Annotated in this window: 52 protein-coding genes and 6 pseudogenes (1 of these 58 running past the window's edge); 25 read left to right on the top strand and 33 right to left on the bottom strand. The window is 61.8% G+C overall.

All coding sequences use genetic code 11. The features are described from left to right. Nucleotides 1-532 precede the first annotated feature (532 nt). A complete protein-coding gene (locus tag M3A49_RS35160) occupies nt 533-1660 on the bottom strand; it encodes an integrase domain-containing protein (RefSeq protein WP_266233042.1) in 1128 nt (375 codons plus the stop codon). Nucleotides 1661-2780: 1120 nt separating this feature from the next. Between M3A49_RS35160 and M3A49_RS35165 the strand changes: the two genes are divergently transcribed. The 4 genes from M3A49_RS35165 to M3A49_RS35180 all read left to right on the top strand — a co-directional run bounded on the left by M3A49_RS35165 (nt 2781) and on the right by M3A49_RS35180 (nt 4807). Further along, complete coding sequence (locus tag M3A49_RS35165) at nt 2781-3791, top strand: PRTRC system protein D (RefSeq protein WP_266232990.1); 1011 nt, start codon at nt 2781-2783, stop codon at nt 3789-3791. Then, the gene (locus M3A49_RS35170) at nt 3788-4222 is read left to right on the top strand and encodes a hypothetical protein (protein WP_266232991.1); all 435 of its coding nucleotides are present in this window, start codon (nt 3788-3790) and stop codon (nt 4220-4222) included. The genes M3A49_RS35165 and M3A49_RS35170 overlap by 4 nt, the downstream gene beginning before the upstream one ends. Nucleotides 4223-4397: 175 nt before the next feature. Then, a complete protein-coding gene (locus M3A49_RS35175) occupies nt 4398-4559 on the top strand; it encodes a hypothetical protein (RefSeq protein ID WP_266232992.1) in 162 nt (53 codons plus the stop codon). Continuing rightward, the gene (locus M3A49_RS35180; RefSeq protein ID WP_266232993.1) at nt 4559-4807 is read left to right on the top strand and encodes a hypothetical protein; all 249 of its coding nucleotides are present in this window, start codon (nt 4559-4561) and stop codon (nt 4805-4807) included. Before M3A49_RS35175 ends, M3A49_RS35180 begins: the two co-directional genes overlap by 1 nt. 77 nt (nt 4808-4884) lie before the next feature. On the opposite strand, the gene M3A49_RS35185 is transcribed toward M3A49_RS35180, so the two are convergent. The 6 genes from M3A49_RS35185 to M3A49_RS35210 all read right to left on the bottom strand — a co-directional run bounded on the left by M3A49_RS35185 (nt 4885) and on the right by M3A49_RS35210 (nt 8937). Then, complete coding sequence (locus M3A49_RS35185; protein ID WP_266232994.1) at nt 4885-5103, bottom strand: hypothetical protein; 219 nt, start codon at nt 5101-5103, stop codon at nt 4885-4887. Nucleotides 5104-5199: 96 nt separating this feature from the next. Then, nucleotides 5200-6336 (bottom strand): primase-helicase zinc-binding domain-containing protein, encoded by a 1137-nt coding sequence (locus M3A49_RS35190; protein ID WP_416339079.1) that lies wholly within the window; start codon nt 6334-6336, stop codon nt 5200-5202. A 249-nt stretch (nt 6337-6585) separates the two neighbouring features. Then, a complete protein-coding gene (locus M3A49_RS35195) occupies nt 6586-7179 on the bottom strand; it encodes a single-stranded DNA-binding protein (protein WP_266232996.1) in 594 nt (197 codons plus the stop codon). 12 nt (nt 7180-7191) lie between these two features. Beyond that, the gene (locus M3A49_RS35200; RefSeq protein WP_266232997.1) at nt 7192-8013 is read right to left on the bottom strand and encodes a hypothetical protein; all 822 of its coding nucleotides are present in this window, start codon (nt 8011-8013) and stop codon (nt 7192-7194) included. A gap of 8 nt (nt 8014-8021) precedes the next feature. Beyond that, nucleotides 8022-8453: a hypothetical protein gene (locus tag M3A49_RS35205; RefSeq protein ID WP_266232998.1), complete on the bottom strand. Its 432-nt coding sequence runs from the start codon at nt 8451-8453 to the stop codon at nt 8022-8024. Nucleotides 8454-8565: 112 nt separating this feature from the next. Next, a complete protein-coding gene (locus M3A49_RS35210; protein WP_266232999.1) occupies nt 8566-8937 on the bottom strand; it encodes a hypothetical protein in 372 nt (123 codons plus the stop codon). Nucleotides 8938-9272: 335 nt separating this feature from the next. Between M3A49_RS35210 and M3A49_RS35215 the strand changes: the two genes are divergently transcribed. From M3A49_RS35215 to M3A49_RS35245, 7 genes are all read left to right on the top strand, one after another. Next, complete coding sequence (locus tag M3A49_RS35215; protein WP_266233000.1) at nt 9273-10103, top strand: nuclease-related domain-containing protein; 831 nt, start codon at nt 9273-9275, stop codon at nt 10101-10103. A 222-nt stretch (nt 10104-10325) separates the two neighbouring features. Continuing rightward, on the top strand, nt 10326-10706 hold the full coding sequence (locus tag M3A49_RS35220) for a hypothetical protein (protein ID WP_266233001.1): 381 nt from the start codon (nt 10326-10328) through the stop codon (nt 10704-10706). A 106-nt stretch (nt 10707-10812) separates the two neighbouring features. Then, the gene (locus tag M3A49_RS35225) at nt 10813-12057 is read left to right on the top strand and encodes a hypothetical protein (protein ID WP_266233002.1); all 1245 of its coding nucleotides are present in this window, start codon (nt 10813-10815) and stop codon (nt 12055-12057) included. Nucleotides 12058-12128: 71 nt separating this feature from the next. Further along, on the top strand, nt 12129-13361 hold the full coding sequence (locus tag M3A49_RS35230; protein ID WP_266233003.1) for a FlhC family transcriptional regulator: 1233 nt from the start codon (nt 12129-12131) through the stop codon (nt 13359-13361). Further along, on the top strand, nt 13345-13524 hold the full coding sequence (locus M3A49_RS35235) for a hypothetical protein (protein WP_266233004.1): 180 nt from the start codon (nt 13345-13347) through the stop codon (nt 13522-13524). The genes M3A49_RS35230 and M3A49_RS35235 overlap by 17 nt, the downstream gene beginning before the upstream one ends. Nucleotides 13525-13538: 14 nt before the next feature. Beyond that, entirely contained in the window at nt 13539-13904 is a 366-nt protein-coding gene (locus M3A49_RS35240) for a hypothetical protein (protein ID WP_266233005.1), read from the top strand. A 195-nt stretch (nt 13905-14099) separates the two neighbouring features. After that, nucleotides 14100-15116, top strand: a complete 1017-nt coding sequence (locus tag M3A49_RS35245) for a CAP domain-containing protein (RefSeq protein WP_266233006.1) — start codon at nt 14100-14102, stop codon at nt 15114-15116. An 866-nt stretch (nt 15117-15982) separates the two neighbouring features. Here the strand turns inward: M3A49_RS35245 and M3A49_RS35250 are convergent. The 14 genes from M3A49_RS35250 to M3A49_RS35315 all read right to left on the bottom strand — a co-directional run bounded on the left by M3A49_RS35250 (nt 15983) and on the right by M3A49_RS35315 (nt 30832). Then, nucleotides 15983-17203, bottom strand: coding sequence for a hypothetical protein (locus M3A49_RS35250; protein WP_266233007.1), 1221 nt, complete (start codon nt 17201-17203; stop codon nt 15983-15985). Between the two features lie 9 nt (nt 17204-17212). Beyond that, nucleotides 17213-17812, bottom strand: a complete 600-nt coding sequence (locus M3A49_RS35255) for a type 4 pilus major pilin (RefSeq protein ID WP_254344955.1) — start codon at nt 17810-17812, stop codon at nt 17213-17215. An 8-nt stretch (nt 17813-17820) separates the two neighbouring features. After that, nucleotides 17821-18963, bottom strand: coding sequence for a type II secretion system F family protein (locus M3A49_RS35260; RefSeq protein WP_266233008.1), 1143 nt, complete (start codon nt 18961-18963; stop codon nt 17821-17823). Continuing rightward, on the bottom strand, nt 18960-20993 hold the full coding sequence (locus M3A49_RS35265) for an ATPase, T2SS/T4P/T4SS family (RefSeq protein ID WP_323183459.1): 2034 nt from the start codon (nt 20991-20993) through the stop codon (nt 18960-18962). The genes M3A49_RS35260 and M3A49_RS35265 overlap by 4 nt, the downstream gene beginning before the upstream one ends. Before the next feature lie 200 nt (nt 20994-21193). Next, nucleotides 21194-21697 carry a hypothetical protein gene (locus tag M3A49_RS35270; protein ID WP_266233010.1) on the bottom strand — a complete coding sequence of 168 codons (504 nt, stop codon included), beginning with the start codon at nt 21695-21697 and terminating at the stop codon, nt 21194-21196. A 238-nt stretch (nt 21698-21935) separates the two neighbouring features. Continuing rightward, nucleotides 21936-23234: a hypothetical protein gene (locus tag M3A49_RS35275; protein ID WP_266233011.1), complete on the bottom strand. Its 1299-nt coding sequence runs from the start codon at nt 23232-23234 to the stop codon at nt 21936-21938. 9 nt (nt 23235-23243) lie between these two features. Next, the gene (locus tag M3A49_RS35280) at nt 23244-24860 is read right to left on the bottom strand and encodes a type II secretory pathway protein (protein WP_266233012.1); all 1617 of its coding nucleotides are present in this window, start codon (nt 24858-24860) and stop codon (nt 23244-23246) included. A gap of 2 nt (nt 24861-24862) precedes the next feature. Next, on the bottom strand, nt 24863-25513 hold the full coding sequence (locus M3A49_RS35285; RefSeq protein ID WP_266233013.1) for a toxin co-regulated pilus biosynthesis Q family protein: 651 nt from the start codon (nt 25511-25513) through the stop codon (nt 24863-24865). Nucleotides 25514-25519: 6 nt separating this feature from the next. Beyond that, a complete protein-coding gene (locus M3A49_RS35290; RefSeq protein WP_266233014.1) occupies nt 25520-25936 on the bottom strand; it encodes a lytic transglycosylase domain-containing protein in 417 nt (138 codons plus the stop codon). Next, nucleotides 25936-27171 (bottom strand): TrbG/VirB9 family P-type conjugative transfer protein, encoded by a 1236-nt coding sequence (locus M3A49_RS35295; protein WP_266233015.1) that lies wholly within the window; start codon nt 27169-27171, stop codon nt 25936-25938. Before M3A49_RS35295 ends, M3A49_RS35290 begins: the two co-directional genes overlap by 1 nt. Continuing rightward, nucleotides 27168-27980 carry a transglycosylase SLT domain-containing protein gene (locus tag M3A49_RS35300; protein WP_266233043.1) on the bottom strand — a complete coding sequence of 271 codons (813 nt, stop codon included), beginning with the start codon at nt 27978-27980 and terminating at the stop codon, nt 27168-27170. The genes M3A49_RS35295 and M3A49_RS35300 overlap by 4 nt, the downstream gene beginning before the upstream one ends. Further along, nucleotides 27970-29247 (bottom strand): TrbI/VirB10 family protein, encoded by a 1278-nt coding sequence (locus M3A49_RS35305; protein ID WP_266233016.1) that lies wholly within the window; start codon nt 29245-29247, stop codon nt 27970-27972. Before M3A49_RS35305 ends, M3A49_RS35300 begins: the two co-directional genes overlap by 11 nt. A 2-nt stretch (nt 29248-29249) precedes the next feature. Beyond that, nucleotides 29250-30131, bottom strand: a complete 882-nt coding sequence (locus M3A49_RS35310) for a TrbG/VirB9 family P-type conjugative transfer protein (protein WP_266233017.1) — start codon at nt 30129-30131, stop codon at nt 29250-29252. Next, a complete protein-coding gene (locus M3A49_RS35315) occupies nt 30128-30832 on the bottom strand; it encodes a type IV secretion system protein (RefSeq protein WP_266233018.1) in 705 nt (234 codons plus the stop codon). Before M3A49_RS35315 ends, M3A49_RS35310 begins: the two co-directional genes overlap by 4 nt. A 588-nt stretch (nt 30833-31420) precedes the next feature. On the opposite strand from M3A49_RS35315, the gene M3A49_RS35320 reads away from it, so the two are divergent. From M3A49_RS35320 to M3A49_RS35340, 5 genes are all read left to right on the top strand, one after another. Then, on the top strand, nt 31421-32116 hold the full coding sequence (locus M3A49_RS35320) for a hypothetical protein (RefSeq protein WP_266233019.1): 696 nt from the start codon (nt 31421-31423) through the stop codon (nt 32114-32116). 890 nt (nt 32117-33006) lie between these two features. Continuing rightward, nucleotides 33007-34317 carry a replication initiation protein gene (locus M3A49_RS35325; protein ID WP_266233020.1) on the top strand — a complete coding sequence of 437 codons (1311 nt, stop codon included), beginning with the start codon at nt 33007-33009 and terminating at the stop codon, nt 34315-34317. A gap of 821 nt (nt 34318-35138) precedes the next feature. After that, entirely contained in the window at nt 35139-35816 is a 678-nt protein-coding gene (locus M3A49_RS35330) for a ParA family protein (protein ID WP_323183460.1), read from the top strand. A gap of 10 nt (nt 35817-35826) precedes the next feature. Continuing rightward, nucleotides 35827-36966: a ParB/RepB/Spo0J family partition protein gene (locus M3A49_RS35335; RefSeq protein ID WP_266233021.1), complete on the top strand. Its 1140-nt coding sequence runs from the start codon at nt 35827-35829 to the stop codon at nt 36964-36966. 47 nt (nt 36967-37013) lie between these two features. Next, complete coding sequence (locus M3A49_RS35340) at nt 37014-37646, top strand: hypothetical protein (RefSeq protein WP_266233022.1); 633 nt, start codon at nt 37014-37016, stop codon at nt 37644-37646. A gap of 379 nt (nt 37647-38025) precedes the next feature. Here the strand turns inward: M3A49_RS35340 and M3A49_RS35345 are convergent, their stop codons facing one another. The 5 genes and pseudogenes from M3A49_RS35345 to M3A49_RS35365 form a co-directional block, all read right to left on the bottom strand. Next, nucleotides 38026-38643 (bottom strand): DNA ligase, encoded by a 618-nt coding sequence (locus tag M3A49_RS35345; RefSeq protein WP_266233023.1) that lies wholly within the window; start codon nt 38641-38643, stop codon nt 38026-38028. Nucleotides 38644-39174: 531 nt separating this feature from the next. Next, nucleotides 39175-40103, bottom strand: a pseudogene (locus M3A49_RS42805) (hypothetical protein); the annotation flags it as partial. 33 nt (nt 40104-40136) lie between these two features. Beyond that, nucleotides 40137-40835, bottom strand: a complete 699-nt coding sequence (locus tag M3A49_RS35355; RefSeq protein WP_266233025.1) for a hypothetical protein — start codon at nt 40833-40835, stop codon at nt 40137-40139. Between the two features lie 111 nt (nt 40836-40946). Then, a complete protein-coding gene (locus M3A49_RS35360; protein WP_266233026.1) occupies nt 40947-42749 on the bottom strand; it encodes a site-specific integrase in 1803 nt (600 codons plus the stop codon). 165 nt (nt 42750-42914) lie between these two features. Beyond that, nucleotides 42915-43739 carry a hypothetical protein gene (locus M3A49_RS35365; RefSeq protein WP_266233027.1) on the bottom strand — a complete coding sequence of 275 codons (825 nt, stop codon included), beginning with the start codon at nt 43737-43739 and terminating at the stop codon, nt 42915-42917. A 601-nt stretch (nt 43740-44340) separates the two neighbouring features. On the opposite strand from M3A49_RS35365, the gene M3A49_RS35370 reads away from it, so the two are divergent. The 3 genes from M3A49_RS35370 to M3A49_RS35380 all read left to right on the top strand — a co-directional run bounded on the left by M3A49_RS35370 (nt 44341) and on the right by M3A49_RS35380 (nt 46842). After that, a complete protein-coding gene (locus M3A49_RS35370) occupies nt 44341-44757 on the top strand; it encodes a hypothetical protein (RefSeq protein WP_266233028.1) in 417 nt (138 codons plus the stop codon). A gap of 407 nt (nt 44758-45164) precedes the next feature. Continuing rightward, nucleotides 45165-45734 (top strand): hypothetical protein, encoded by a 570-nt coding sequence (locus M3A49_RS35375; protein WP_266233029.1) that lies wholly within the window; start codon nt 45165-45167, stop codon nt 45732-45734. Nucleotides 45735-46287: 553 nt separating this feature from the next. Then, on the top strand, nt 46288-46842 hold the full coding sequence (locus tag M3A49_RS35380) for a hypothetical protein (protein WP_266233030.1): 555 nt from the start codon (nt 46288-46290) through the stop codon (nt 46840-46842). 320 nt (nt 46843-47162) lie between these two features. Here M3A49_RS35380 and M3A49_RS35385 read toward each other — a convergent pair whose 3' ends face one another. Beyond that, complete coding sequence (locus M3A49_RS35385) at nt 47163-47411, bottom strand: hypothetical protein (RefSeq protein ID WP_266233031.1); 249 nt, start codon at nt 47409-47411, stop codon at nt 47163-47165. Nucleotides 47412-47442: 31 nt separating this feature from the next. Here M3A49_RS35385 and M3A49_RS35390 point away from each other — a divergent pair, with 31 nt between their 5' ends. The 3 genes from M3A49_RS35390 to M3A49_RS35400 all read left to right on the top strand — a co-directional run bounded on the left by M3A49_RS35390 (nt 47443) and on the right by M3A49_RS35400 (nt 49723). Beyond that, a complete protein-coding gene (locus tag M3A49_RS35390) occupies nt 47443-48780 on the top strand; it encodes an N-acetyltransferase (RefSeq protein WP_266233032.1) in 1338 nt (445 codons plus the stop codon). Nucleotides 48781-48880: 100 nt separating this feature from the next. Beyond that, a complete protein-coding gene (locus tag M3A49_RS35395) occupies nt 48881-49195 on the top strand; it encodes a hypothetical protein (RefSeq protein ID WP_266233033.1) in 315 nt (104 codons plus the stop codon). Nucleotides 49196-49201: 6 nt separating this feature from the next. Beyond that, the gene (locus tag M3A49_RS35400) at nt 49202-49723 is read left to right on the top strand and encodes an ATP-binding protein (protein ID WP_266233034.1); all 522 of its coding nucleotides are present in this window, start codon (nt 49202-49204) and stop codon (nt 49721-49723) included. Between the two features lie 113 nt (nt 49724-49836). On the opposite strand, the gene istB is transcribed toward M3A49_RS35400, so the two are convergent. The 3 genes and pseudogenes from istB to M3A49_RS35415 all read right to left on the bottom strand — a co-directional run. Then, the gene (istB, locus tag M3A49_RS35405; RefSeq protein ID WP_266233035.1) at nt 49837-50625 is read right to left on the bottom strand and encodes an IS21-like element helper ATPase IstB; all 789 of its coding nucleotides are present in this window, start codon (nt 50623-50625) and stop codon (nt 49837-49839) included. A gap of 6 nt (nt 50626-50631) precedes the next feature. Next, nucleotides 50632-50823 (bottom strand): annotated as a pseudogene (locus M3A49_RS35410) (IS21 family transposase); the annotation flags it as partial. 91 nt (nt 50824-50914) lie between these two features. Further along, a pseudogene (locus M3A49_RS35415) lies at nt 50915-51349 on the bottom strand (ATP-binding protein); the annotation flags it as partial. Here M3A49_RS35415 and M3A49_RS42810 point away from each other — a divergent pair. The 3 genes and pseudogenes from M3A49_RS42810 to M3A49_RS35425 all read left to right on the top strand — a co-directional run. Next, nucleotides 51322-51507 (top strand): annotated as a pseudogene (locus M3A49_RS42810) (DUF5372 family protein); the annotation flags it as partial. The pseudogenes M3A49_RS35415 and M3A49_RS42810 sit on opposite strands and share 28 nt — an antisense overlap. Nucleotides 51508-51649: 142 nt before the next feature. Beyond that, the gene (locus tag M3A49_RS35420) at nt 51650-51838 is read left to right on the top strand and encodes a hypothetical protein (RefSeq protein ID WP_254357242.1); all 189 of its coding nucleotides are present in this window, start codon (nt 51650-51652) and stop codon (nt 51836-51838) included. After that, the gene (locus tag M3A49_RS35425) at nt 51831-53903 is read left to right on the top strand and encodes a recombinase family protein (protein WP_266233036.1); all 2073 of its coding nucleotides are present in this window, start codon (nt 51831-51833) and stop codon (nt 53901-53903) included. The genes M3A49_RS35420 and M3A49_RS35425 overlap by 8 nt, the downstream gene beginning before the upstream one ends. Before the next feature lie 31 nt (nt 53904-53934). On the opposite strand, the pseudogene M3A49_RS35430 reads toward M3A49_RS35425, so the two are convergent. The 3 genes and pseudogenes from M3A49_RS35430 to istA (M3A49_RS35440) form a co-directional block, all read right to left on the bottom strand. Next, a pseudogene (locus tag M3A49_RS35430) lies at nt 53935-54261 on the bottom strand (ATP-binding protein); the annotation flags it as partial. A gap of 15 nt (nt 54262-54276) precedes the next feature. After that, nucleotides 54277-55830, bottom strand: a complete 1554-nt coding sequence (gene istA, locus M3A49_RS35435) for an IS21 family transposase (protein WP_266233037.1) — start codon at nt 55828-55830, stop codon at nt 54277-54279. A gap of 283 nt (nt 55831-56113) precedes the next feature. Next, nucleotides 56114-57149, bottom strand: a pseudogene (gene istA / locus M3A49_RS35440) (IS21 family transposase) (its annotated part continues 326 nt past the right edge of the window); the annotation flags it as partial.

A 57149-nucleotide genomic window follows, 5' to 3' on the forward strand; every position in this document is an offset into this window, starting at 1 on the left:
TCCTACTGGACACCACGCAGGCCTCCCGAGGTAAGCTCAACCGCCTTCACCGCACACCTGCCAGATCTACCTCCCCGGTCCTTGATGGTTGTGGACTTCGCGATCATTTGCTCGCTCGTCCGACCTGGTGGGCCTCATATCTGGTTTCTGTTCGTCAGGTCGCGGCTTTGCTACACGCTTCCTTCAGACCCCGCCTCGCGACGACGCCCTTGCGTTTCACTAGCCCTTCGCCCCATCTGGCTGGGCAGGGGACTCGCACCCCCAAGCTGTTGCGCATGCTCGGCGCACAAAAAAAGCCGGCCCAGATGGGCCGGTTCGAAGGAACTCTGGCTGGTGCCGGGGACCGCCAGAATCTGAGAGACAACAAGGTCATTGTGCCCCGCGTCCGGTCTCCCGTTTCCCCCGTATCGTTGGTTCTTTACCGTCCATTCGCTTCTTTCCCCTCAGAAGCGGGCGGCGCGTGCATATTGCCGCCTGATCTGCGCGCGCGATGTGCGGCAGCGCACGCTTTTCATCAGATGAATACCCGTCACTAAGCATCCAGCAACCGGTACAGCGCCTGCCGCGAGATGCCCAACGCGGCCGCCGCATGTGTCTTGTTTCCGCTCGCGGTTTCGAGCGCAGCCCTCGCTTCGTCAATTGTCGGATTGGGCCGGGCCAGTCGTTCCTGCCGCGCAAACGTCGAAAGGTACGCGTTGGCCTTGGTCACGCGGCTATGCCCCGCCGCCGCAACAACGCGGCGCATGGCTTCTGCGTGCAACTCGGGATCGGGACGCATGCCCTGCTGTTTGATCGGCGCAGGAACGCCGCTCGTCTTCTCATAGAGTTCCTGCAGGTACTGATGGCGCAGGCCATGGCTTGTAACGCCCAGGCCCGACTTTGTGATGCCGTGACGCTCGAGCACGTAGTAGTACCTGTCTCGCCACTGCTCGAGCGAGCGGTCCTCCGGGATTGTCGAACCGGTCCGCGGATTCGCAAGTCGCGCAGCCTCCTCGAGCACCGCGATCTTTACCTCAATCGGCACCTCGCGCTCTCGCCCACCCTTCGTACCACGCGTGACACCGAGCAACCCGGCATCCTTCACGGCCTCAACGGGCCTGAGCAGGAAACTCTCCTCGACGCGCAATCCGAAAGCCACCTGGAGCTTCAGTTGCACGGCCACGCGCGGGCACGTCGTCGCGATCTCAGCGATCTTTTCGTGCGCGCTCACGCCATTCGCCTCCCACGAGCGATCCACCTCGGCCACGTAAGAGCGCACAAGGCCGTTTTCCTTGCGGTCCACATAGTCCGCGAGCGTGCCCACGAGATTGCTCTTGCCCATCCACTCGCACAGGGCGCGTAGGTAAGTGAGCTTGTTCTCGATGGTGCCGCCGCTTTGTTTCGCGCGCACCCAATGCTGTACCAGCCACTCGATGTGCTTGTGGCACACGTTCCACGGACTCGTTATCGCATATCCGCCTTCGCGCAATTCGACGAGCGCCGCGCAGATCCCCCTCACGCGATACTCCTGTGTCTTGATCGACAGGGATTTTGCGCTGATCCGCGTCCTGCTGTGTACCGTCGCCACGTGAACGTCGAGTAGCGCAATGAGCGCCGCCGCTATCGTGGGCGTCAGCCGGTAGCCACGCACGACCGCGCGCACGTTGAGGATCGCCGCCATAGTTTTCATTCTCCGTTGTGAGGGTCGCCTCGCGACCGATGGCCCCGCCTGCGGCGCAACGCCCCTGCCTGGCGTCACGTCCGCGAGTGCGCGGGCCTGATTCCTGTGCCGCTCACCGTGCGGCTTCGCCGATGCCCCCGGCGCGGGGTTTGCTGCCTTCCTTGCCTTTAGCGATTCCATCCGATCAGCCCGACGCACGGAAGAGATGCGTTCCGACTGTCCACCTTGCTGCGGCACGGGCCCGGATCGCGCTTCGCGCAACCCCGCTCCCGCGATTACTGCCTGTGCTGCCTTTGCCGCCTGCTGTGGCTACCCGACCGGCCCCGGACGCGCTACCGCGTCTGGACGCAGCCGACGACACATTGCCGTCCGCTACGCCCGGGCCAACTGCCGGGCAATTCCTGTTGCGCATTTCTGGTGACGGCTGCGCGGACCGTTCTATCTTCCGTACAGGGAGGCGCGAATCACTGGCGTGGCCAGCGCGCAGGCTCTCCCCCGTTCCGAAGCACGTTCATCTCCGCCGCGGTGTATCGGGCTTCGTGAACGCACCCAGCACTGTGGCTGAAGGAACGTGTGCAGGCGCATGAGGCGGGTCGCGAACTGTCCAACTGTCCGCGTCCACGTTTCCTCATTGCGCCACATTGCGGCGGACACCCGCCAATCGTATGGATATCGCACTGTCCAGTGGTCCTCAAGTTGGACCACTGTGGACTTGATCTGATTGAAAAAAAATCCGCCTCACAGCGGAGCGCGGACAGGTGGAGATTTCTGACCCTTGCGGGCCTGGGATGGTGGCCCGTCGGGCCGAAGAGAAGACGCACGAAGTGCCTTGCACTTCAGGTCGATGCGTCAGGGACGCAGCAGGTATTGCCAAGGATACGCGCAGAACGCACGAATGCTCGTGCAAAAGATCACCACATCCCGCTCGCTTTCGGTGACTCGACTTCGCAATGCCGTCGATAGACTGGACCCAGCAAGGTCTGATTTCAGACTGGGCACGACAGCCTTGTGATGTCCAGGATCAAGTCGGACCTTGTTCTTACGGGACGCGCAAAGTTGGACTTCATGTCCAACCTTGTCGTCCAAACGATCCGCTCTAAAACCGGGAAACAAGCACACCATGAAAACGTCCGTCTTCGCTATCGATGTCGGCTACGGCAACACAAAATACGCACACCGCTCGGCGAGCGGCACTGTCGCAACAGGAATGTTTCCATCTCTCGCACCACTGGCCGCAACGCACGCACTCTCTGGATACGGTGACGGCGTTCTCGCATCGCGCAAGGTGGTCACTATCACGATTGACCGGAATGAATATGAAGTTGGACCCGATGTGTCGCTGAGCGCTGCCTACGGCAAGACCGGCAGCGCTCTCGCCGATGACTATGTGATGAGCGACAACTACGCCGCGCTACTTTTCGGAGCCGTCCATTTTGCTGGTGTCACGCATATCGAGCGCCTGGTGCTCGGCCTGCCCGTGCACAACATGAATAAATATTCGGGCGCGCTCAACGAGCGTTTTGCCGGTGAGCACGATTTCGGCGCCGGTCGCGTGGTTGTCGACAAAGTCGTCGTGATTCCCCAGCCGCTCGGCTCGCTGGTATTCGCATCCAGTACGCGTGGCGACAGCTTCAGTCGCGACGACGCGCATCTGGTCATCGACGTCGGCTATTTCACGACCGACTGGGTGTATGCGAACGGCTTCAAGATGGACGACAAGCGCAGCGGCGGCGTGCCCGGCGGCGCGTCGCAAATCTACCAGTTCATCGCGCGTCTGATCTCCCTGGCCGAAGATGACAACGTGAATGAAATTGAACTTATCGACAAGGCGCTGCGCGAGCGTAGACCTTTCGTCCTCTACGGGAAGGACATCGATCTCTCGCCCTATCTCGAGAGGGCAAATCCAATCGTTGCCGACGTCGTGAAACAAATGCAGAACAGCGTCGGCCATTTGCGGAATGTACGCTCGATCGTCCTCTCTGGCGGCGGCGCGGCGCTGTATGCATCCGGGATCCGGCGAGCGTTCCCTCGAATCGTAATCGAGGTGATCGACTCGCCGTGCATCGCAAACGCGCGAGGTTTCCTGCTTGTCGGCGAAGCCGGCCTTGCACGCGAGCGCCGCGCATCATGACCGACAAGATCGAGATGACCGTGACGGTCAATCCACTTGTTTCGCCAAAGCTCTACCAGCGACTGCGCGCCTGTAGCTCGCCGCGCGAGCGCGCAATCGTGTTCCGCGCGCTCGCTGAAGCCAGGCTATGGGACGAGACCATGGGCAATGCACAGCCTGTCGAGCGTGGCGCCCCGGAGCGTCAGGAAATGCCCACTGCACCGCGGCAAATGATGCAGGAACGCCCGGTTCCGAAGGAAGCCGCGGCATCGAACATTGCCTCAACAAAGTCCACAGCAACTGAGTCGCCCAGCCCGATTGCCCCTTCTGCAACGGGAAGCGAAATGGCGGGATCATCGGACGCGTTCCGGACTGTGGGCTCTCCCGAGTCCGACGACTGCGGCTCGGCGTTCAACGACGCGCTAATGGGTGATTTCGCCGAGTTTCACTGAACAGGTGCCGCCCGTCGGTCCGCCGCCAAACTGCTCACGACGGTTGTGAGGATGGTGGACCAACGGCGGATCCCTGCAAGACTTGACTTCCGCATGCGCGTGTCATCATGAAATCGGATGCAAGTACAACTCCCTGCACCCGTGCATACACAACCATCCCTTCGAGGAACACGACATGGAATATCAACTGCTCGACGCCATCATTCACGGTCAACGTCTGAACGAACCGCTCACGTGGGTATATATCGCTGCAATCATTGCCGTGTCGATTGCAGGCTGGAAGTTCGGCGGCCTGGCATTCGATGCGTATCACAAGACGAACGGCGAGGAACAGTGATGGACAGGCTGATGCACGCATGGACGATCTTCATGACATGGCCGCCGATCGCGCGGCGGGCCGCCATCGCAGTTCTTCTTTACCTCCTGTGGCTATTTTCCGCGTGGATCTACAGCGAGGGGCTGCACGATACCGCGGTGTTTCTTGGCACGCTCTCGAGTGCCGGCTTCTTTTACGCGATCGGCGGCTGGTACGCGGTGTGTGGTGTCTTTTCCCTGCTTTTCCGGTGCCGGCGAATCTTCCGGTAGTCGCGACGGCCCGTATGGACGAAAAAAAAGCGGCGTCTCCCTTTTTGGGGAGACGCCGCTTTGCTTGCGTACTGGAATCATTGCACAGGCTTCGTCGCCATGACGGCGAGTCGCAACGTGCAAAAATCGAAGGCCGACTCGAACGGCTCGTCACGGGCAACCGTCTTGCAGCTCATCCGGTCAAACACATCAAAACCGGTCGCTTCGGACTTGCACACCGGCTGGTGACCATTGGCCGCGCCATTGGTTGCGACGATGGTAAAGCGGTTCCCAACCTTCATTTGAAAAAAGCTCATTTCCCACCTCAAAGAAAAGAGCCCGACGGTCCATCCCCGGCGGGGACGAATCCCCACCGGGCTGGTTCAAGAAAGAGCCGGACGAACCGGCATTGATTACACCGCTGGTGCAACGCTTGATGCGTCACGAGTGCGGTTTGCGGGCGGCACTACTGCATGCGCTGCAACCCAGCGTGACTCCCATTGGTCAGCGAAGTCAGTCCCACGTACCTTCGGTCGGTGCGGTACGACCGTATAGCCTTCGGCCCGCAACCGTTTCGCGAGGACCAGGCCGGCACTCACGCCCGGCGACTGGCGCGTTCTCGGATCGATGTCATCGAAGTCCATGAAGATGTGCACAACCTTGACGCCGAGACCTTCCGGGACAACAAACTGCGACAGATGAATCCGGTTCAGGCAATACCAGACCGGCACACCCGACTCCATGTGCGCGCCATAGACCGTTTCCAGTCCCTCGCCCACACCAATCTCTCCGTCAACCGGAGACATCAGACGCACGGCGCCGCCCGCAAGCGGGTTGAGCGTCATGTCGTTGAGTTTCGCATCGAGGATCTCGCCGTCCCGCGACACAATCGTCGCCTTCGCAGGCTTGACCGGATCGAGGAAGGTGCGATGCAGTGTGCCAAGTCGCCCATCGGGCAGCTCGAATCGCGCCACGATGCCCGGCCACTTGCCGATCACCTTCCTGTCGTGGCGATACTCGAGCAGGCCAAGACGCAGCGCCGGTGACGGTCCGGCCGTGAGGCCGGGCACGCGTTCCTGCAGGTAGCGCATCGACAGATCGCCCACGGCCTGCGGCCGCGCGCTACGCCACATACCTTCCAGCCGCCTCGCAACGAACGCCGGATCAGCCTTGCGCTTCGGCGCGGGCACTGCTGTGTGCTGCGGCGCGCGTGACATCGGCGGTGGGCCGCCATCAAGCTCGCGCATCAGTCGATACAGACCCATGCGGTTAGCGCGGGCGATCAGCTGAAGGCCGTCGCCTGCCATCGGATGGCCGTCATTGCACTTTCGGCAAATCCAGTCGCCGCGGCCGCTCTTGTTGTCATAGGTAAAGCGGTCATCGCCTCCGCACACCGGACAGGAACTTGCGTTACCGGTCAGGCAGTCGGCGGAAATGCCGTAACGCATCAAGGTCGAAATCCACGCTTCCGGGGAGAGCGCGAATTCCTTCAGCTTGCGTTGCAGCCACTCGTACTTCTCGGGTGGCAGCCCGCATCCAGACGTACTCATGTTGTCACTCTCCATTGTCGGAAGTGGGTTGGTCGGTGCCTGAGACAGGCGTAAAAACGCGTGCTCAAAGGAGCGGCCCGCGCGCAGCGGGCGGCTCTTTTGAACAGGTTTCTGCTGATCGAGATAGCGGGCCCGCGACGCGTGGGGGCGGCAGACAGCAGGTGTTGCGCGCGCACCCGAAGGTGCGCCACGAAACGTCAGGTGAGGATCTGCGGGAGTCGCGGATCCGTATGGTGAGCCCTTACGGGATTAGATAGCGGCCCATTCCGATCGTGAATATTGGGGTCGGCACGGAATATCGTCATCGATTTCATCAAACCCACCGCCGGCTGGCGCACGTGTACCTGCACCGCCACCAGCCGAGGACTGCGGAGGCCTTGCCCGGGGCGTGACGCCGGAAGCCGCGCGCGGTGCGCCGGAGCCGGCGTTGCCCGCATTGCGTTGCGGTCGCGCTGCTTCGCGCGATTCGAATTCATCGTCGCCGCCAGGTTCACGACGCTCGCCGCCGCTGCGACCGCCGAGCATCTGCATCTGGTCTGCAACGATCTCGGTCGAGTAGCGATCGGTGCCGTCCTGCGCCTGCCACTTGCGTGTGCGGATGCGCCCTTCGATGTACACCGACGAGCCCTTCTTCAGATACTCGCTGACGATTTCGGCAAGGCGTCCGAAAAACGAGACGCGGTGCCATTCAGTCATTTCCTTGAACTCGCCCGACGCCTTGTCCTTGTAGCGGTCGGTGGTTGCGAGACGGATGTTGGCCACAGCGTCGCCGCTGGGCAGATAACGGACTTCCGGATCCGCGCCGAGATTGCCGACGAGGATGACCTTGTTTACAGATGCCATGGAGTAACGCTCCTATTTACGTGTAATTGACCAGAGCCACTTGTCCCAGAGGACCTGCTCGCCGTCTTTCATGACCGGGCGACCGCTGTCCGTGAACGCGGGCACCTTTACTTTCCTCAGCCGGCGAACGGAAACGACGTCACCGACCTTGCAATGCGACTCGGCGATCGCGTCCTTGAGGCCTTCGCCCTGCAGGACCTGCTCGCCCAGCGCCGTGTGGATGTGCAACGCGAAGGACGTATAAAACGGCTTGCCGGTTCGCTTGCGGTTGGGAAACTTCTCTTCTCCCCAGCTCACCACCTTGCCGTGTGTCGCGGCGAGCATGTCGCCGCGATGGGCCGTGGATTCGTGCGGCGTGCGCGGTGCTTTCGGAACGTCGGGCTCGCCGGGTTCGCGACGCACTGGATGCGAGTGCCCAGTCGAGTGCGGGAAAACCGGTTCGACTGACGCTGTTGCGAGAGCAACGGGCGGCACGCTGCGCGAGCGGATCGCAGTCGCGATCGCATCCTTGAGCGGCGATGCATGCTCGCGCACGACGGACCAGTGAGGCGCGAGTTCGGGAAGGATCTTCGTGCCGAAGGGCGTATCGCGCGCGCCCTCTTCGAACGCCGGGATGAACTGCACGATGCAGTCGCCTTCGTCGACGAAGAGATTCGGCACATCTTCGATGCTGACGAACGTTTCGTTCGGCGCACCCTCGCCGACCCGTCGCGGTTGGGCGGGTGCCGGTTCGGCGTGGACAGTTGACACGGGCGCGGCCTGCGACTTTCGAGGAACAGCTGCAGATCCGGGAAAGAGTTCCGCGAGCGCACGGATAAAGTAGTGAGCGGCCATGTCTTCTCCTACAGCAGCGAGCCGAAGCAGATGCGGCGCAACGCCTCGAGGTCGCGCGCGAGTAGCGGCGTGTCGAGGATTACGGACTGAAGCGTCTCGGGATCGATCCCGTTGACGCTGCACACGTGCGCGTAGGGCAGCGCGCCGTCCCAGTAGCCCATGATCCATCCGAGCGTGGCACGGTAGTCGTCCGCATCGAGCTTCACGTTGCGCAGCCGTTCGCTGAGCATCGTTGCGCAATCCATCAGCGATTCGGGCATGCGGTCGCCGCGGCGGCTGTCGCGTGCAAGCGTGATCAGTGCATCGATCATCCCTTCGCGAACGGACGGGCTCCAGTACTGCGGGTCCGGCAATGGATCGGGTTTGGGAGGCACGACGAGTACCGGAGTGGCCTCGCCGCCAAAGATGTCAAGCTGCCAGGCAGCGACTTCTGGTTTCATGGATTGCTCCGGATTCGACCGGGCAATCGCATCTCCCTTGCCGGGAATGGATTCCCGGCAAGGGTAAGGGCCACCGCGGCAATCGCCGCGGTGGAAGTGGAAATGACGGCCCCTAGTCGTGGGTGCCCGTCTTCTTCATGGGGATAACGACAGCCGACCTGGCGTACTGCCGGGCCGGTGGCGTTTGCGTATCTGGCGCAGGCGATGCCTGCGCAGCAGCGTTCGCCGTGGCCGTATTGAGTGCCTGCTCGCGCGCCTCGTTGGCGCGTTCGCGGGCGGCTTCAACATCGGCCGCTTCCAGCGCCTTCGCCTTCAGCACGAGTTGCTTGCGGAACCAGCGAACAGCAACGAAGCAAAGAAAGATGCCAACGAAAAAAGACGTCGCGGCGAGATACACGATGAAGCACAAGGCGAGCAGCTTGCCCGGGGACTTGAGCATATCTTCAACAAACAGCTTCCGCATTTTTCTCTCCAGAAAAATCAACGCACAAGGGAATGTCCAGGCGATGCCTGGTGGTTTCGATGCTCGTGACGAGCAAGGAAAACCGGTGCGCGAAGCACGTGCGCCGTGGCCCGGTTTCAGGCCACCGCGGACGGACTCGCGAGAACGGTAGGGAAATGGAAGAGGCGGCACGAGAACCGTGCTGCGTTTCGATGCGTGCGGGACGCGATGACATCTAGAGCGTATGACATAGGTTGGCGCGCACGCGCGCCTATGCTCGCGAATTCGCGTGAGCTTTCATTCAGTGGTGTCGTTTTGCAGGCGCCTGCAGGCCAAAACGCGGAAAGCTCCACTTTTCGTGGAGCTTTCCGGTCTTAATGCAGGATGTCGAGCGGCGGCGCGCTGACTTGACTTCGCAAAATGCCTGGCAGACTGGTTTCACTACCCATCGAAAGGAAGTGATCACCATGTACAGCCTCGTCGTAGTTGCCGCCCTCGGTTACGTGGCTTACTGCTTTAGCAAGCGCGCGCCGGGCGTGCGCAAAAGCCTGTGGCACACCCATGCTCGCGAGTTCGGGCAGCCCACGCCCGCTACACGTGCGCAGCTTCGCGGAGAAGCCGGTGAGGCCGCGGTGCGCACCGAACTGCGCCGCGTGCTCGCGAGTCTCTGCGGCGAAAACTTTTACGTGCATGACGGCCCGGTGCTCGTGCGCCATGCGCCCGGCACGCCCTTCCCGACCGCCGAGATCGACCACCTCGCCGTGACACCGTTCGGCATCTTCGTGATCGAAACCAAGAACTGGAGCGGCGCGATCGCTCCGTGCGCGACTCGCGACAAGGTTTCGCGTACAGGCATCGACGGCACGCGCGAAGTCCGGCGCTCGCCGCTCGCACAGAACCGCACCAAGGTGAATTTCCTCAACCAGAAGCTGCCCGCAGTCTGGCCAATTGAGGGCCTCGGGGTCTTCGCCGCTTCCGACTGTGCGCTGCATCCCGACCTTCCGATGTCGTTGATCCACATCGACGATCTCGCGCTCTGGATGCGCCAACGGCGTCACGAATTCAATGCTTCGGGTCGCAAACCGGTGAATGTTCGCGTCGCGTGGCAGGCAATTATGCTGAATGCATCAACTGACGCCATGGAACTAGAGGAACACTACAAGAGAGTAAGGGTTATCCCTCAAGTTGCGACGGGAATTGCCGTATGAGGGCGCAGCAGCCACACACGAACTACGTGAAAGCTGCGTGAATTTCATCATCTTTCGCGGGAATGCCAGACACGTGCGCGCGTACCCTAGGCCAGTGAGTGCCAGAAGGGACCACCCGCATGTCCGGCAGGTTCCTGCGAGTCGCACCAGAGAGAGGCCAACATGAAAATCGAAATAGATCCGCCGTTTGAACCGACCTTCGGCATCGTTCCCGACCACCACATGAGCACCGGCAAGGCGCTGGCCGACATCATGCGCTATATCCACGACGCATACGTTGCCCAACGTGGCGACAGCGAGCAGACGTCGCGGAAGGCGAAACGGGACGCGTTCGAATATATCGAGCGGCAGTACAGGTTTTCGCCCTCGAAGATCCGCCTGTATCTGAATATCCACGCCAGGTTCTACACCGACTTCCTTGCCTACGAACACCTCCGGCTGACGGACATGCAACTGCTTCTCGGCCAGGACATAGGCGACGACATCGTTTCCGCCGTCATCGACATGCGCCAGGCAAACCCGTGTATGTCGACGCGCGAGGTGAAAGACGCGATCGCGAAGCTGCGCCGCGGCGAGCGCCCGGAGAGACATCTGCCGGACTGAACACCCACACGCGCTCACGCGTCCAGACGCCGGCAAGAACGCCTGTCGCCAACCCGTGCCATCGCGCTTGCATGCCGCACCATCCACATTGAGAGACCACCCAACAATGAGCAACAAGAAAAAGCCGCCACTCGACCCTGACTTCGATCCCACCGTCCCGGAGGAAGGCGTCGTCGTTCCTGAATCGAATGAATCGGGAGACATCTTCAGCGACCACCTCCCTTCCGCCGAAGAAATCGCAGCCTCCGCGCGTGAATCGTTCGGCAGCACGCTTCCCGAAGAGCTTCTTCAGGGTCTCATGCGCAGCAGTGCCGAGATCAACGAATCCGTGCGGCAGATCCTGAACGCACACATGGCGCTGGGCTTTCGCTTCGGGGAAATCATGCGCACTGTGCACCGCGCCTACGTCGTGGCCTACGGCGACAGCCCGACGACGTTCCTGCGGGCGAAGAGCGACGCACATGCCTATATCGAAAAGGTGCACCGTTTCTCGCAATCTAAGATCCGCTTGCACCTGGACGCCTACGCGAAATTTCACAACAACGCGGAGGCCGTTGAATTCCTGCGCCAGACGGACATGCAGTTGCTGCTTGGCAAGGATCTTGGCGATGAGATCATCAACGCCGTGATCGAGCAGCGAAAGACCAACCCGGCCCTGTCCACGCGAGAGGTGAAAGATCTGATTGCGGCGTACCGGGCGAAAACCGACGAGCTCACGGCGACCCGTGAGCAGGTCGAAACCGGCAACGAGGAAATCGCGCGGCTGACGTCGCTGTATGACCTGAGCCGTGCCGAAGAAAAGCGCCTGCAGCGCGAGATGGAACAGATGCGCCTGGAACAGTCGAGAACGCAGGAAGCGATGGATCAGCTGCGCAACGACTACGCGTTGGCCGGACAGTCCCGAAGCGCCCTTCATCAGCAGCTGAGCGAGGTCGAGAGGGAGCGCGATGCCGCCCTGCGCGAAGCGACGGAACTGCGCGACCGCCCGCCGCCGGTGAATGACGATCCAGAGGCCCGGGCAGCCCGACGACGGCTCGACGAACAGATCGCCAAAATGCTGAAGGAAGCGAATGACCTCGAGGAGCGCATCGCGGCCCAGAAAGCGGAGGAGGCAGCGATCGCCGCGAGGATGGAGGAGGCAGGGAGCGCTCTCGAAGCGCGTAAGCAAGCCGACGAACGCGTGAATGCGCTGGTCATTGAGTTCGGCGAGTTCGCACAGCGTTATCACAGCGCCCAGTTGTTCTGTACCGCCGAAGGCAACCCGCAACGTTACAAGGCGATCTTCAATGCACTCGCCGACGTCGTCGGCAAGTTCCACAGCGAGATCGTGGCCGCAAGCAAGGCCGCCTGAAAAACCGCGCCCGGGGGCGCGCGGACGTGCCACGCCGTCACGTCCTGAATACACCTAAAAGAAGACGAAAAATGAATACCACGAGCAACAACCACACAAAGAGTGCCGACGACTACAAGGCGCTGGACCAGTTGTACCTGCCTCACTGGCTCGCAGAACGCATCTGCACGGTCAACTACGATCTTGTCGAACACATCCTGCAGCTTCTCCCGTCGAACAATGGCTTCAGCTCGATCTATGGCGTCGACCGTGAATCCATCAATCATCTGCACCACAACGCAAGTTCGTTACGCAGCCTGCTCGGCACGCCAGTCCTCATGCTTTCGCCCACCCTCACATCCGTCGAGGACTGGCGTTGCTTCGTGGACGATACGCCGACCACGCTCGCCGTAGACGTCCTGCGCAACAGCATGCCCCCGACCCGGGACGGTCTGACCAGGCTGACGATCCAGCACCACAACCGGCAGTATCTCGACATCGTTCAGGCCGTCGCGAACATGAGCGTACTGGCTGTGCCGCTGCTCGGTATGCCCCCCGAGCTCGTGCGTTACCTCGGTAACCTTCCCTCCGGGAAGCTGCGCAGGGCGCTTGAGCGCATCCGCGACCTGCCGCTGTTCCAGTGGCGCTTTCGCAGCCAAGCCTTCTGGTTCGAGTTCACGGCACACGACCTCAACGTCGAGCAGGTTGCCCATCACATCATGGCCACAACGCCATTCAGGGCGGGCGACCTGCCTCACAGCGCGACGTGGACGGATCTGCGCCTGGGGCGTGAGACTCACGAAACCTACGCCGCAGCGCTCATGGCGCACGGCGGGCGGGCGAGTACAGCGGCGACCCTGTTTCGCCTGCCCCAGAGCAAGACCCGGCAGATGTACCAGACGATCCACGGCAAGCGCTCTCCGTGCGGCAATCTGCCCAACTCGCTGCAGTGGTTCGTCGACAAGCCAGGCCATCGCCTTCACTCGACGCTCTTCATCTGGCTGTTCAGCGCGGCGCTCGAGATGAACGCGAACACCCCGCAGGCGCTCATCGCTGCGTGCGATCTCTACTCGAATCTCTTCAAGAAGGGTGCGCTGCTCACAGCTGACCGCGCGTGTGGTCTTACGCGATGGATGGGCGCCGGCACGCGCCTCTCGATTGCGCCGTGCCGAGAGTGCCAGACCCATTACATCGTGTCGAACAACGAGTCGAAGATCGAAATGCACCACAGCTTCATCTGCCCGGCGTGCACTGGCAGCCTGGTGCCCCGCGTGCGCGGCGCAGGTCGTAACCGCCGGAGGAACGCAAATGCAGCAGGCAAGTAACCGGTTCGTTCTGCCAGCAGGCCTCGTCATATTCAGTGCCGACGGCAAGGCGCAGTTTGGCTGGCAAAACCCGGAGACCGGCGCGTACTACGCCGAGGACGATGGGCACTGCATCGTCGACGCGATCGGCGGCGTCCCGTGGCACGCCGACACCATGCATTGACTGGAGCTAGCGTAATGGACGACCTTGCCTGGATGGTTCGCGACAGTACGTCGGCGTGGCTTCGTGGCTACGACGACGGCCGCTTTGCCGGCTACGAGTCGTTCTACCGCAACGCACGGCACGCAGCGCCTGAGGGCTTCGACCTCGAAAAGCTCAACGAGGAATATGCCCAATGGGTCACAGAACGCCCAGGCAAGGTGATTGTTCTGCTTAACCGTCCGATCGTTGCACAGGCACTGATCGCGTTCACCGCAGTCTGGATTGCCGCACAGGCTCTGCCCCACCTCGCTGGCGCCGCGCCGAAGTCAACGGCCGGATTGCTGGTCGCCGCATTCATCGGCCTGCGTGTTTTCCACCGGAAGCGCCGCAAGCGCGCCTGATTTGACTCATTGCGCATAGAAGCCCGCTTTCCCGGCGGGCTTCTTCAGTTTTTGCTTAAAGACTTTCCAATTCTTACCGTTACCGATAGGGTGTGCCCCGCTTCCGCCACGGGAACTTGACTTCGCTCCCGGCCTGGCAAACTGGTATCAGGCTCGCGCGAGGGGCGCAGCTAAATCACCAAGGACCTGAAGAAAATGAAACAGAAGAAGATCACCGCGCTCACCGCCATTTCCTTTGCAGCCGCATTGACGCTCGCCGCTTGCGGCGGTGGCGGCGGTGGTGGCGGTGGCGGCAGTGGCTCGGGCAGCAACAACTCGTCGTCGGGCTCGGGCTCGACCGGCTCCGGCACGACTACCGTGTCCCCGACGACCGGAAACGTTTCGACGCCGCAGTACGCATCGGCGAGCGCGCAACAAGCCATTTTTGACCAGATCAATACGCAGCGTCAGGCGTGCGGCTTCCCGGCACTGACGGAAAACACACTTCTCGATCAGGCCGCGCAGGCTCACGCGGACTATATCGGCAAGAACGGTGGCACGATCACCGATGAGGAAGTTTCGGGTAATCCGGGCTTCACTGGCGTCACGTATACCGACCGTGCGGCTCACTTTGGCTATCCAACGACCGCGAGCTACGCGACGGGCGAAAGCGCGGGTTACTACACCAATGCCACGCTCAGCGAAGCAACTTACGGGACTAATATCGCGACCGCATGGTCGAGCGGGGTCTATCACGTGGCGGCGTATGTGTGGCCGACTACGCAAATCGGCATTGGCTGGAACGAAACGACGTACAACGGCTTCCCCGAAGCGCATGGCGTCATCCAGATCGCGAACCTGCAAACGATGAGCGGCAGCGTTCCGTTGATGTACCCGTGCGAAGGCGCGACTGGCGTTCCCTACAAGGTCGTTGGTGAGACGCCCACTCCACCCAACACGAGCGGCGCGTGGGGTCCGGCTGTGGCAGTTGGGGCAAATCAGAGCGACACGATCGTATTGACGTCTGCGACCCTAACGGACACGTCGGGCAACGTCATCAACTTGCAAGTGCTCGATTCGGCGAAGGATACGAACAAGGTTCTCCCGGCCTTCGAAGGAGTTGCTTACCCTGCGGCACCGCTCACTCCGAACACGAAGTATTCGGCTGTGGTCTCGGGCACCATCAACGGTACTCCTTTCACCCGCACCCGCACGTTCACGACCGGCAGCTAACCGGCTAGTCTTTCTGGATAGTCGCAATAACAAAGGGGTGCAGTCTTCACAGGCTGCACCCCTTTTTACTAGACCTGAAAGCGTACCCACTGCAACCCGATCAATGGCACGTGCCAATGTTTTTCATCATGCCAACAAGGAGCAAATGCGCGACATTGTTCGTCCCAGTCGGGAGATAGCAGATACTTGCGGCAACGATGCCGGGCTGTCCGGTATTGGCGTCTATCTGACTCGCTGCTGCAACGTAAATATCGTACGCAGTGCCGTCCGAGGAACCAGGCATCGAGCCAGTAGTCGCGGGATAAGCCCCATTGCAGTAGAGATCTGGTGCGATTGAACTTGCACTATTCAGGACTGGCGTATAAACGTTGCCATAGCTGGCCGCGCCTGTCATCGTGCCGCTGGAAGAAATAGCGTACTGCGAGGCAGAAGGTCTAAGTACCGTCCCAGCTATCGTGCCTGGGAAATTGCCGGTTGCTGCACAGGCGGCCATCTGTGTAGGGGGCGACACCGGCGGAGCCTGCGGGATGCAGGACAAGCCAACCCAATTTGATCCGTCCCAAACTGGTGCCGAGTATTGGTCGTACCCAGGCGCGCAGGTAGGCGGCGCCTGATAGTTACACTGCGGCTGCGAGAATTTTGAGCCCTGCCACACTGCGGCCGCAACCGTTGTCCAACCTGGACCAGTCGAACATTGGGGCGGTGTCTGCGCCGCGCGGTATTGCGGCCCAAGGCAGCTCGAATCCTGATAGCCGTAGGAGCAATGCGCTGGGGCCTCTGCTTTCGCGCTCGCCGCGCCGAGCAACAGGATCAGTCCAAATGCGACGCGCTTCCACCGCGACATGCCGTTTTTCATCGTTGTTTTCCTAGTAAGCGCAGTAGGTCTCGACGACGCCTTGCGCACCAATGTTCGCGTTCGAACCATCGGTCAAGTAGACCGTCCACGGCCCCGACCCCGTCGTATATGCGTTGACCTGGGCGGTCGTATCGACACTGAACGTCTGTGGCACCAGCAGGATCTGGGGGGATCCCCCGGCAGAGCATTGAGGCGCCGGGACGTAGCTCCCATATCCCACGGTGTAGTACTGATAGCGCGGAGCGGGGCCGCTGACCGGTACCCACTGGTTGTAGAGGCAGGACAGCAACTGGCCAGACCCGTCTGCATTGGCTGCAACGCGCGTGGTACCGGCGGTCGACGTGCAGCTCGCTCGGGGCGTCGCGGTGTTCGCCACCTCCAGGGCCCCGTAGACCGTCGCGTTGCCGTGCACCGCGGCCGTGCCCGTGTCGATCGGCGCGGGAGCCGTGCCCGCAGAATTCTGCACATAGAGCGTCGAGGGCGTGCGCACCGCGTTCGACACATCGACGTTCGACGCCGACACTGCAGGCGCGGCGATGGTCCCTGTGGCGTCAATGCTATTGACGTTGTGCAGGCTCACGCCGTTGACGTTCTGGTCGCCGGTCCACGTCAGGCTGCCGTCACGCCGGATGTATAGCGAGTTGCCGTCCGAGTTCTGGCCGTTGGTCGCCAGAATCGCGGCTGCGGGCGTCCCCGTAAGTGGGTTGTTCGCGGTCCACGCGCCGTTGAGTCCCGAGATCGTTGCGGCATTGCGGGTCGACGAGTAGCCGAACTGCACGTCCTGTGAGTTCGCCGCGACGGCGATCTGCGCCGCGCCCGACACGTCCGGTTTGCCGTTGCGCGTGTACGGGAGCGACGGGTAGAAGATCCAGGACACGTGGCAGTTGCCTGCCGTTTCCGTACAGCCAGCCGGAAGCATGTTCATCTGGATTGTGTAGCTCCCGCCCCAGAACGGCACCGCGCGGTACGTCTGCTTGAGGTTGCCAGCAGTCTGCAGGTCGGCGATCGTCGGCGCGGTGAGCGTCGAGTTGCCCGACTGCGTGTACTGGGTGAGCAGCGTCGAGAAGTTCTCGTTGGCCCAACGGCCCAGAGCGTCCGTGATCACCGCCTCGTTCTGGCCTTCAGTAGCGAGCAACGATGCCAGATGCTTCTGGATGTCCTCGCGAATCGAGTACACCGTCAGGATCGCAGACGCCGCCAGGAAAACCGCCATCTCGATAATGCTGCCCATGCCCGGTCCTTAGCTGCGCGTCGTGTACATCGCCACCGTGGCCACGTCGCCGCCAGAGGCACACGCATTGCCTGCCGTCGCACTGCTGAACTTCGTCGACGGGCTCGCCACCACCGTGCCATTCACCGTGACCTCAGTGAAGATATTGGCGACCGCACTGATCGACATCGAGCAGACCGCCTTCGGCACCGGATAGCTCGTCACAATCGCGTCGTTCGACGACGTGACCGTGCCAGGCTCGGCCGTCACCTGGCCACCAAAAATCCCGGTCACCGTCGAGTAGTCGCTTGCCACGCGAGCGCCAGCCGCATCGAACGCGTGATTCTGCGCGAGCGTCGCCAGCGTCTCCGCCGAGAAGTCGGAGTCGTTCGCGGTGGCGTTCTGGATGCCGGTGTGAAACATGCCTGCCTCACTCTTGAAGGTGGAGGACTGCACCATGTTGCGCACGAACGGCACACCGTAGAAGAGCGCGAGCGACAGCAGCGCCGCAGCACCGAGCACCGCACCCGCCTCGATCAGCGACAGTTCGCCGCTCTGCTTCTTCAGGCGGCCGAGACGACGATGGAATTCCTTCTGTTCGGGCGTGCGTTGGGAGACGTTGGTTTTCATGGAGGTCCTTAATTGGAGGTGTTGCCGGTCGCGGCGCCGAGTGCGTTCTGCATACTCGTGACGCCGGTGACGACGTATGAGCCGACACCGATGCCGATGAACGCCGCTGCGGCGATGCCGAGCAGCACGTAATGGGTAATCCGGGCGTTGCGGCGCACCGCCTCAACGACGCGATCGAGCGAACTGCGCCCGAGCGACTTGATCGCATCCACGAAGTTGTCGCGACGCTCTGCGTCGGCGATGCGGTCGACGAGCTCTTCCGAGAAGATGCCTGTCGCGAACGCGCGCATGGGTAGCTCGGGCGAGGCCTTCAGGCGTCGTTCCATCGTCGAAATGTGCCAGCGCAGCCACGGGTCGGCGTGCCGGCGCAGGCGCCCAAGCGCCCCCGCGAGCGTGAGCCCCGAGTCGAGCAGGCCCGACAACGAGACGATCAGCAATGCGGCGCGCAGGTCGCGGCGGTTTCGCCACATCAGCGGCGTCGCATCGATGCGGTTACGCAATGTTCCCGTCCAGCGCTTGAGGCCGTAGTAGTACGAAAACACACCCGCTGCGAGCAGGCACACGTTCAGCATCCAGTAGTCGTAGCAGTACGTGTCGACCGCATACAGCACCTTGCCTGCGGGCATCCACTGTTCGAGCGGCCGCACCTCGAGGACCTGCGGATAGACCATCCCGCCAAAGAGCATGCTCAGGCCGTACATGTAGCAGAGCAGCACCATCGGATAGGCCATCTGCATGGCCGTCGTGCTCGACAGCACGCGCTTGGCTGAAGCCGCCATCTCGCACAGGTCGAAACCGCGGCGTGCCGCGTCATCCTTGTCGGAAGCGAACGCCAGATCCAGCAGCGAATACTCGTCGACGGGCACGAACGGCTTGATCGCGAGCGCGAGCCCATCGCCCTTGCGCATGCGCTCTTCCATCTCGTCGTAGGCGAGCCAGACGATCTGCCGGCGATCGCGCGCACGCTTTTTGAGCACCTGGAGGCGCTCGATCAGCGTCTCGCGGTTCCGCAGTCCCGTGGCCTGCTCGATGTCGAGGCGTGATTCGCGATAAAAGCCCTCGCGCGCCTTCTGGAAGCGCCACCTAGCGATCTTGAGTCGCTCCGCACGCGGCAGGCGCATGCAGATGCCATAGAAGACACGGCCAATCACGATGGCATCCTCCCGTCACGATCCGGCAGCACCGTGTAGACGCGGAACGGTTTCATCGAGCGGTCGATGAAACGAGGATCAATCAACCCCTGCGAAGCCTTGTAGAGCGCGTGCTCATAGATCGTCTTGCCCGTCATGTCGGCCGAATCGAAGCCTGAGACCCGTTCCTTGCGCCACGCCGCCTCGGCCCCACGCCAGTCGCGTACAACGATGTGTTCGAGGAACTCGGGCGTGGGCCGGTAGAGCTCCATCGCAAGTGTCTGGCCCTTCGTACCCCCCGCCACCTTGCCGTCACGCGTGAAGAGCCCCTTCTTGCGGCAATGCTCACAGCCATCGTCGTTGCGGCATGCCATTTTCGACGTATCGAGGCCAAACTTCGTGCGCAGCAGCTCAAGCTCGGCTGGGCTCATGACGTCGGCCGCAGGCTTCTTGCAGTGCGGGCAAAGCATCGGAATCAGCTTCTGGTTGCCCACCGCGTTGATGAACTTGTCGGATGCCACTTCGTCCGCTGCCAGCCGCAGGCGATCACCCAGCAGGCGCATGAAGACGCCGATGATGCTGTCCGCGTGGATCGTGGTGCGCACCGGGTGGCCGGTCAGCGCAAGCTCGACAACGAGACCTGCAATGGTCGAGTCGAGGATTTCCGCGACGGTCAGATCGTCCGGGTCCATTCGCATGAGCGTGCGGATGATTGTCGCCACCTTGCGCCGGAAATCTTCTTCGGTTTCGTCCAGCCCGCGCGGCACGGACTGGTCCGAGAGCCACGGCAACGGGTACTCCGAAGGCATGCTCACGGCGTACTGCTTTTTGAGCTCGCGCCCATCGACCATGTACGAGAGCGCCCGCAGCAATGTGCTTTTGGCGGAGCCGGTCTCGCCGGAGATAAGCACGGCACCACCGCTGACGTGCCCCAGCGATTCAATGATCGCGAGCTGGCTGGTCTCGAGCCCCATCGTGTCGGGCATGCGCACGGTGTAGTTGCGGAAGTTGCCGTCCAGGATGCGCATCGCCACGTCGAAACCACCCATCTGCGGGGCGCTCTGCCAGCGCAGGTTCAGCGTGGCAGTCGCGAGCGCGAGCGGGATCATGGCCGACTGCGGCGCGGTAGGCTGGAATGCGTTGCCACTGTTCGTGTTGCTCTGGACGAGATCCTGGTAGGCAGCCGACAGCGCGCGGAGAACGGTCGCCTTCGGCATCCGGCGATAGGTATAAAGGTCGCCGTCAACGCGAAACCGGAGTTCCGCATCGGACTGGTAATCGCGTGATTCCCAGTGCACGTCGCTCGAACCGTATCCGTGTGCGGCGTCATTAACGTCCCTGAAGAGCGCAAGCGCGCGCGAGCCTTCGGGAACGTGGTTCGATACCCGGATGCGCGCCCGGTCGTAAACGTCGGCGATGACGGCGGCCGTCGCCACCATTTCCTCACGCACCGTGATATGCACGCGCTTGAGGTCGTTCAGATAGGTCGCATACAGAGCGGTTTCATGAAACTCGCGCGTTGCGATCACGACGGCCAGGCCAGCCTGCATGTCCACTGCCACGAACTCGCGGCGTGCCTCCGGCGTGATGCGCAGCGTCGCCTCGGGCGTCGTGTCGCAGAGGATCCGCTTGAAGTCGACGAGCGCCTGGGCCGAATTCAGCCGCGGCATGCCGACCGGCGTGTACTCGATGTCCGGGATCGCGAGCGCGTGGCCATCTGCGGCGGCAGGCTCGGGCGTGTCGCGTGGCTCGCTTGTCTCGGCGCGCCGTTCATCGCTGGCTGCGCTTTCACGAATTCCGTCAAATGGCGTATGCGCATCGATCACTTGCGCGCGCGCCGAATCCGTCGGCACCTCGGCGCGGACGTCTTCTTCGGTACCGCGCTGTCCATCGCCTGCAGCCTCAGCTGCGCCGTTCGCGCCTTCGACAACGGATGGCTCCGCACTTCGTACTTCGATATCCTCGACAACCGGGGGTGTGGCCGCTGCCGTGGCATGCAGATCGGGAGCGCCCGCCTCACCTGCCCTTTCAAACGACTCCACGTCGGTCACGGCCGCATCGCGCAGATACGCGCCGAGGGAGCCTGCCGGCGCGCCAGGTCCCTTACGTGCCGGACGCGTCGCGCCGAACGCGGGCTCCACCGGCACAGCCGATTCCGACTCTTCGACGAAGCTGCCGCGCCACGCGCGAAGACGCGCCATCATCCCGCTACGGGGCTTTTCGTTGCCTTCCAGATTTCCAAAGAGTGACATTACTGCCTCCCGAAGCTTGAGACCGGTTGAGCCATGCTCACGCCCGGCGGCAACGGCGACGACAGGTCACCAAGGGCCGAGCCGGTCACGAGCATTGAACTTGAGGACTCCTGTGAGTTGCTGCTCATTGGCACGCTCCATGTGCGTTTGCCATCGGCAACCGTGACCGAAAGGCCATCGACACGGCGCGCAGTCCAGCCGTTGAGGAGCTTCTCGCCAAGGCGTGCCGGGTAGACCGCGCCGTTGTAGTCGTACAGGACGTGCTGCCCGTTGCCGTCGGCGAATGCACCGACGAACGTGACGGGCGACGTGCGCGCTCGGGGCACATACGGTCGCACGACAACTGCCGGCGCGCTCTCCACCGGCGCGGGCGTCTTGAGCGTGACGGCTGCACTGCTCGCGGGCACATCGCCATCACCCCGAAGTGCACGCGTGAGCTTGCTGCGTGCGAGGTCGTCGATATCGCGAAGGGTAAGGTGCGTTTCGCCGTTTGCTCCCGGCACGCTGGCCGGACCGGATGTCGATGCGGTGGCTCCGCTCGCGGACGTCTGCGGCGATGCCTGCGCTGCCGTCGTCGCTGTAGTTGCGGGCGCAACTGCGGGATGCGAAGTCTGCGGTGCAGCGACGGAAGCGGGTCCCGGAGCATGAGCGATAGCCGAGTCGAAAGACGGCGTCGCCGCGGACGCGGTGTGCGCCGCCACGGCAGCGACGGCGGTCACGGCCAGCGCCAGGCGAAGTGATTTATTGGACGACATAGTATTTGCCCTTCGCAACGAAATGGATGCCGACCTTGCCCAGTTCCTCGGGTGCGGCGGTGTCGAGTTTCACGTTCAGTGATTCGAGCGTCATGTTTGGCGGCAGCGCCGTGAGCAGTGGCGCCTGCCACCTGTAACCGTCGATCTCCCAGCGCCCTTCACGCAGCAGCGCGCTGTGCCGCTCGCCCGCTGGTGGCGGCGACGCGAGCAAGGGATGACTCGGTTCGAGCTTCACCTCGTAGCCGAAGCTCTTCAGATCGAGCGGCTTGACGGACATGCGCTGCGGCGGCGTCTGCAGCATCTCGATGAGCCGTTGTTCATCGGGCCAGGCCTTCATGCCCGTCACGCCCAGCGTGGCGGTGCGCGGAAGGGCCGGGCCACGCGCGTACAGATGCAGTCCGTTAGGCGCGAACGTGACAGGCTGCATCGACGCCGGCGCAGTGCGCGCGAAGTCCTCGAACGAGCCGCCCGCGCGCTGATAGGTGAGCGAGCAGAAGCCCGTTGACGGGCAGTCGGCCTTCTCGAACTGCCAGCCCTTGCGATTCGTGTCGATGTAGTCGAGCAACGCCAGCGCATCGGGCGCCAGTTGCGATGCGAGGGGCATACGGCCCGCAAACACCTGATGCATCGCCTTTTCGTATAGCTGGCTCCAGCTGGGCGCCGCGTTCACGATCGGCGGCGGGTTGAGCGCACCCCACATCTCCTTTGCCCCAAATCCCGCGATCGCAAGCGCCAGCAGCACGACGATGGAATTCGGAATGCCCGCAGGCACGCGCGCGATCCGGCCAGCTTTCTTCTGCTGCAGCAATTCCGCGGGGCTGAAGGGCTCATCTCCCGGCGTGATCGCATCGCCCGAGGCCAGCACCGTGAGCGGCAGTCCGAGCTTCGCGCTCTGCTGTGCGATCTCGCCGCGCCGCTTCGCCGCTGCGGCCACCGTCACGACCTCGTCGTGGCGCACCGCGCCGCGCACCACGTGAACAAGGTGCACCTGCGCGCCGTCCTGCATGAGCACGAGCACGGCAGGCTTCGCGCGCACCCGCTCGAGCATCGCGACACGCGCGGCACCCGAAAAAAGCTTTACCCGACGGAGTTCGCCCGTGTCCGGCGCGCAGAAACCGCCGATGAGTTCCGCGCCCACCTTCATTTCGACGTAGTGCGTCGCGGAGAAGTCGCCCGCATAGCGCGTGCGGCTTTCCTTTGCGCCTTTCTCGGGATAGGCGCTCCAGTCCAGGCCAAACGCCAGACGCGAGCGCTTTTCGCCGGGAAGCGGTTCGGTGATATGCATGTCCGCCTCTTACATCGAGGGAACGACGGTTGCCGTCAGCATCACCACCTGGAACGTGCGCGACTTGTTCCACGTACCCGTGAGACCGGCGAGGCCCGCGTTGGTCGTGCTGTCGGCGGTGTCCGTGACAGCGCCATACAGGACGACAGTCTGCCCATCCGAAAGCGCGATGGTCTCGTCGTCCTTGCTGCCGATCGTGTGTGCGAGCTGGATGGCCTGCGCCGTCTGGCCCGAGCCTGCGCCCGCGGTAGTGAACGGTCCGTTCTGCTTCGAGCTGTCACGCCAGTACGCGAGCAGGATCTGGTTGTGATCGTTGACCGCTGGCAGGATGTGCAGAAAGTCGCCGGTCGTGAGGGTGCCAGGCGTGAGGCCCACGACACCGCTCGACGTACCGGTAATGCTGCCGGACGACGGTGAGGTCGTGCGCAGGTAATCGTCCGACTGGAAGTTCGCTACCGACACCGGCAGGCCGTTGAGCGTGAGCTTCGAGACGGTGTTGTCGGAAACCGTGCGGCCATACTGGTTCAGGGCGTTGATGACCGCGTTCGTGCCCGAGAACGGCGCGTTCGGCTGCAGGACCGAGAGGCCAACCGTGCCACCGCCCGAGGAGAGCGACGTCGGCGATGCAAAGGTCACCGCCCACTTGGCCAGCCCTCCCTGAATGCTGTTGTAGACGATGTCGGCGTTCACCCCCGACTGGGTGCCCCGGTTCAGCGCAATCTGGATGGTGCGCACGCGCAGCATCACCTGGCGTGTGGAGATGGCGTTCTCGCGCTTGAGCATGTCGCCCATGCGGTCCGCTGCTTCCTTCGTGTCGTACACGATCACAAGGCGGCTCTGCGGATTCACAGTGATGCGACCCATCGGGGACTTCAGCTGATTGAGCGTGTTCTCGATCGACTGGATCTGGTCGAAATCGCCCTTTCGCCCGCTCGACGTCATGGCCGAGAAGGACCCGGTGTCGGTGCTCGCGCCGCCCGTCGAGCCGGTCGACTGGTTGCCCGTCGACGTGTCCGTGCCCTTGGACATCCGCGATTCGATCGACACCTTGCCGGGAATCGCGGCGATCTGGTACATGCGCGTGACGAACCGGTTGATGTTGATGGTCGAACCATCGAAGGACCAGTCAAGGCCGAGGTTCTCCGTCACGTCGTGCAGATAGCGACCGATCCCGCACGATTCGCAGGGCTGGTCGTACACCGGGTTGTCGTACACCTTTGCGCCGAAGCTCGCCTGCACGTTCTTTCCGTCGCTCGATGCGCGCGGAATCAGGCTGTCGCGCGCGATGAACACGTCAGGGCTCACACGCACCGGATAGCCGGAAGCGTTCGACACCAGCGTCGCCAGTGTCTTCATGTCGAGCTTCGGCGGAAACGTCACCTTCTTCTCGCGGAACACCGCCGGCAGCGTCGCCTCATACGCGAGGGGCACCGGACGATCACCGAGGAACGCGGTTTGCACAATCTCAACGAGCGGAATGCCATTTCCCGCGCCGTCGAGCGCGGCACCCGCTGTCGCATTCGCGTGGTCGTAGGCGCCATTGACGTCGCCTTGCGTGACGGCGCAGCCCGCGAGCGCTACGGCGCAGGCCGCCGCGATCAGGGTACGGATGGGATAGAGACGCATGATCACTCCTTGCAGTTGGCCGCGCGGGCGATCACGCGAACGACGTTGTTGGTGTGCCTGCACACGCGTGCGGGCGTGCGCATGTGGTCGGTCGCCTGCATGACCTGCGTGAGCACCGAGCGGAAGTCGCCCGAGAACGACGCGTTGAATTCGACCGGCAGGTCGTCGTCGATCTTCCACGCGAGCTGCCAGCCTTCGGTCTGCAGCCAGCGGTCGAGCGCATTGCGCAGGTTCGTGTCCTGCGGCGTGATCGTGAAGGACACCATGCCCGTCGGTTCGCCGCTTGCCGCACCGGGGACGACCACGGTCTTCACGTCAACGGATACCCCAGCTGAGGCCTGCGGCGTGGCGGGCGTGATCGGCGCGGCCGAGGCGAGAACCGTCGGCGCGACGGGCGTCTGGCCGGATACAGGCGCATGGGCGGGTTGCTGTTCGGGCGCTGCGGTGCCGCCGCTTGCCGCCTGAGGGGCTGCCGGCGCGCCGCCGCTTCCCAGCATCTGCCAGCCGTCGCCTGCGGGCGCGGGCACCTTCGACTGGTCGGGTTGCATGGCGGCCACCGCCATCGTCACGGCGCCAGCGAGCGCGAGTGCAAGCAGGGCCTGCGCGATCTTCCGGGCATAAAGGCCGGAATCCTTCGGGAAGTGTTTGCTCATGATTTTTTAGTGACCCTGCAGGCGTCGGTAGATCGAATTGGCGTAGACAAGCTGGCGTGAGCTCGACGTCGCGTTGTACGCGCCGACGGCTTTCCAGGTCGGCCCGAACTGCCGAAAGTTCGAGGCGAGAATCCACGTGCCCACGTAGGCATTCACACAGGCGTTAAAGAGGTGTTCGCGCTGGATGCCGAAGCGTGCGAGCTTCGGAAACCACGAGGAGTTGATCTGCATGAGGCCGATATCCTCGCTGCCGTTCGCATTGACGTTGATCGCGTTCGCGTGCATGCCGGACTCCTGTTGCGCGATCGCGCGCACGAGGCGCGGGCTGATATGGCGGTATGCTGCAGCGTCATCGATGCAGTCGGCCCGCGTCACGGCGGGCAGGACGAGAAGCGCGATAACAGGCAGGACGGCGTAGCGCATCACGAAGCCGCCCCCGCGCGTTCGAAGTACTTCACGTCGTGACGACGAAGCACGCTCACCGTATTGCCGTCGGCTGTGACGATGAACTGCTCCGAGGTGCCGTTGAACCTGTAGAAGCGGCCCTTCTGCTCGCCCGAGCCCAGGTGATGCACGTCCGCAACCGTGACGTTGATGACCGTCGGCGCAAACTTGAAGTACGTCTGCCCGCCTTCGTCGAAGACGGCTTCGAGGTGCGCGCCGTTGCCAGCCGGGAAGTCATAGACGGTGCCCGCACTACGCGCCACCTCGACGCGGTTCGTCGGGTCAGCGACAACGAAACGATCGGCACGGTCGATCGTCATCACGCTGGTATCCGCATCCCACTTCGGATGCAGCGAGCTGCCATCCGCGCGCGTGAATTTCAGGTCCTTCGGTTTTGCGGCAAAACGGATCTGCGTGTGCGTGTCGTCGCCATCGCGGATCGCGTTCGCACCGAAGTACTTCGCGAGGAGCGACTCCGCTGCAGGCACCGCTGCGACAGCGTCCGACGCTGCCGAAACCGGGTCGGCATGCGTCACCGTTGCCCCCGCATAGGCCAGCGCACCGGACTTCTCGACCTCGCGGCGCAGACGCACATGGCGTCTGTCGAAATCCACGTCTGCAAAGAGGCCGGTCTGCATCATCAAACGGTCAAGCGCGTGCATCCAGTTCTCGCCAGGCTGCGTCTCGAAGCGGTTCGCCGCGGTCAGGTCCACATCCTTCTGCGCGGACCCGCTCCAGCCCTGTGGCACCAGCGCCTTCACGATCGAGGCCACCGGCATGGTCCCGTTAAGGCTGCGCACCGGCTCGAGCGCGCCACGCTCGCCGATGAGGGCGAGGCGCCCGCTGAATCCTGCGAATGCTGCCGGCTGATCGTCGCCCGCGCCGGGCACCACGCCGTGACCGCCGATGAACGCGTTCGCGCGGTTCCAGGTCGCGACAGCGGTGTGGCCCGCAACGCTAAGCTGGATCGTGGCCGGTGTTCCGTCGACCACCACATAGGGGCCTTCCTGATGGCTGCCCGCCACCGAGATCGTCTGGCCGGCGCGCGGCTGGATATAGGTCTTTGAGCCGTCGTTGAAGACAAGCGCGGGCCGCTCGGCGATGCCGCCCGCGATCTCGTAGTCGAAATCGAACGGGTCGGTATTTGCCGCAGAGGCAAGCTGCGCAGCACCGATGGCGCACAGGGTCGCGAGAGTAAGAAGCCTGCGCGTCATAGGCCTGCCTGGATCTGGTTGAGATTGCGCACGAAGCGCGCGAGATACGCGCTACCCGGCACCGGGTTGGCGCTGTGGTAGTAGGCAATCGCCTTCGCGATGGAATGCGTGCGGTCGTAGTTCTCGTTGAGAATCGCTTCGGCAACGTGGATGTTCGTTGCGGGCGCCAGCGCATCCCAGGGCGAGGCGAAGCGCTGCCGGTGGTAGCACCAGTTCACCTGCATGATTCCGACGTCGAAGTCGCACCGGCCCGCCGAGATGAGCGCGTGGATCGCGCCATACGCGTCTTCGCGCGTGCGGAAAAAAAAGCCGCGGCCCGCGACGTTCAGCGTCCACGGCCATGCGCGGCCCTTGTAGGCCGATTCGTTCAGTGCGATGCCAGCGAGCACCTTCGGATCGACGCTCGTGTGCAGCAGCGCGAACGGCGTGACGGCGTTCGCGCACGCCCACCCGCCACGGCCCTCCGTGATCGCGGCCTGCGCGTCGTCGTCGAGCTCGTCGGGCTGCAGCCAGCCGCTGCGGATCATGAGGCCCGCGAGCGAGACGTCGTGCGCGTCGACCGACACGGTTATTCCGGCGTCAGGCGTGCTGCGCACACTCTGGCCAACGAGGGGTGTAGCCCAGGCGTCGAACGCGGCCAGACCGCAGTACAGCACGGGCTTGCCATCCAGCGCCGCAACCTCGCGCGTACCGCTCGAGGACAGCACGAGCGATACCGGGCTGATGAGTTGCGCGATCGAGGCGGCATGCGCCACGCCTGCGAACGCGAGTCCGAGCGCCATGGAAGCGAACGCGCGCCTAGCCACGATACGGCTCCAGGTGGATATCGCGGTTCACCTTGATCATGAAGCGCTCGCCCGGCTTGATCGTGATCGTGGGCGGGATGTTCTGGTAGCGGCTGAGGATCGACTGCGACGTCTGCGCGGCCACCTGTCCCGCTGTGTTGCCCACCTGCGTGACGCCCAATGGGCCGGTCGTGGTCGAACTCGTGTCGCCGTTGGTGAAGTGGTTCAGCAGGATCGCGGTCAAAAACGACGCACCGAAGATCTTCAGGAAGTGGTTGTTCACGTCGCCGGAGAAGCCGGCGTAGCCGTTCTGGTCTGCACCCTCAGAGCCATAGAGCGGTACCTGCTTGCCGTTGGGCAGACGCATCTCGGTCGCCGCAACGAGGATGCTCTCCTGGCCGACCTTGATGTCGCTCTGATACGGCGCGGTAATCATGGTCCCCTTCGGTATCATCAGGCACGTCCCCGTCACGCTGTCGTAGATATCGCGTTCGACCATCAGTGAGGCACTGCCGGGGCGGTCCGAATTCTCGCCTTCCATGACGAGCACGCCAATGTGATGCGGCGGCGAGAGCGTGCATGTGCCGCTCTGTCCCACGAAGCCAGCACTGAGGAAACCCTCGCCGGAGGCCGACTGGGCTTTCGCATCCTTGATGAACTGAAGATCGCGCTGCGCGTTCGACGACGCGCCGGCGGTCGCCTGCCCCATGGCAGCAGCGAGTGCCCTGGCCTGTGTTTCCGCTGAGGCTGTCGCGGACTGCTGTGCTGCCGCGGCCTGCAACGCCATCTGCGCGGGCGTCAGGACGCCCCCCACTCCGGTCGCGCCATTGGCCTGCGCGTTCGGATCGTCCTTGACCTTGTGGCCGGGGATGAAGATCGGCGAGGCGTAGACGGAGTCGTCGCGCGCGTCGGCCGCGAGCGTTGGGGACGTGTGTTCCTTCTGGAACTGGTCAAGCGAAAGGCCGGGCTTCGCCGTCTCGGGCGTGCTGGACGACGCAGCCGCCGCGCGTGCCTTGCGCTCGGCCTCGCGCGCCGCTGCCTGCTGGTCCTGGATGATCTTGTCGATGTCGTTGCCGTTCGGCGTGCGATCGACGGATGCAGCCGTCTTGGCCGCCTTGTCGGCTTTCGCATCGGCATCCGCCTGCGCTGCCGCCCTCGACTGGTAGTAAAAGCCAAGCGCACCGATCAGCAGCGCGAAGAGCAGGCCTGCACCGATGAGCGCACCGCGGGGCGATTTGCCCTTCGTGACGCGCTCCTGATCGGAGACGGGCTGCGGGTTCTGGTTCGTCATGCTCAAAACCCGAAGATGCCGCGGCGACCGCGCGTGATGGTCACCTCGTCGCGCGAGGCGCGCAGCACGATCTTGTCTGCGAGCTGCTGCACGACGATGTACTGGCCACGACGGATGAAGTTCGGCGCGACGTCATCGCCGTGATCCTTGACGATGGGCACCGCGAACGGCGCGTCGGCCGGCAGCCGCAGCCAGACAAACTTGCCGTCGTCGAAGACGGTCTCGGGCCTGAATGGCGCGGAGCCCGACACCGTGTAGTCGAAGTTGAGCTTGTCAGGCGTCACGCCAAGCGGCCCGGAATCGGTCGCGCTGCCGGTGCCAGCATCGACCGGTCCATCCCCCGCCTGTTCTCGCGCGCGGACCTTCGCCATCAGGGACTCCTGATAGTGAAACCGTACACGCTGGTAAAAGAGACCGCCCGCCGGTGAGGAAATGACCGTGAAGTCATACGTGCGCATGTTCGTCTTGAGATGCAGCGTATTGACGAGACCCGGCCGCACCGGCTTGACGTACACCTCGTTGGCGCCATCGGTATCGACGATCCAGTCCACCGAGTCGCCCATCGCGGGGTCCACGATGAGCTTCTCGCCGGGAGCGAGTTCAATGGTTGTGAGCTTGACCGGCGCGGTCAGGAGCTTGAACACCTGGTCGCGGCTGTAGTTGAAGACGGCAATGCGGGCGTCATTGGGCATCGTTACCGGATCGACGCCGCTGTTGTACGGATTCACCGGGCTCATCGGATCGCCCATGATCGCGCCGACATCGAGCGACGCGCCGCCCGGCGACAGGGGCTTGCGCGCGGCGTGCGCAGCGGGTGCGGAGAACGCCAGCGCGGAGACGAGCGCAGCCAGCGGCAGTAGGGATCGGTTTGCCGGTGTCGTCATGCGGTTTTCTGCAGCGTGAAGAACGGGAAGAAGATCCCGAAGGGGTTGGTGCCAACGGCGTCATCAGAACTCGCCGGGACAATCTGGTAGCGCAGCGTCAGGGCGTAGTGCTGCTCGACCGCGCGGTCGGCCGGGAACTGCGTCGTGCTCGTCGTGAACTCGACAACGACAGTCGAATCGTCAAGCACCGACACGTTGCCGACCCGCACCTCACGTACGAGTTTTGGGTTAGCCGTGATGGTCTGGAATGGCGCGTCCTGCTTGAGCCACGTGGCGAACTGGTTCTTCCCGTTGTCGAGCATCTGCGCCTTGACGGCGTTGATGTTGCGCGCAAGACGCGACGTCTCGATGGTCGGCGTCAGCACGGGCTCGATGGTGAACCAGCGCTGGACCGAATCCGCGACGGAGGAACGCAGCGCCTGGTCGTCGGGCTTATATGCGGCCAGTTGCCGGATGAGTGGCCGTCCACCTGCGTCAGCGGAGATGCCGTAGGACTTGACCACCGACGGCGGCGGCTGTCGCGTCCATACAGCGCCCACCGCCACGAATGCGAGGATGAAGTTAAGGATCTTCGAGTGGTTGAGATCGACGCGCAGGCGCGTGCCGCGATCGAAGATGATCTTTTCGGGATCCTCTTCGGAGTAGCCGCCCGGGGCTGTAGAGAGGGCGACCTGCTTTCGGGAACGACGGAACAGGGGCATGACGCGCGCGCAAGACGAGTTGGTTCGCGTCAATTGAATCAGCGCGGCACCACCCGTCCCGGGGCAAAAGCCGAGCTATTTTGCATACCATTAGGCAACAGGATCTGGCGAGCCGACAAGTTGCAGGCGCCTGCAACGGTTTTCGCGGAATGGTGATGTTTTTGTGGAGCTTTCCACTAGACGCGCGCTGAACCAGAGAACGATCCAAACGGCCCGAAAAGTGTTCCAAAATTTGCACGCTAATAGAATGACCTGCTGTCGAAGCGTATCCCTTTAAAATCAAATAGCTACAACGCATTTTATGCGCCATGAGGGCAAAAAAAGTTGCAGGCGCCTGCAACTTTTTTGCGAATAGAGAATTAGTCTGTATGGTTTATAGACTTTTAACTTAGCTTTATTGCTCTAATTGAATTAATCAGACAACTTTTCTGACCCATTTGAGCATTTGTCTGCGAAGTCAAGTTTTTTATGCAGCCCCGCCTGGCACGTAGCAAGCACATCAACGTGCTCTAACACCCGCTTTTCGCTCCCTTGACAACCTTCGGACACGAATAAACTCAGTCATCGGCCCTTTCAAACGAGAAAACCATGACCGCGATGTTCGATTCCAAACCGGTTCCCAACCGTCTAACCGCGAAGCGGATACATGCAGAATTGCAGGCGCGCGACGTCTCGCATTTCGAACTGGGGCAGTTCTATCGCGCCATGCTGGCACAACAGTTATGGAAGTCTCAGAGAGATATGGCCGATTTTTTGGTGGTATCGAACGCGAATATATCCCGGCTCATTGCGCTGACACGAATACCCGACACGGTCGTAGTTGCGTTGGGAGGTCGGCAGCGCATCACGTTTCGCGTGGGGGAGCTTTTGTTGGAGATGCTGGACAAACTCGGCGAGAAGGAAGTCTCAGCCCGAGCTCGAGAAGCGTCTGCGTTAGGTTATGGGTCTGTGGATGACGTACTCGAATTTCTCGTCAACAACCGCAAACCAGTCCGAACACTTTCGACGGTTCGCGTGCGCTTGGCGCGCGACAAGCAAACACTGCGTGTCGAAATCCCGCAACTCGGGCGATTGCTGCCGCACTTGTCCAAGCTGGAGAGTTTCCTGTCGACGGCACTCCTGATGTTCGAGGCAACGCTTGAGAGCGAAGCAGCCGCCGCGAAGCTGACACGCTACGATCAGTTGCGAGGGGCAATCGACGCGCTGGGCGCGCAGGCTCCGGACATCGAGTCCGCAGGCGGAAATGGCGTTGGTCCGGCCTTGTTCCGAGAACAGTCCAACTGAATTCCCTGGCGAAAGGTGAAGCGTTATGGTTCACGCACCTGTGGTCGATCTGTTGAAGATAGGTCAATGTCTATGGTTATTGAGGGGTTGCCCTGCCGTTTCGGTTGCGTTGCTTCAAACCAGCTTTACTACTCGACACTGGGCGTTTAGTGTTTTTAAGTAAACCACTTTAGAACCTTTGTATACGTTTACGCGCCCGCAAACCCTTTCCTGATAAGGCTCTCAGCCGTCCAAGGTGCATCGCTATGGTTCGATCGGTGAACGTCTATGGGTCTTGAGGTTAAAGGATATGGTTCTGAAGGTGCAAATCTCTGGGTCTAGTGGTCAATGCACATGGTTCTGAGGTCAATCCCTATGGGGCACGCGCGAAAGCACTGAAGGTGAACGTCTATGGTTCCTCGATCAGGTGAACGTCTATGGTTCTTTCGCTGATCGTCTTTTCTCGCGTAAAACGTCAAGATTCAACAATAACTATATGATTAAAAACGGATAACCGTTGGAGAATGGCAATAAGAGTTGGTAGTTCAAGGATTGGTGAACGCCTATGGTTCTCCTCCGCGACTCATCGGGAAAGGCCAAAAGGTGAACGTCTATGGTTCTGTCAATACCCGAAAGCTGCGTACTTTGCGTAGCTTTCTCCGTTTTGGGTGAACGCCTATGGTTCTCTAGGGTGCAGGCGCATACTCGATATGGCCTTGAAACATAAGGATAATTTCTCCGTGACTGCGAAGGTTGGGTTTGGACTCTGATTGGTGAACGTCTATGGTTCGTGGAGACCTCCCGGCGCGCGAGATTGAGGAGTTACGGCGATGGCGCTTCAAGCGCGGTCATCTTGAAGGTGAACAAAGTACAGTGTATTGTTACCTTTTGCCATTTGCTCCGGACCAGCCGTGACAAAGAAAGAGTCGAGCACCGAGCCGACCCAAATTGCCCTCTTCCAGATCCCGGAACTGCCAGAGCCCTTTCGGAAGGCTGTTCCAGCAGTGCACATTGCGCCGCGGGCTGGCCCAATCTCGCTCCAGCAGGCAAAGATGTTCAACGCGCTCATCAAGAATGCGATCGAGCAGAATAAAGATGGTGAACGCGTCTGGTTCGAGTACCCAATAGGTGAACTGATTTCTGACGTCGGACTCAACACCAAGAACCGCGACTACGTTAAGTCGACAATAAATTCCCTGGTGGGTTTCGTAGTCAACTGGGATCACTTGTCCGGAAAGCCGGAGTGGAACGCAAGTGGCCTCGTCGCTGGTGCCAAGCTCTCAGGGTCGCTGCTGCGATATCAGTTCTCGGACAATATCCGCGAGATCCTCATGAACCCCCGGATCTACGCGAGCATCGACATGCGTATTGCGCGGGAGTTCAAGCGCGGCCACTCGTTGACGCTTTGGGAGAACGTCGTTCGGTACGAGGGCGTTGGGCGCACGCCGCGTCTCAACGTAGGAACCTTACGTGATCTGCTGCTCGGCATAGACTGGAAGCAGGGTTCGTATGCCCAGTACAAGACCTTCAAGAGCCGTGTTTTGCTTCCTGCGCTCGAGGAGATCAATAGGATTGCAGATCATCAAGTCGACTTGGAAGAATTCAAGACGGGGAGGACCATTGTTGAGGTCCAATTCACGATTTCGCGAAAGCGGAAGACCGACGTACGCGCGGAAGAAGACCTCGATCTACTGGGCGCCGTGACCAAGTATTCCATTCCGTTGTCGGAGGCGCGGAAGCTTCTAGACGAGAACGGGGCCGACGCTTTGCGCCACGCGGTGAACTATACCGAACAGCGACTCCAAAAGAAGAACTCCCAACCGATCGAAAACGTGGGAGCTTACTTTCGCAAGACCCTGTCCGGCGGATGGCGAGTCGATGAGCCTAAAGGAAGTTCCGCGACGAAGGTCGTTGCAGTCGCGGAAGCGGCAGAGCAGCCCGAAGACCAACTGTTGGCACGATATCAAGCGTACCGTGCCGAAGAAGTTCGCGAGTATTTCAACGAGCTCGATTCAGGCGATCAAACCGGATACCTTGATAAATACAATGCTCAGCAACAGGCTCCGCAGCTGAAGCTACCTAGCAGCAAGAAACCCAAGAAGTCCGCGGAAGCGGCGTTCCTTCACTGGTTGGCCGACGACGTGTGGGGTAAGCCGACCGATAGGGATCTCCTGAATTTCTTGTTGCGTGATGCGAGTGCCGGAAAGGCCGGTCGCAGTTAGCCGCTCCGACGACAATTCGGATTTTGCTCGAGGTTGGTGACGCTCGGCGTCGCTCCCGGCGCACCGTCCGTCGGTATCCTGGCCGCAATGGCCTGAAGTACATCAGCCGGTTCCGGCTTCTCAGCACGCCTTCGCGAAAACTTTGCGCACTTCGGCCGCGAGAGGACGTTCACGGAGTCAGCGCATCCCCCGCAATCACTAGTTGAAATGTCGGCACGACGATGCGTGGGCGGCGCGTGTCGCGAGCCTGCTTGGCGAGGGAAGATGCGTCGCGGCAGACCCCGCCCTGTGCTCCTGTTCAGCTATCGGCGTGAGTTGCCTATTTCATGACGTGAGTCGCCTCCTCGAGGCACGAATTTCCGCAAACATTTCGACGGGGTCACCAACCGTACGGCTTGCTCTTGTTCGCGACCAGTCAGGTATTCGAAGGCGCGAATTCGGAACGCGCTTTGACGTGCGCGTGCGTTGAGGCAGATAACGGTCTTCGCCCCTTCTAGACGTCCAGTGTTTTACGATCCGCCGATCCGCGACAACAACTGACCCTGCACCAAAATATGCGTGTCACCGCGAGCGGGGTTAGTTTGGCTACATTCCCTTTGCACGTGCACAACTTTTTTGATGTACGTTCGCGACACAGACAGCACCAAACAATTCGCAATATTCAGATGTTCTGCTAGGATGCGTTTCACGCGTTGCTTGGTATCGATATACGCGTAGTGGCCAAGTCGATAACTTTGCACGTGCAAAGTTTCCTCCTGCTCCTTCGGCACGACGAGTTGTGCACGTGCAAAGTTGAAACGACTACCTATGGAGGCCAGCCTATGGCGTCGAAAATGAATTCAAATCCGGCGGTGATCATTCTCGTAACCAATCAGAAGGGAGGGAGCGGAAAGACAACAACCGCAATGAACCTCTCCGCTGCTTACCATGAGGACGGGAAGCGGGTTCTTTTGGTTGACTACGATCCGCAAAACACCCTGCTTGGCTGGTATGGGCAGGCAGATGAAGCAAATCCCATCCAGATTCCCTATCTGAACCTCGCCCAGCCGGGCATCGATATCAGCGATGAGCTTGAACAACGGCAGTTCGAGTTCGACTACATAGTGATCGACGGTCGCCCAAACCTCGAGATCAGCATGAGCGCTCTGCTCCTGCTCAGCGATATCGTGCTGGTCCCCCTTCAGGCTTCTTTGGCCGACCTTCATTCGACGCAAGGTATCGTGAAGGAAATTCGCTTGGCTCAGGACGAGCGGCCCGAGTTGAAGTTTGCGCTTGTACTGACGATGGTGTCCGACAAGCGGCTGCAGCTCCAGTTCACGAAGGACGCGATTAAGGAACTTGGATATCCGCTCTGCAAGACGATGGTCGCGCGTCGAGAGCTTCATACACAAGCCTATGCGTTGGGCCAAACTGTGTTCGCCAGCAAGTCGGTCGGATATCGGGCCGCGGCAGACGAAGCTCGCAAACTGGCCGCTGAAGTAGTGAAACTCGTATCGTAAGGAGGATCTGATGGCCTCGAACAAGCTAAAGCAAGCTTTTAATCGTCAACGCACGGTCGAATCAGTCAGCGAACAAACATCGGGTTTGGCGCAGATCCGCGATACGCCTTCCAAGTTTGATCACGCGCGACGGGCACTCTCGCACGCCCCTGGTGCCGCTTTGTCGCAGGCGCCAGCAATCGGGCCGTCGCCGGCACACGAATCGTCTGTACATATCTCCGTCGGTAGCCTGGATACGGCGAGTCCCGAGTATCGCGAATGGTGTATGGCGCATGGATATCGTCCAGGGACAAACATCGAAATCCCGGTCGGGAAACTCAAAGCGTCCCGTTACAACGCTCGGCATTTTTACGTTCCTTCGCAACTTCAGGAGCTGATTGCGAACATTGCGGAGCATAAGCAGCAACAACCGATTCACGTAACGCCGGACTATGAGAATCCGGGTTCGTTCTTTGTTACTGATGGCGGCCGTCGCTGGCGTGCTCTTGAAGCGCTGAAGAGCCCGCATGTCATCGCGCTCGTCTTGGACGTTCCGCTCGGCGTGCAGAGCTATAAGCTTTCGTATGACCTTAACGTTACGAAGCAAGATCAGACGCCGTTCGACGACGCCGTGAAGTGGAAGAGCATGCTGGACGACGGTACGTTCAAGAGCGCCCGGGAGCTTGGCGAGGTTTTGGGCATCGCGGAAGGGGAGATATCGAAGACCCTGTCGCTGGCCGCGCTGCCTGAGAGCCTCCTTGAACTCATGGTTGCCATCCCCGCCGAAGAGATGGGGTTGCGAAAGGCTTACGAGGTAGGTCGATACTGGGAGATTAGTGGGCGGGACAACGCTGCGACGACAAAGCTAATCCAGAATATCGCCAACGGCGATTACGCAATCAAGCGGGTGCAAGCTGTCATCGCTGCGTTGAAAGAATCCTCCGCAGGAAACAAAGCGCACTCTCGGCCTGTCTTCAATCGCCGCGTCGATTTTCGCTTGCCGAACGGCAAGGACGCGGGGAGTCTCAAGACATACGGGGAGGATCGCCTTGATCTGAGGGTTTCTGGTCTTCCGATCGACGTCCGAGACAAGCTGCAGGAGGTGATTCAGGATGCTCTGCAGCGATTTGTTGCGACGAAGCCAGGTGTCGGTAAAGCGGAGGAACAGTGACCGCGGCCGCTGGGGTTGAACCTGTCGCGCGACGTCTCGCGTTCTGTGTGGGCGTGATCGCAACGTGCGCGTCGATTGCGATTTCCTTGCTGGCAGGCCGCGAGCGAGGCGGTACACCCGCAGAACAGTTGGTCTGGATGGTCATCGGGCTTTCGCTGTTGCTCGGCGCTCACCTGATTCCAGCGATCGCACAGGGCGCCAAGCGCAGCGTCCGTCTCGTCGGGGGCCTCTTGTGGCTGGCTGCGATGGCCTCGACTGGCTATACCCACGGCACGTTTTTTCTGTCCGCGCAGCAGCACGCGGGCGATGTTCGGGCAGGGCAGGTGGCCGTCCCGGGAGCGGTCGTCGAAAAATCATCTACGAGCAATGCCATCGCGGCGCTGTTGCGTCAGCAGGCAAAACTGCAGGGCACCTTGAACCAGTCGATGCTTATCAAGTGCGGCGACGATTGCCGGCCAGAAGCGGAGCCGGTTTCGATAACGGAACTCATTGAACCTGGTCATGAGCCAGCCGAGGCGGATGAAGAAACACTGCTGCGGGAGGCCTTGGCGGCTGGCGCGGCGACAAACTCGATCGCTGATATCGTCAGAGTACTAGGCTGCAGTGAAAGTAGGGCGCTCGCGCTGAGGCGTGTCATTGCGACAACGAGCCCTAGACTGCTTATGGTGTGCGGCGCGTAGCCGGGCATTCAAGCCGGTTGTGCACGTGCGCAACCGAGCTTTGTCTCAGCGCTTTTCTGCCTGCGCCCGTCGTCACATTGCCGCGCTCTTCAGCGATTTAGTTGACGAACGCGGCAAACGACGGCCGTGCGATGCTCGCAAACCCCTTCGCGCGAGCAGCTGTAGTCGTACTGTGTGAAGACGGCTGAGCTACTCATGCCCGAATAGGTGAGAGTCTCGCGATCGATCGTGACCGGAACGGCGACAACAGGGCAAGTAAAGGTAAATGGCTTGTTCATAACGTGCGCTCCTTCGCGCTGTGGAAAACCACAGCGTTCCATCACGACCTGTTCTGGAGTGAATGAATCCGAGATATTGTCCAACGGTGACAAAAAATGCGTCAGAAACCTTGACGGCCGTACGCGCTGTCCTTGATCTTGAGCCAGTCCTTCGTGCGACCGGCGCGATAGGGTGACGCGAGGCGCTTGGCGAGCATCCCCTCAAAGCCGTGCCTCCGCACTTCGTCGAACACAGCCTCACCGGCTCCATTGATGCTGCTCGAAAACACCAGCGTCGGGGTGTCATCGAACGCATCGCGTAAGTGCACCTTGCGCTCCAGCATCGGCAGCGCGCGCAGGTCGCGCCGGCCGCCGATCATCATGTCGAAGAGGAAAAGCCGCGCGGGGTTCTTGCGGGCTGCCACAATCACGTTTTTCGGGAGCTTCAGCCGTGCGCGCTCCTGAAGCAGCCGGAAGGCTTCGACGCCGCGGCCGGCGCCCGTAGCCAGCTCCCCATCCCATACGAAGTCGCCGGGCATGGCGGCGACCGCTGCTGCCACCTCGGGAAACGAGAGGTTGAACGACTTGCCCTGGCGGCTGACCAGCTCAACCTGCGCGCCGCACTTGCGCACCAGGCACCGGAACCCGTCGTATTTCCATTCGAAAAGCCAGCCCGGGTCCGAGAACGGCCGGGGATGCCGGGATGCATGCATCAACTCATCGGCGCCGAAGGCAATCATGGGACGTCCCTCAGGGAAATGGTCTCGGCCAGCATACCTGCGTGGCACTGAGGCCTGCCGGATGCCGCGCAGGTACCAGCTTTCCGCACCCCTATGACTCAGCCCGGGCGGTCAACCAGAAAAAAAGGCCCGCATGCGCGGGCCTCCGTTCTGCAAATGCCGGGTTTACGGGAACTGTGCTAATCTAGGCGCGACGAAATATCGGTCGCACCGGGATGCACGGTTACTCAATGGTTAAGCGCGATCGCGATGCATAGCGCTCCCGCGCACGCATACACCATCCCCAGCATCCAGTACAAGTTTGCAAGACCCATAGGCCCTCCACACGACGGTTTATGGTTCGAAGGGTTCCGCCTCCGTCCGCCAAGATTCGGGCGGTTCCCTTCCCCTCACACACGACGGCGCAAGAAACCTTGCGCCGTTTTCTTTTGGGCGCCACCTTGGCACCCAAAATCCATCGTACCCACTTCAAGACCCGTGTGCCAGGAATCGCCGAAAACTGCGAATCCCTGCCCGCGAATCCGGTGGCGATCAGGCGTGCCCAGCCGGTACGTTCATGGTGGTTCCGATTATAAGACAGCACAAGACCATCCCCGAGCACGTGTAAAACACGGCGCTCGCGCCGTCGTGCCTAGGCCGCCTCCCTACCGCCCCGCCGCCGCGCACGACCCCGCTCGACTGCGTGGTGTTGTACACGGTCGTCTTCACGTATTCCGCAACGACCGGCGGTGCCACCCGGTCATTGCCTTGAACTCGCCAGACGCCTTGTCCTTGTGCGGTCCGGGGCGGCCGCCCGCCGTGCCGCGCCCCTGCAGCTGGCCGCGGCGCAAGGTTCGTGAGACCGGGGGCTGCCACGCCAGCGGAACTGCTGAAGCCCTGGCAGTACACGAACGGCACGGCAGGGCCGGCACGATGACAAGTTTATTCGCGAGCGCGCCGAGCAAAAGCTGACCGATCAGGACAAGACCGATCGCAGCAACGGGCACGGCCTTCATCTTGCCTCGCTTCTCCGCGACGATGATGGCCGGCACCATCATGACGATCGCACGGCGCATGACCAGCAGATAGATCATCCTGTGGGACGCGACCCGCGTCCACGAGCAGGCGCAGCAGCTCCACGTTGTGCAGCACCTTGGGGAACGGGGAACGCACGTGCACGTGCACGCGCTTGCCGGGCGCGTCGGGCACGACCCAGTTCACCACGCCCACCGCGGGAATCGAAAACGCCACTCACCGCGAACAGTCTGCTCATGCCGCCCGATGAAAAGCGATGGCCACGGCGAACGACATGCCGGTCGCGTCGCCCACCATCGCCATGGCCTTGGTGCGGTGCTCCTCGGTGGTCAGGCCGGCGATGAACGCCTACACGGGCGACGGTACCGCGCCTAAGCCCCGGACCACCGCCCGACGATGATCCACACCATGTCGTGCGCGCCCGCCGCGACGAAGCTGCCGAGCGCGATGCACGACTGTCGTGCGGTGCACGCACGCGGTCACACGTTCAGCCAGGTTTCGACCGTGCTTGTCTTGGCGACTTGGGCGGTGGCCAGCACAACGCGCCGTTTGACGTTCACTGTCAACGCGCCGCTCACGGGATCGCGATCCGCAAACTTGAGCTCGTGTTCCCCGTACTGGCGTGACAGCGTTTCGTATACGGCCAACGCATCGCCCACGGTTTTCCAAATATGCTCCTCCGAAACCTTCCGCGGATAGGCGCCCTTGACGTAGTAGTTTTCGAATCTGAATTTGACCCGGATCCCTTTTTTCGCGATGTCTGCTCGCCGGAGAAAATCAGGAATGAGCACCGTCGTGCATTCCTTACAGGGGCTCCATCGGGCCACAAAGACGACCGTGGCACCCGACGGAATCGACGCCACGTTTCCGTAATGTTCGTCCAGCGCACGCATCAACCGCAGTGCGACGTGGTAACCGTCCTCAAGAACGAAATGCTCAAAGTAGGTGAAATCGAGATGGCCGTCTGGTCGCTTGACCGCGACGGCTGCCGCCATCGCGTCCGCAGCGATCTTCGCCTCCTCCGAAACGATATGGAGGACCCCCGTTGCGTTGGCCGTCAGCTGTCCCATGCAGATCGCCTTCAGTAAATGGTTTCGTTTGTGCTTGTGCGTGCCGAGGCGGGCAATTGCGCGCACGGGGCCCACGAGCCCGGCCGACAGGTCGGGGCAGTGCAACAAGGATGGGTCCGCCCGGCCGCCGATAAATTTGTAGGAGGAATGGCGTTCGGACTACGCCCGATTGGGGGAGCGCGTCGTTGTCGGACGTGAAGCTGGCGACGGCGTTCGGTCTCAGGCCTCCCGCTCGTTGGTGCTGCGTTTCCCGAACATCTGGCCCACCTCGCGCATCATGCGTTGCTTTTCGGCCTGGACGTAGATAGACGTGGTCTGCACGGACTGGTGTCCCAGGACTTTCTGAACGACATCGAGGGGAACATCGTTCGCCGCAGCCTGGGTGCCGAAAGTGTGCCGAAAAGCGTGCGGCGACATCCGTTCAAGGCATGCATGCGTCGCAGGTGTCAGACCGTCCAGTTCGGCGAGAAGCCGGCTTCTGAGCCAGTCGACGAGTTCGTTGAGCGTGTCTGCACGGTAGGGTTGTCGCTCGGCGCTGCCATGCTTCGCCTGCGCGGCCCGGGTCTTTGGAATGACAAGCGGCGAGAGGAGGGGGCCGGCGGCCGCGACCGCGTCGAAATCCTCGCCACGATCGAGCCAGTGCGCGCGGATCGCCTCGACCGTCTCGGTGCTGACCGGAACCGTCCGCTCCCGGCTACGCTTGCCGATCACGGTAAGCGCCCACACGTCGGTCCCATCATCGGCCGGGTACGGGCGCAGGGTCTCGCGGCGCGCGCCCGCCGCTTCCTCCCGGCGTAGTCCCGAGTCGCCCAGCAGCAGCATCAGGGCATGGACGATTCGCCATCGCTGATTTTCGGCTGCTGCGCTCTGGCTTCGTACGTGCCGGCGGATGTCCGACCACAGCTGCTCGGGCAGTGCGCGCTCAACCTTGAGCTTCGCTTCCCGCTCGATCGTCACGGGATCCTTGACCATTTTCCAGGGGTTGCCCGCGAGATAACGCGCGTCGACGAGCCAGGTGAAGGCCGCCCGTAGCACCCGCACGGCGTAAGCCTGCGACTCGGGACTGAGACTGTCGCTCGCAAAGGGGCGCCAGCGGCGTGAGGCGCGCGGCGCGCGCGGACCAACGAAAGCCGGGGAGGGCAGCTTCAGGAAATCCTTGAACGCTTCACAGTCGTCGACGAGCAGCGAGCTCAGGGCCTTGCCGCGGATGGTGACCGACCACAGCAGGAAACGCTCGAGCTCCTTGGTATAGACGCGAAGCGTTTTTGGCTGGTCGCGATACAGGTGCAGGTACGCCCGGATGGCCGCGAGATCATTGTGCGCGTGAATATAGGGAAAGGCCGGGCAGCGGTTCAGGCCGCGTGAGCCGTCGAGCGCCTCGCGCACGGCCATGCGCTCGAGCGGCGCGAGCAGCCCGGCCTCACCGCCAACGGCGATGATTTCGGCGTCCGGGGCGACAAGCGGATCGGCCAGCTCGACGTCCGGCTCGACGCGCAGCCCGATCGCGCGTTCGTGCCGGCGCAGCCAGGCGACGATCAGGCGCGCGCGCCCAGGCCCGATGCGAGGCACGGACCGCCACCAGCTGCCCCCGCGCGCGTTGCAATAAGCAACGAGATCGCCAAGCGTGGCGACGCCGCGGCCTTTCAGGTAGCGCGCCACCATCGGGCGGAACCACATGCCGATACCGTGTGCGGCCGCAGGCGTGGCGACCGCGAGCCGGGCGGCTTCCTCGACCATCTTCAGCGACCCGGCGGTCAGACGAGCGCTGCCGTGCTTCTTGATGGAAGCCTTCAGGTGGTCGGCCAGCACCGGCGACCCATGCTCGATTGCCAGATCAACGAGCGTGGCCAGCATGTCACGCAGGTAGCGTTCCATGGCGCCCGGCGTAGCGGCATGCGGATCCTCGTCGGAATCGTAGTAGGTGCGCGCGATGGTCGCCGGGGGCAGACGCTGCACGAACGCGCGCAGGGCGGCGAAGTCCTTTGACGAGAACTGACGTTGCAGGTGCAGCTTTTCAGTCATGGCTTGGGCTCATGAGGCTTGACAATTTATACAACTAACCGCCAGGCGCGCCCGCTCGACGAGAGGCGCCTGGCGGCGCGACGCGAGTTCGGGCAGACCGGGAGGGCCGAGAATCCGCGCGGTCATAGGGGAACGCGCCGGTCAGGGCGCTTCGTCATGCTGGTCTCATAGCGGAACGGGCTCGTAGCGCGGCTCAGCCATCTGTGCGCGCAGCCAGCTATCGTCTTCCAGCGCAGCGGCGAGCCGGGGCGTGACCGATACCCAGTGCACGCCCCGGCACACTTCGCCGCCGTCCCAAGGCCGAAATCGCGCCATCAGGCGCGAACGTGGATCTGGTAAGGGAAGGGCTGCATCGCCGAGGAGGCGGAAGAACTCGCCATCACCGCCCGCGCGGACTATCCGCAGCAGGTAGCCGTTCCAGCGTTGCCTGTTGCTGATCGCGACGTCATGTCCCCGACCGATCGCCTCGAGCACCCGTCGACGCAGCTTGGGTCGTGCTTCGTACACGTTGGTCCGAACCTTTCGCAGGACCGCATCCTTGCCTTGCGTGGCGGCCAGCCACGCGATTGCCGCCGTAGCCCGGTGCATACCGTTTTCGACCATGAACAGGCCGCCGGTCGCCTCCAGCCTCAAAGGAAGATTCGCGTCAACGACAGGCAGGGTCTCTTTGCCGAACTCGGACTCGAAGTAGGACAGGACGTCCTCGCCCCACGTGTGGCCGTGCAGCGCGGCGAGCAGGTCGCGCCAGGTCCTGTCGGGCCATCCGTCGGGAACCCAGTTCTTGTGCCCGACGGCCACGACCGCGCGCAGTGGCACGTCGAGATGCAGCCGGTGAAGTGTCGGGCAGCGAAGAGCGCTTGTCACGGCCACGAGGTTGCGGGCTTCTGCGACGGGCTCATCGAGCGGCACGCCGGCGCCGGCCGCCGCGGTCTTGATCGTGCGCATCACGGCGCTTTCAGGTTTATCGAGGTCGGCTGTCGTGTACGTCATGGTTCGTTTCCCCGAACGAGTGTGGATGATGAGGTATAGCGCGGCGGCAGCGATGCGGATCGAGGCCCAGTTCGTACTCCCGGGAAGGCCTGATTTGGCAGGCATTGAGTCCCCTATCCCCGGATTTTAACCATCAAACGCAACCCTGATAATAACAATTATCAGGGTAGAAGAGGTTCGCAAACATTGTTGAATCGCGGCGGAACGCTTCCCATCCGGCGCCGGCAGGCAGGGCGGGGCAGGGCTCGGTGAGGACCGACGCGCGGCCGCGGATGCCTCCGCTACGAAGGAAGGGAAGTGCAATAGAAAATGGTCTCCCGCATCGCCTTTCTACGCATCTGCCGCAGGCATCACTGTTGGCAGACCGCGCGTCTGCGCGGAGGCCGCCGGTGCGGGGTCTTGGGCCGCACAACGGCGCCCGACTCGCCGCTGCTCTCTACGAGCGGCCAGCGGTAGGCTGACTGACGATTCCCGCGCGAAACCGATGGCTTTTGGCTACGGGAAGAATATTTTAAAAACACTCTACAAATAACGCGCTTCCGACCGATACCTTCTCATGCGCGGACATTCCGACCGCGCGATCACGAAGGAGTGACAAGTCTTGAAGAAAACGCTTATTGCCGTGTCGGCCGTCACGTCGATCCTTGCAGCAGTGCCACCGGTCCAGGCCGCACCCACGACCTGCGTGATCGCAGGCGACTATCAGGGCAAGTACGACGGCCCTGACGATCATGGCATTCTTGCCGTCAGCGTTTCGGCCTCCGACGGCACGCTCGTCGGGAAGGCCCAATCGCAGGTGACGGGCGCCACCTTCGCAGTGGGAGGGGTGGTTAATTCTGACGGCACGCTGACAACAAGCGGCGCGGTATCCAGCGGGGCAAAGTTCAATGGGCGTTTCGTGTCTGGCGTAGCATCGGGACGCTGGAGCCAGTCCGTAGCCTTCAGCGATGGGACGCAGCGCATGCTGACGGGCAATTGGGGCGTGGAGCGCGTGGCGGCAGACGCAGACTGTCAGTGACAGGCGCCGTTGTCGCCTGCCGGAACCTGGCCGTTCAGGTCGAAGCCGGCTGGGTCCGGTTCGTGCCGTTTGACACCGCGGCCGCCTCGCGGGGCTGCGCGAAGCGCGCAGCGATACGCAGTACGCAGGCGTTAGGGGCAGTCGGTGCGAACTTCACGCCTTCACCGTCAGTTTAGTTTTACAGGTGTCGACAAAATGCGTTTGATGTCAAATGACGTTTGGCATCAAAAAATATTGGCATCGAAAGATGGAGCCGATAGAATCGCCAGTGCAGCATAGTTCCCTTTAATCGGCCAAACCATAAGGTTGATGCCATGTCAGAAACGTCGAAAGGCGGAAAGCTCGTCAGTGCACGAGTTCCGCCTCCTCTTCTACAAAGCTACTCAGATCTTTTCGAATCAGTCGGATTGACCGTCCCCGATGGCCTGCGCCTTCAGATTGAGGAGACCGTCGCGGCCCGTAGCTCGCTTGACCTTACGGCCCTGAAAGTCACGTGCGAGTTTGAATGGCTCGAGACGCCGTCCCCGCGCTTCCCGGAGCTTGTCGGTGACCTGCGCGTGTCCGTTGCGTCGATGCCAGGCATCAGCGAGGACGATCTCGCTTGCCTCGTGTTCGCTACGCCTGAGTTCTACACGGATCGGCACGAACGCTTCCGGATCGATTCCTTCCACTACCAGCGTGTCTGCAACGAGCGCATCTGGGTTGAGAGCGCACTAACGAAGCGCAACGTGCTCAGCTTCCGTCTCATCGCAGGGGTTTGGAGGGCGGGGATCTTTTCGTATCCGACGGAGAAGCACCCGTGGGATCGAGAAGCGGCCGAACGCGAAATCCGTGAGGCGGTCGTGTACCGTATCCACAATACTGTCGCGGCCTTTTTGCTGAAGCGCACGCCCGAGAATCGCGTGCTCACGAAAGAAGAGGTCGCGTCGGCGAACGCGATCCTGATGCCGCAGCACCGTGAAAATTCGGCGGCGTGAAGAACTGTTTCGACTGGTTGCCCGCAGTCGTTGATGCGACACTCGTGATGTCGTCATACAAAAAGCGATCTCACACACGATGACCGACCGCTTCGAACTCGTTGCCCTTGGACTGCCTCCCGGTTGCGCGCCTGAAATGCTCCCGCCGCAGGTTGCTCGGTTCATCGGAACCTGCTGGCCTGGAATGAGCAGCAGCCCAGCTGCTGGACCGCGCGCGGCGACTCGCCCTGCGCGGCTGGAGAAGCGAGAGTTCGACCGCGAACGGCGCTACACCCTAGTGTTGGTGGCGGTGGATGTTCGGTCTGAACTTGTGGCACATGTTCGGTGTGTTGTCCGCCGGCGCGGCGCGGCGCGCGAAGGGCGAAGGCGTCGTTGCCGCCGGCGCGGGATACGAGGCAACAGGGACTTTTCTGATAATAGGGACATGACCACACTGGCCTCGAATGTCGGGCGCGGGACAGGAGAGATGGTCGATCGGGTATCGGCGGTGAAGGGTTGACATCGCCTTCACGATGAGAAAATAGGAGCTGACTCAGGGGTATGGGGACGGAGGATGATTCAGTACATAAACGACGCGCTGCTCGACGCGATCTTTCCGCCGGGCGAATCTTCAGAAGGGCAATTGCGCGTTCGCGGTCCCGTTTCGGTTGACGAAGCAGTCGAAGCGAGTGGAATCGACTTTGACGGCGTGCGTCACGTGGTTTTCTTCGCGGATGTCTTAGCCTATTCGGGCAATGATCCTGAACTGGTGCGGGAAACTGCTCATGCATGGAACGGCGGCTTTGTTCCGGCGCCTAATTCTCGCCTGGTGAAATTTCTCCGGGCCGAAGCGGATGCCGAAAGCATGTTCTATCCCGGTGACTGGCCGTTGCCTGATCCGAACATGATCTGGCAGTTCAGCGAGGCCTTGAGTATGGCGCTTTTGGGGCATGCGCTCGCCCATCCGCAAACGTCGCAGTATTTCTACATGCCGCAGACGGGCAAACTGGATGCCCTATATAATAGGTTAGCTAGGAAATTCGAGCGCGGTGAAGCGGGATTGTTCTTTCGCTGCGTGACCCGGCCTGCATCTGACGAAGGAGGTTTTTATGGCTTTGAACGCATCTAGCAAGCTTCGCCCGAAGGTGATAGCCCTGCAGAAGCGGGGCATCGCCCAGATCCTCGAACGCACGGAAGAGGCTGGCGAGAAAGGCGCATTGTCCGGGGTAAAGGCTCGTGAGACGTACCGTGCGACGGTTCGGGTTCGTCCGAAGCGCACGGCCGGGGCGGAGAGTTAGCAGGTTGCTGAAATACCGTTTTGCAGGGTGCTTAGAAGCAGTTTTCAGGGGTGACCTACCCCTTACCGGAGTCGCGCGAGCGGCATGCAGGACTTCCTATGAGGTCGGGAATTTTTTGTGAAGCCCTCCCGGAAGGTATTTCAGCAACCTGTTAGGCCGCTCGCCGCGAGTCATCGCACAACTGAATGACGCCACCCTCGGGTGGCGTTTCCTTTTGTCGCCCGGCGTCGGTGATCCTGGCTGTTGACAACAATACTGAGAGGTCGCCGTGGCTCTGCATCTTCGGATTTTGCTGGACACGAACATCCTGATTCCGCTGGAGGACTCGCTGGTCGTTCTCGAGCCCAATCTGGCGCATGTCGTTCAATTGTGCAATGGGCGGCACCAGCTGGTCTACCATCCGGCTTCGGCGCGCGACATTGAGCGGGACCGTGATCAGGCCCGGCGCGCGCACGCTCGCACGCCTCGATCAATACGTTGAGTTAGCCGAAGGACCACCAGTCCCTGGGAACGACGCGCCTGGGCTTTCGGAAAACGACAAGTGCGACAACGCGATCCTTTTCGCGCTAGAGCGCGAGGCGGCTCACGTACTCGTCACCGAAGACCGGAAGCTGCATGCGAAGGCTGCTGCGCGTGGGCTCGCGAATCGCGTCTATTTCATTCAGACGCTCGAGGACTGGCTCAGCCGTCTCCACGAGCCAGCCGAAGTCGAGCTGCCCGACATTGTGGAGGTCGAGCTGAGCGAGCTCACCCATCAATTGGATGAACCATTCTTTAACAGCCTGCGCGATGGATACGCACCGTTTGATGAATGGTTTCGCAGAAAGGCCCGGGAAGGGCGCCACGCATGGGTGTACCGACATCCCCCAGACAACGAACTTTCGGCGCTGTGCATCTTCGACGTGCAGACGGACGAACCTGTCACGGATGATGGCAGGCGCTTGCCAGGGCGTGCATTAAAACTTTGTACGTTTAAGGTCGGCGAGCGAGTTCGTGGTCGCAAGATCGGCGAACTGTTTCTCAAGATGGCGTTTCGCTATGCGACCGCCAATGCGTGCGAACACATCTTCATCGAGGTGCGCGACGGAGGCGACGTAGAGAGAGGGCATCCCGAGTTGGTGGCATTGCTGACCGACTTCGGATTCGAGCGAATCGGCAATCGCAGCGGTGACTGCGTCTACGTGAAGCGGCACCCCGGAGCGGCACCCGTTGCAGACCCGGCCGCCCGGGGCGCCTTTGAGTACACGCGCCAGTTCTTTCCACACTACCGCGCCGACCTCGAGATCAACAAGTTCATCATTCCGATTGTGCCGCTCTATCATGGGATCCTTTTCCCGGGTCATCCGAACAACGCCGGTCAACGTGCAGACGGCCACGGCGAGCACGTGGGCAACGCGATCAAGCTGGCATATCTCTCCCATTCGCCATCGAGGCAGATCCGACGAGGAGACGTGGTCCTGTTTTACCGCGGGTACGATATGCGCGCGATCACCACGCTCGGGATCGTTGAGCATTTCGAGACGCTTGAGGACGCGGCCGAGATCGCGCGTCTCGTGAGCCGTCGCACGGTCTATACGGACGACCAAATCGAGGAAATGGCAGAGCACCCCGACGGCGTACGGGTCATGCTTTTTCGCACAATCGAACACTTCGAGCGGCCGGTGTCTCGCGCAGATTTGAGAGCGGCTGGCATTCTCGGAAACATTCAATCTACCCGCCATATCGACGATGACACTTTTTCCAGAATCCTCAGAGCCGCAGGGCGGTAGGGCGGCTCTGCTTTCGATCAAGCCACGATTCTGCGACCAGATACTCGCGGGCACCAAGCGCGTGGAGTTTCGACGTAGCTGGCCTCCTGGCGTCGGCGTGATGGTTCTTTATTCATCGTCGCCGGTGCAGCAGCTCGTCGGTGTTGCCTATGTGGACCGCGTCGAAGAGCGGGATACCGAAGGTCTCTGGGCGCTTGCGCAGCAGTACGGTGGAGGCCTGGAGCGCGACGAACTTATCAGCTACTTCCATGGAAAGGTGCAGGCTTATGGCGTGATGATCAGCAGTGTGAAAGTCGCGCGCGAGCCCATCGACCCGAAGGAATTGTTTGCTGATTTCAAACCGCCTCAGTCCTACCAATATCTCTCACCCGAGGAGTTCGCGCGGGTGATGTCTCGCCTATTTCCCGGGGAGTGATCTCGCATGAACGTGTTCGTAGCAGGCATCCACGCAGTCGGTAAATCATATCTTTGCGAACAGGCGGCCTCCGCTGGCGGCTGGCAGCACTCTTCAGCCAGCGCGCTGATCAAGCAGGAGCGCGGTGTTGCCAATTGGTCGGCCGAAAAAAGAGTTGATGATCCTGACAGCAATCAGCGCGCGCTGGTCTCGGCAGTGAATCGAATCAACGGAGAAGGTACTCGTCTGTTGCTCGATGGTCATTTTGTCCTTCGAGGGAAGGATGGGTCGTTTATTGAGCTTCCCGCCGACGTTTTTGAGGCGCTGAATCTATCTTCGGTAGTCCTCATTGAGGCGCCTGTCGCAACGATTGCAGAGCGCCTACGTACTCGCGATGACGTTGCCGTCGATGAAAAGGATATCGAAGCATTTTTGACTCTTGAGAGGAAGCAGGCAGAGAGCGTGTGCACGTCGCTCGGACTGCCGCTCACCATTCTCTGCAGCCCGGACACCGCGGCGTTCGCGAACGTGCTTTCGACACCGGCTTGAAGTCGGAGAGCGGCCGGAGGCGTAGCCGTGTCACGGATCGGCGTAATCGAGCCGGGGATGATCGGCGTAATGAGGCCACGTGGAATGGCCCCGAAACGCGATTTCGAAGGGACTCAAGAATGCGTTTTTTTGCCTGATTTTGCAACTGCGTTTTCGCCGTTTTCGGGCATCGGTTTCGGCTTGCGGAAGCTCTCACCCTCAATGACGACACGGTAGGCTCCATGCCGTAGCCGATCGAGCGTGGCAGCGCCGAGGATGCGGTTGTCGGGGAACGCGTCGCCCCATTCGCTGAAGTCGAGATTCGACGTCAGGATCGTCGCTGCGCGCTCATACCTGGCGGCGATCAGATCGTGGAAGTCTTCGTCGTGAGGTGCACGCAGGGGTTTCAGCGCGAAGTCATCGACGATCAGCACCGGAACGCGCACGAACTGCTGCAACTTGCGTTCATAGAGTTCAGTCGCCCGTGCTGCATGCAGCTTCTTGAGCAATTCGGTTTGCGTGATGAACAGGACATCGCGGCCCTGGCGTGCGGCGCAGTGGCCCAAGGCCTGCGCGAGATGCGACTTGCCGACGCCTGTTTGGCCGACCATCAGCACGCAGACCTTCTCGTCGATATAGCGGCCGGCGGCGAGATCATGGATGTGAGCGCGGTTGAGTTTGGGCACGCGGTCGAAGTCGAAGTTCTCAAGCGTCTTGCCCAGGGAGAAGCCAGCGCGGGCGAGCCGCACGCCGAGCTTCTTCTGCTCTCGCCGCGCGACCTCGTCGTGCAGAAGCGTGGCAAGGAACTCCGTGTAGGCGAGTTGCCCGTCGATGGCTTGACGGTTGCGTTGCTCGAGCGAGTCGAGGATGCCCGAGAGGCGCAACTGCTTGAGGATCGTGTTCAGTTCTGGACTGGGATGCATGGGCGTTCAATGGATCAGAAGGGAATGGAGGTCACGGCCGAAGCGGCCGCCGTTCAGATAGGTGTCGGCAGGCGCCGGCGTCGGCGCTGGTGCGGTGGGCTGGCTGTCCAGCCCCTTGTCGAGGATCGTCTTGACGGTGCGGTACTTGGGGCTGGCGAACACGAGCGCACGCTCGCACGCAGCCTCCAGCTGCGTATTTCGGGGAAGTTGAACGCCCGTTTCGGTGAAGTCGAACAGGCCAGGAGGGAGGTGCTGCGTAGTGCTTAGATTGTACTGCGAGTGTTCGAGATCAGGCTACTTTTTGATCGGGCGCGCTCTTCTTGCGCATCGAATCGCCCTTCAATGCAAGCTTGTGAGCTTGATGGACGAGGCGGTCGAGTATCGCGTCGGCGAGCGTCGGGTCTTGCAGCCAGGCGTGCCAGTGTTCAAGGGGCAGTTGGCTGGTGATGATCGTGGACCGCGTGCCGACGCGATCGTCGAGCACTTCGAGCAGATCGTTGCGCGCGCCCTGATCGACGTCCTGCAGTCCCCAGTCGTCGAGCAACAAGACGTCCATCTTGGCGAGCTGCGCAAGCCGACGCGTGAAGCTGCCGTCGCCGTGGGCGATCTTCAATTCCTCAAACAGCCGGGCGACGCGCACGTACAGCACGGAGAATCCCTGTCGGCAGGCCTGCTGGCCGAAGGCGCAGGCAATCCATGTTTTTCCGGCGCCAGTCGAAGCAGTCACATACTGCCCGTGAACAGCTCGTAGAGCTGGTTCGCATCAACTATCCGTTCCATCCTCGTGCGGGTCAGGAGGTCGAGGTACTTGGCCAATCCAGGCACGGCTCAGAGGACTTCTTTATCGTCCGACAGCCCGACGGCACGAGGACGCATCTTCCACAATGGATGACGCTGCCGACGGCCGGCGACGTTCCCACGCACTTGCCACCGCGGTTGCCATTGCGTTGTTTGCTGGCATTGCGCCGCGAACTCGACTCTGCCTTATCTTCATCGACGACAGCCCTATCACACGGAGGCGTCGATGAAGCCAACCCCGCCACGAGCGCACCCGCTCGTGCAGACCGACCTGTTCGACGCCGTAGCCGCGTCGATGCCACTGGCGAACCTGCAACAGCATCACGACGAACTCGTCGAACTGCTGAGCCAGCTCCTGTGGCAAGTGGCAAGCCAGGCAGACGTTTCGGAACGACCGGAGGATGATGATGAGTAAGATCAGCCCTGATCATTTGGCGCGCGGCGCCTACGTATACGTACGACAGTCCACCGCCGACCAATTGCGCAACAACCCCGAGAGTCGCCGACGGCAATACGCTCTGGCGGATCGGGCGCGCGGACTCGGTTGGACAGAGGTCGTGGTTATCGACGACGATCTCGGCGTGTCCGCCGGAGGCGTCGCACGGCCGGGTTTCGAGCGACTGCTGGCAGCGATCTGCGGCGGACACGTGGGCGCAGTGGTCTCCATCGAAGCGTCGCGTTTGGCGCGCAATGGTCGTGACTGGCACACGCTGCTGGAATTTTGCGCACTAGTGAATAGCGTCATCGTGGACGAGGACGGCGTCTACGATCCGCGCTGCGTCAACGATCGGCTGCTGCTGGGCATGAAGGGCACGATGTCGGAGATGGAGTTATCCTTTCTGCGCCAACGGTCCGTCGAAGCCATCAAGCTCAAGGCTGCGCGAGGTGATCTTCACACGACGGTTGCCATCGGCTACGTGCGCAGCGAGGGAGACCGGATCGAGCCCGACCCCGATCTGCGTATCCGCGAGGCGATCACGACAGTGTTCAGCCGATTGGCCCAGGCTGGGAGCGTGCGCCAGACGCTGCTGTGGTTTCGGCAAGAGCACATGGAACTGCCCGCGGTCGTCTACGAAGAGGGACGGCGCCGCGTGGTCTGGCGGCTGCCGGTCTATAACACGGTGCTCAAGATCCTCACTAATCCCGTCTATGCCGGTGCTTACGCGTTCGGTCGCACCGAAACGCGAGTGCGGATCGAAGCCGGCCGCAAGTGCATCGTGCGCGGCCATCGTCGTCCTCAGGACCATTGGCAGGTCTTGATACAGGACCACCACGAAGGCTATATTGACTGGCATACCTACGAGCACAACCAACGCGTGATCGCCGACAACACCAACATGCGCGGCAATATGGCCCGCGGCGCGCTGCGTCGCGGCGAGGCCTTGCTGGCAGGGTTGCTGCGATGCGCGCACTGCGGGCGCAAGCTGCACGTTGCCTATAGCGGCCGCAACGGGAACACGGCCCGCTACCACTGCAGGGGCGCCGCGATTAACCACGGAATGGAACATGGTTGCATCTCATTCGGCGCTCTACGCGTGGACGAGTCGGTCTCCCGTGAAGTACTGAGCCTGCTACGTCCGCTCGGGGTACAGGCAGCGGTTCGCGCTATTGAACAACGGGCCGACGACGGCCACATAAAGCGGCGACAGCTCGAACTCGCGTTGGAGCAAAGCCGCTTCGAGGCAGCGCGTGCGCAGCGACAGTTCGATGCCGTTGACCCGGGCAATCGACTGGTAGCCGCCGAGCTCGAGCGGCGCTGGAACGAGCGGCTCGCCGAGGTCGCCCGGCGCGAGGCGGGGATCGAGGCATTACAGAGCCACGCTGACTCGAGTCTGACGCCACGGCAGCGTGAAGAACTGATGGCGCTGGGCACGGACTTGCCGCGTGTGTGGTCTCATCCTTCGGCAAGCAACGAAGTGCGCAAGCGCATCTTGCGCTGCGTTCTCAAGGAGATTGTGGCACGCGTGGTCGAGACGCATATTGAACTTGTCATTCATTGGCAGGGCGGCGACCATACCGAATTGAGCGTGATGAAGAACCGCAACGGACAGCACCGCTGGGCCACCGATATCGAGGTCAAGACTCTGATCACGCAACTCGCACGCCAGCTAAATGACGCTTACATCGCCTCGCTGCTGAACCGTCTCGGCCATCGGACTGGCAAGGGGCATACCTGGACAGAGATGCGGGTACGCTCGTTCCGAAGCGACCACCACATTGCGGTCTACCGAAGCGGCGAGCGCGAAACGCGCGGCGAACTGACGCTGGAGCAAGCTGCTGAAGCTCTCGGCACGAGCAAGATGACAGTACTGCGCATGATTAGCGCCGGCACACTAGCGGCCAAACAGGCCTGCAAGGGAGCACCTTGGATCATCAAGGCCGTCGATGTACACCGTCCCGAGGTCTGCGCATTGGTCCCAACCCGTAGCGCGGGTCCGCTACCAGAGGATCCGCAGCAAATTCCCCTTGAACTTCAATAACGTGGCGAGGTGAGCATTATGTCGCGTGCTCGGTTGGCCCCGTCAGGATGAGGTTCTGTGCATTGCGGATCCAGTCACAGCTGGCGAGCGTGGCGACGACACTCTTGTCGAGGCCTCGGCTCTGCCGGTACTCGATGTCCTCAACGCAGGCCTGGGGATTCTTGAGCTTCGCAGACTTGAGCAATCGCTCAAGCCGCCGCGTATCGCGCCAGGCGATTTCACGATCCACGACCATGCCGAAGCGTTCATCGAACGACAGGCTCGTGCTGGCAGTCAGCGCCGCCTGTTCCTCGAACGCGCGAGCCATGCCGTCCAGCTTGAGGGCCTTGAGCTGGGAGAGGGTTTGCTGCATCAACATCGTGACCTCCTGAGGTCAGTGGTAATACTTGGGCCCTCGCACATTCTCGTGCAGGGGCGACTGCCATTCGATGGCCCCGCTTTGTGGCAGCGGCTGCTTGTCGGAGCCAGTTTGCAGGATGGTTCGCACGGACCGCTGGGTCGGCGCGCCAATCACGAGTGCTCGCTGGCACGCCGCTTCCAGTCGCTCCTTGCCGTACTTGCGCGAGAGCGACAGCAGACCCAGGCACGCGCGGTATCCCATTTCCGGATGCGGACGGTTCGTCAGCAAATGCCTGACGATCGCCTCGGCGCTGACGCCGATTGATGCGCCCCAGTTCAGCAACCGGCTCGGGGTCCATTCCATGTGGGCGCGGTAAGCCGCAGGCATATGCTCGGCTACGGTGGTGTACTTCCCCTTGAGCCGACTGCGAGCGTGGGCGGCGACGCGCTTGCCGCCGTGCAGGACTTCCACACCGTAACGCGTTACGCGCGCGTGCACTTCCTGACGCACAAGACTGTGCGGTGCGCTGTAGTAGTGACCGTCGACCTCGATGTGCGCGTCAATGTTGACGCGGCACTTCTGGAAGGTGGCGATTTCGTAGCGACGCGTCGGCAGCGGGCGCAGCGCCGGTTTGTCGAGCCGCTCGAACCACTCGCGTCGAGTGCCATCGAGCTTCTTGAACGGCCGAGTATTCAGATCGTTGATCAGCCCGGCGATCGCCTTATTCAGTTCGACCAGACTGTAGAACCGGTAATTCCGGAGGCGGGCGAGAATCCATCGTTCGACGATCTGTACGCCGACCTCGACCTTCGCCTTATCCTTCGGCTTGCGCGGGCGCGCGGGCAGCATCGCGGTACCGTAATGGCTCACGAAGTCCTGCGTGGTCAGGCCGAGCGTGGGTTCGTAGCGGTCGGCGTTCGAGATCAGTGCCTTCGGGTTGTCGGGCACAAGCAACCTTGGCACGCCGCCATAGAACTCCATCGCGTCAATGAGGCCGCCGATCCAGTCGGGTGTCGCTTCCGAGCGCGTGGCGCACGCATACGTGTAATTCGATGCGCCGAGCACGGCGACGAAGATGTGCGCCTTGAACGCAATGCCGCCGGTGCGATCGAGAATCGGCACCGTTTGCCCGGCGTAGTCGGCGAACAACTTCTCGCCGGCGTAATGTTGCTGGGGCATCGACCGCTTCAACGTCCGGGCCCAGTCCTTGTATCGCTGACAGAACTGCGTGTAGCGCAAGGTCCGCTGGCCAGGATTCGCGGCGACGTACTCTTCCCACAGCAACTGCAACGTCACGCCTTTGCGGCGCAATTCCCGATGGATCCAGGCGCAGTCTGGCTCCATGCGCTTGCCTGCGGCCGTCGTCGGAACGGCGCCATTGACGAGCAACTGCTCCAGCTCTGCCTCGGACAGCGGCTCGATCTTCGCCCAGTCCAGGCCGGCCGAAGCGGCAAGCTGCAAATATTGGGTAATGGTACCGAGCCCGACGCCAAGCGCGCCGCTCACCTGCCGGTGAGACAGATTACAGGTCCATTTCAGGCGAAGCACATCTTTTATTTTGCGCATGGTCGTCCGGTGAGCCGGCATCGTCGGGTTCTCCCAAAAGGAGCCACCTTAACCGCCGGCCGATTGAGCCATCCGCAGTACCGCCAACCGAAAGCGCGCCTTTCGTTTCGGTCCACCGAACACGTATTTCGGCGGAGTGAACAGCCGTTTCGGCGGGCTGAACACCGATTTCGGGAAGATGAACACGCGTTTCGGAGCGCCGAACACCGATTCCGGAATTCCCCGGAACCGTTCGACTTCAAGCGAAACGGCTGTTCACCTTCCTCCGGAAACCCTGTTCGACTTCAACCGAAATCCGTGTTCAGCTTCGCCGAAATACGCACTCCAGCCGTTGATCGCCGACCTTCTCGCGAAGCCTCACGACGCCCTGCGCGCCGCGCAGGTTGATGAGCACCTTGTCGTTGAACATCGCGAGAACGAGCGCGTGGCAGGCTGGTCCGATATCCTTTGCCCGCGCCAGGCACCACTGGGGATCGTGTTCGAGCCACGCTTGCGCTTCAGGCGGCTGGTGGTCACGTACCGTGTGGCGATCGCCGGGCTTGCGCAGGCGCGGATGCGTCGCGACGAGCTCATGGCGGTGGAACACCTGCACGACCGTGTCGGTCGCCTTCAGCCACAGCTGCTTGCCGACGAGCGTGAACGGCACCGAATACAGCGCCTTCCTGTAGACGACGTGCCCGTTGGTATGCACCTTGACCTCGCACCATACGGCCAGCACTGGCGGCACATCGGGCAGTCTGGCGAGCAGCGGCTTCTCGATGGCGAAACGTGCAAGCGGCTGCTCGCGCGTCGTGCCGTGCTCGCGCGTGCCGGCCTGCTGCATCACCCAGTCGCGCAATTGACGGTTGGCGTCGGCGAGATCGCGGAATTCGCGCAGCGGCACGAAGGATCGTTTGATGTATTTGACTCCGGCCTCAACGACGCCCTTCTTCGCAGGATCGTGTGGGGGGCAGGCGTCGATCCGGAAGCCATACCCCTCGGCCAGCGCGGCGTAGGAGCGCTGTACCTCGGGGTCGTACATGCACGCCTTTGTGATCGCGCACTTGGCGTTGTCGATGATCACGCGTTCGACGCGGCCACCGAACCATTCGAAGGCGCGCCGGTGGCAGGCCAGCCATGTCTCGACCGTTTGATCCAGCACGAGCTCTGCATACTGGTGCCGCGACCAGCACAGGGTCATGACGAAGAACCATGTCTTGAGCGGAGCCCCGGACTCATGCATGAGCACCGGACCGGCACCGAAGTCGACCTGTGCGGCCTCGGCTGGTGCGAACTCCAGGATCGTCGTCGCTCTCGCGCCGCGCTCGGCCTTCAGGTGCAGCAGGAAGCGCCGCACTGCC

Origin of the sequence: Paraburkholderia sp. CNPSo 3076 (assembly GCF_026343935.1) — a bacterium.
GTDB lineage: Bacteria > Pseudomonadota > Gammaproteobacteria > Burkholderiales > Burkholderiaceae > Paraburkholderia > Paraburkholderia nodosa.

Coding starts and splice junctions, on each gene's coding strand:
- M3A49_RS35220 (WP_266233001.1), top strand. CDS start 10,326: ATGAGCACCGGCAAGGCGCTGGCCGACATCATGCGCTATATCCACGAC.
- M3A49_RS35295 (WP_266233015.1), bottom strand. CDS start 27,171: ATGACGCGCAGGCTTCTTACTCTCGCGACCCTGTGCGCCATCGGTGCT.
- M3A49_RS35395 (WP_266233033.1), top strand. CDS start 48,881: ATGGTTCTTTATTCATCGTCGCCGGTGCAGCAGCTCGTCGGTGTTGCC.
- M3A49_RS35305 (WP_266233016.1), bottom strand. CDS start 29,247: ATGACGAACCAGAACCCGCAGCCCGTCTCCGATCAGGAGCGCGTCACG.
- M3A49_RS35255 (WP_254344955.1), bottom strand. CDS start 17,812: ATGAAAACCAACGTCTCCCAACGCACGCCCGAACAGAAGGAATTCCAT.
- M3A49_RS35185 (WP_266232994.1), bottom strand. CDS start 5,103: ATGAGCTTTTTTCAAATGAAGGTTGGGAACCGCTTTACCATCGTCGCA.
- M3A49_RS35400 (WP_266233034.1), top strand. CDS start 49,202: ATGAACGTGTTCGTAGCAGGCATCCACGCAGTCGGTAAATCATATCTT.
- M3A49_RS35360 (WP_266233026.1), bottom strand. CDS start 42,749: ATGACTGAAAAGCTGCACCTGCAACGTCAGTTCTCGTCAAAGGACTTC.
- M3A49_RS35275 (WP_266233011.1), bottom strand. CDS start 23,234: ATGCATATCACCGAACCGCTTCCCGGCGAAAAGCGCTCGCGTCTGGCG.
- M3A49_RS35170 (WP_266232991.1), top strand. CDS start 3,788: ATGACCGACAAGATCGAGATGACCGTGACGGTCAATCCACTTGTTTCG.
- M3A49_RS35195 (WP_266232996.1), bottom strand. CDS start 7,179: ATGGCATCTGTAAACAAGGTCATCCTCGTCGGCAATCTCGGCGCGGAT.
- M3A49_RS35175 (WP_266232992.1), top strand. CDS start 4,398: ATGGAATATCAACTGCTCGACGCCATCATTCACGGTCAACGTCTGAAC.
- M3A49_RS35365 (WP_266233027.1), bottom strand. CDS start 43,739: ATGACGTACACGACAGCCGACCTCGATAAACCTGAAAGCGCCGTGATG.
- M3A49_RS35280 (WP_266233012.1), bottom strand. CDS start 24,860: ATGCGTCTCTATCCCATCCGTACCCTGATCGCGGCGGCCTGCGCCGTA.
- M3A49_RS35165 (WP_266232990.1), top strand. CDS start 2,781: ATGAAAACGTCCGTCTTCGCTATCGATGTCGGCTACGGCAACACAAAA.
- M3A49_RS35385 (WP_266233031.1), bottom strand. CDS start 47,411: ATGGTAGACCAGCTGGTGCCGCCCATTGCACAATTGAACGACATGCGC.
- M3A49_RS35240 (WP_266233005.1), top strand. CDS start 13,539: ATGGACGACCTTGCCTGGATGGTTCGCGACAGTACGTCGGCGTGGCTT.
- M3A49_RS35310 (WP_266233017.1), bottom strand. CDS start 30,131: ATGACGACACCGGCAAACCGATCCCTACTGCCGCTGGCTGCGCTCGTC.
- M3A49_RS35290 (WP_266233014.1), bottom strand. CDS start 25,936: ATGCGCTACGCCGTCCTGCCTGTTATCGCGCTTCTCGTCCTGCCCGCC.
- istA (WP_266233037.1), bottom strand. CDS start 55,830: ATGCCGGCTCACCGGACGACCATGCGCAAAATAAAAGATGTGCTTCGC.
- M3A49_RS35315 (WP_266233018.1), bottom strand. CDS start 30,832: ATGCCCCTGTTCCGTCGTTCCCGAAAGCAGGTCGCCCTCTCTACAGCC.
- M3A49_RS35215 (WP_266233000.1), top strand. CDS start 9,273: ATGCAGGATGTCGAGCGGCGGCGCGCTGACTTGACTTCGCAAAATGCC.
- M3A49_RS35425 (WP_266233036.1), top strand. CDS start 51,831: ATGAGTAAGATCAGCCCTGATCATTTGGCGCGCGGCGCCTACGTATAC.
- M3A49_RS35235 (WP_266233004.1), top strand. CDS start 13,345: ATGCAGCAGGCAAGTAACCGGTTCGTTCTGCCAGCAGGCCTCGTCATA.
- M3A49_RS35330 (WP_323183460.1), top strand. CDS start 35,139: ATGGCGTCGAAAATGAATTCAAATCCGGCGGTGATCATTCTCGTAACC.
- istB (WP_266233035.1), bottom strand. CDS start 50,625: ATGCATCCCAGTCCAGAACTGAACACGATCCTCAAGCAGTTGCGCCTC.
- M3A49_RS35205 (WP_266232998.1), bottom strand. CDS start 8,453: ATGAAACCAGAAGTCGCTGCCTGGCAGCTTGACATCTTTGGCGGCGAG.
- M3A49_RS35335 (WP_266233021.1), top strand. CDS start 35,827: ATGGCCTCGAACAAGCTAAAGCAAGCTTTTAATCGTCAACGCACGGTC.
- M3A49_RS35250 (WP_266233007.1), bottom strand. CDS start 17,203: ATGGGCAGCATTATCGAGATGGCGGTTTTCCTGGCGGCGTCTGCGATC.
- M3A49_RS35200 (WP_266232997.1), bottom strand. CDS start 8,013: ATGGCCGCTCACTACTTTATCCGTGCGCTCGCGGAACTCTTTCCCGGA.
- M3A49_RS35230 (WP_266233003.1), top strand. CDS start 12,129: ATGAATACCACGAGCAACAACCACACAAAGAGTGCCGACGACTACAAG.
- M3A49_RS35180 (WP_266232993.1), top strand. CDS start 4,559: ATGGACAGGCTGATGCACGCATGGACGATCTTCATGACATGGCCGCCG.
- M3A49_RS35380 (WP_266233030.1), top strand. CDS start 46,288: ATGATTCAGTACATAAACGACGCGCTGCTCGACGCGATCTTTCCGCCG.
- M3A49_RS35190 (WP_416339079.1), bottom strand. CDS start 6,336: ATGAGTACGTCTGGATGCGGGCTGCCACCCGAGAAGTACGAGTGGCTG.
- M3A49_RS35420 (WP_254357242.1), top strand. CDS start 51,650: ATGAAGCCAACCCCGCCACGAGCGCACCCGCTCGTGCAGACCGACCTG.
- M3A49_RS35225 (WP_266233002.1), top strand. CDS start 10,813: ATGAGCAACAAGAAAAAGCCGCCACTCGACCCTGACTTCGATCCCACC.
- M3A49_RS35285 (WP_266233013.1), bottom strand. CDS start 25,513: ATGAGCAAACACTTCCCGAAGGATTCCGGCCTTTATGCCCGGAAGATC.
- M3A49_RS35245 (WP_266233006.1), top strand. CDS start 14,100: ATGAAACAGAAGAAGATCACCGCGCTCACCGCCATTTCCTTTGCAGCC.
- M3A49_RS35345 (WP_266233023.1), bottom strand. CDS start 38,643: ATGATTGCCTTCGGCGCCGATGAGTTGATGCATGCATCCCGGCATCCC.
- M3A49_RS35160 (WP_266233042.1), bottom strand. CDS start 1,660: ATGGCGGCGATCCTCAACGTGCGCGCGGTCGTGCGTGGCTACCGGCTG.
- M3A49_RS35320 (WP_266233019.1), top strand. CDS start 31,421: ATGACCGCGATGTTCGATTCCAAACCGGTTCCCAACCGTCTAACCGCG.